Below are 57366 nucleotides of genomic sequence, written 5' to 3'. Positions count from 1 at the left end.
GAGACGGGGCCGCCGTGGATCCACAGCAGGAACGGCGCGGGGTTCTCGGCGGAGGCGCCCTCGGGCAGCACCAGCCAGCCGCGGATGGTGGTGCCGTCGTCGGCGGTGGCGCTGATCTCGGTGAGCGTGCCCGGCACCTCGGGGCGCTCCGCGGGCGTGGGCAGGTCGGTGATCTCGCCGGTGGCGGTGTCGATCCTGGCCGGGGCGGGGGCCAGGCGGATGCCGCTGCGCAGCGCGTAGAGGGCCGTGCCGTCCTTGGCGGCGTTGAGCCCGAGGTAGGCGGCGTCGTCCTGGGTGAGCCTGGCGACCTCGCCGTCCAGCGGCACCCGGAAGATCGGGCGGCGGCCCTGGTGGTCGGCGGCGATGTAGACGGCCGTGGAGTCGGGCGCCCATTCGACGTCCGAGGGGAACAGGTCGGGCGCGTACTCGCGGCCCTCACCGGTGGCCAGGTCGGCGATCCACAGCTCGTGGCGGGCCGAGACCTCCAGGCCGGTGACGCGGCTGCGGGAGCAGGCCACGCGGGTGCCGTCGGGCGAGATCGCCAGCGGGCCGTCGAAGTCGTGGCCCTCCTGGCTGAGCAGGGTGCGCCGCTCGCCGGTGGCCACGTCGATGGCCACCAGGTCGGTGCGCCGCTCGCCCTTCGGCAGGGGAACGTGCCAGGTCGCGATCACGGTGGCGCCGTCGGGGGTCAGCGCGAACGCGGCCTCGCGCAGCGCCTCGCCCGCGTCGGGGGTCAGGTCGCGTACGTCCTCCAGCCGGTCAGCGCCGAGCCGGGCCACGAACAGCCGGGTGCGGCCGGGGCCGAGGTCGTGGTCCCAGTAGCGGACCGGGTAGCCCTCGTGCAGAACGGCGCTGATCCCGGCGTCCTTGCGGGCCTTGCGCTTCTCCTCCTCGGCCGCCTCCTCGCCGTCGAGCACGTCGGAGGCGAACACGACGACGTCGCCGGCCGTACGGACGCCGGAGATGCCGCCGGGGCGGGCGGCCACCTGGCGGGCCTCGCCGCCCGCGCGGGGCAGCAGCCAGAGCGCGGGGACCTCGTCGGTCGAGTCCTTGACGGTGGTGTCGAGGCGGGCGGAGGTGAACAGCACGTCACCGGCGTCGGTGAAGACCGCGGCGGACTCGCCCTTGGCGGACCGGGTGAGCCGGTACGGCTCGCCGTCGTGCGGGCCTGCGACGGGCACGGCCCAGAGCGCGGTGCCGTACGACTTGCCGTCGGGATTGAGGGACTGGACGACCGATATCAGCCTGGAGCCGTCAGGCGAGAGCCGCAGAGAGAGAACCCGGGGGATGGCCACGTAGTCACGTATGTCGTTGAATGCGCTCACCTGACCGAACTTACCTCGGGACCGGGATCACGGGCATCCCGGCATAGGGTTGTCACGTGGGAACCTACGACGCCTTGCTGGTCCTTTCGTTCGGCGGTCCTGAAGGACCTGACGACGTGCTCCCCTTCCTGGAAAACGTCGTACGCGGCCGTGGCGTGCCGCGCGAGCGGCTGCTGGAGGTGGCCGAGCACTACCAGTCCTTCGGCGGGGTCAGCCCGATCAACGGGCAGAACCGCGCGCTGGTCGAGGCCCTGCGCCCGATCGCGGGCGTGCCGGTCTACTGGGGCAACCGCAACTGGCACCCGTTCGGCGAGGACACCGTGCGGCAGATGAAGGCCGACGGGATCAGGAAGGCGGCGGTCTTCGCGACGTCGGCGTTCGCCGGCTACTCCAGCTGCCGCCAGTACTACGAGGACATCGACCGGATCTCCGTCGAGGGCGGCCCCGAGCTGGTCAAGATGCGGCACTTCGGCGACCATCCGGGGTTCGTGGCGGCCATGGCCGACCACACGCGGGCCGCGCTGGAGCGGCTCGGCCGCGACGACGCCAGGCTGGTGTTCACCGCCCACAGCATCCCGGTCTCGATGGCCGAGACCGCCGGACCGGCGGGCGGCCTCTACGAGGCTCAGCTCCGCCGCAGCGCCGAGCTGGTCAACCGGGAGCTGGGCCGGACGGGACCGTGGGACCTGGTGTGGCAGTCGCGCAGCGGCCCGCCGCAGGTGCCGTGGCTGGAGCCGGACGTCTGCGACCACCTGCGCAAGACGGATGCCCGTGCGGTCGTGCTGGTGCCGATCGGGTTCGTCTCCGACCACATGGAGGTGGTCTACGACCTCGACACCGAGGCCCGGCAGGTCGCCGCCGAGCTGGGGCTGCCGCTGGAGCGGGCGGCGACGGCGGGCACGCACCCGCGTTTCGTCCGGATGGTGCGCGAGCTGATGGACGAGCCCGAGCCCGTCCCCTGCGCGCTCACCTGCTGCCCGCCGCCCCGCCGCCGTCCTCAGGAGGCGTAGGTGCTGGCGTAGGCCGCGGCGATGCCCATGACCTTGTTCACGTAGTCCCACGAGTGGTTGTAGAACCAGATCGCCTTGCGCAGCTTCTCGCCGCCCTGGCCCGCGCCGTTGGCGCACAGGTAGTTGGCCGCGCCGGGCACCGCGTCGTACGGGCTCCAGATGTCGGACTTGCCGTCGCCGTCGCCGTCCACGCCGTAGTGCTTCCAGGTGGCGGGCATGAACTGCATCGGCCCCAGCGCGCCCGCGCTGGAGGGGCCGTTGTTGCGCCCGTGCCCGCTCTCCACCTGCCCGATCGCGGCCAGTACGGTCCACGACAGCCCGGGGCAGCGGGTGGCGGAGGCCTTGTAGAGCTCCAGGTAGCTGCCCGGCCTGCCCACGGACACCTGCTGTGGTTGTTGCTGCTGCGGCGGCTGCTGCCGCCGTTTGGCGGCGCGGTGCTCGGCGTCCAGCATGAGGATCTGGGCGTTCTTGCCGAGCGCCTTGCGTACCCGTGCCTCGCTGATCGCGCCGGGCTTGCCGTGCAGCAGCACCGCCACCCCCGGGGCGAACCCCAGCGACCTGCCGACGTCCGCGCTCACCAGCCCGTCCACGCCCGTGAGCCCGAGGGTGGCCGAGACCGCGGCGCGCAGCCGGGGGCCGCCGTCCACCTGGTAGAGGGCGCCCAGGATCATCCCGAACTTGCGTATCGCGCCCGCGTCGGCCACCAGCTCGCCCCTGGCCAGCGCGCTCCAGACGCCCGGCTCGTCGGCCACCGGCTGCGGCGTCCAGGAGCGGAAGCCGGCCGGGTCGACGGCCAGCAGGTTCAGGGTCGTACCCGACACCTTGACCGCGCCCGCGTCCACCACGGTCACCTTCTGCACGTTCGGGAGCTTGCCCAGCGCGAGCCTGGCCTGCTTCGGCACGGTCGCCGGGGCGATCGCCAGCACCCGCGCCGGGGTCGACGTGATCCCCGGGCCGCCCGCGCCGAAGTCCTTCACCGGCTCCTGAACCGGCTCCTTGACCGGCTCCTTGACCGGCGCGGTCGTGGGCACGAGCTGGTCGAGCCCGGCGTCGGGCCGCTGTCCCTGCTGCGGGCCGAGCTGCCTGCCTGCCGGCTCCTGCGCGGTTCTGACCAGGTCATCGCCCAGGTAGACGGAGATCCCACCGGCCGCCGCGGCGACCAGGAGCACCGCGAGCACCATGAGCATGACCATGCGGAACGAGGGAAGACCGGACACTCGGGACACGTTAACTCACCCGGCGCATAAAACACTTGCTCTCGCGATTGTCGGTGCGTAATGGTTAGCTCGCGTGAGTAAGGAGGAAATGGCGTGGTCGGGCCTTACCGGGGGTTGTTCAACGGGCCCGGCGTCAAGGGTTTCGTGCTGGCGGGATTCGTCGCGCGGATGCCGATGTCGATGCTCGGCATCGGGATCGTGCTGATGATCACCGCCGTCACCGAGAACTACGCCACCGCCGGCGCGGTCTCCGCCACCACCAACGTGGCCTTCGCCGTCGCGGCGCCCCTGTCGGGGCGGCTCGTGGACCGGTTCGGGCAGGGCCGCGTCATCGTGCCCTTCACCGTCGTCAACGCGCTCGCGCTGCTGACCCTCATGGTCTGCGTCGAGCTGCGGCTGCCCGACTGGACCCTGTACGCCTCTGGCCTGGTCATCGGGGCCGCCACCCTGTCCATCGGCTCCATGGTGCGGGCCCGCTGGTCGGTCATCCACGGCGGCTCGAACAAGCTCCACACCGCCTTCGCCTTCGAGTCGGTGGCGGACGAGGTCATCTTCGTCACCGGACCGGCGCTGGTGACGGTGCTGGCCACCGGCGTCAACCCGTACGCGGGGCTGGTGGTGGCGCTGGTCTGCATGTTCCTGGGATCCATGGTGCTGGCGGCGCAGCGGCGTACGCAGCCGCCCGTCCAGACCGTCAGGTCCGCCTCCGGCTCGCCGATCCTCATCCCCGGCATCGCCCTGCTGTCGTGCGTCTACCTGGCCCTGGGCTCGGTGTTCGGGTCGGTCGACCTGATCACGGTGGCGTACGCGGAGGAGCACGGGGCCAAGGGGGTCGCCGGGTTCCTGCTGGCCGCGTTCGCGGGCGGGTCGATGGTGTCGGGCCTGTGGTTCGGGTCCAGGCGCTGGCGGATCTCGCTGCGCGGCCGGTTCGTCCGGGCGCTGTGCGTGTTCGTGGTGGGCCTGCTGCCGATCATGTTCATCGGCGATCTGCGGGTGATGGCCGCGGCGCTGTTCCTGGCCGGGCTGGCCATATCGCCGACGCTCATCACGGGCTTCTCGCTGACCGAGCGGCTGGTGCCCCCGTCCCTGCTCACGGAGGGGCTGGCGTGGATCTCGACCGCGATCGGCTTCGGGGTGGCGATGGGCGCGTGGGCGGGCGGCCGGCTCACCGAGGCGTACGGCGCCTCCGGTGCGTACGTCTTCCCGCTGGGGGCGGCGGCGCTGGCCGTGGTGGTCGGGATCGGAGGTTCGGGTTTGCTGAGACTTCCCGAAGCGCCTTCACCGTCGCGGAGCTGATCCGCTACCGTCGGGAGTATCCCTCGCAACATCCATCACAATGGAAGCTTTTCTTATGTCCCGACAAGTCAGTTCACTTCTAGCCATCGCAGTTGTTTGCGTCACGCTGGCCCCGGCCCCCGCCTTAGCGGCGGCGCCCAAGAAGGCGCCCGTCGACTGCTCGAAGGTCAAGTGCATCGCGCTGACCTTCGACGACGGCCCCGGCCAGTACGCGGGAACGCTGCTCGACACGCTCAAGAAGTACAACGCCAAGGCGACGTTCTTCCTCGAGGGCCAGTACGTCAAGAGCCGCCCCGCCTTCGTCAAGCGCATGGTCGCGGAGGGCCACGAGCTCGGTAACCACAGCTACACCCACCCGGACTTCACCAAGAAGGAGATCTGGGACATCCGGGCCGAGGTCAAGAAGACCCAGGACGAGGTGAAGAAGGCCGCGGGCGTCGAGCCCAAGCTCATGCGGCCGCCGTACGGGCTGACCAACCTGCCGATCTCCGACGTGGCCACCGAGTTCGGCATGCCGATCATCCTGTGGACCGCCGGTTCCGAGGACTGGGCCTCCAAGGACGTCGAGAAGATCAAGAAGCAGACGATGGCGGTGGCCAAGCAGGACAGCATCATCCTCATGCACGACTGGGTGAAGCAGACCGTCGAGGCCATGCCCGCCATCGTCCAGTCGCTGCAGAAGAAGGGCTACCACCTGGTCACGGTGTCCGACGTGATCAAGGGCGAGGAACTGAAGCCCGGCGACGCGTTCCCCGTTCCGCAGGGCTGGAGCAATCAGTGAGTATTGTTCGGGTCTGACCGAACGATATTCCGGAGGGTGCTCATGGCGTTCGTGAACTGGGCGCGGAACCAGCTGGGCACCCCCGCCGAAGTCCGCGTACCCGCCTGCGTGGCGGACGTCGTACACGCCGTACGGGACGCCGCCGCCGCGGGCAGGCGGGTCCGGATGGTCGGCACGGGCCACTCCTTCACCGGAGTGGCCCTCACCGACGGCATCATGCTGAGCCCGTCCGCGCTCACCGGGATCAGGTCCTGGGCAGGCGACCGCGTCACCGTGCTGGCGGGCACGCGCCTGCGGGTGCTGAACGAGCTGCTCGCCGAGCGCGGCCTGGCCCTGGCGAACATGGGCGACATCACCGAACAGACCGTCGCGGGCGCGATCCAGACCGGCACGCACGGCACCGGACGCGACAGCGGCGGGCTCGCCGACGAGGTCACCGAGCTGGAGCTGGTGCTCGCCGACGGCTCGGTGACGACCACCGGGCCGGGCGAGGAGCTCTTCGACGCCGCCCGGGTGGGGCTGGGGGCGCTCGGGGTGGTGACCGCCGTGACGTTCCGGGTGGAGCCCGCGTTCCTGCTGCGCGGCCGGCGGCGCCGGCTGCCGCTCGGCGAGCTGCTCGACTCGCTCGACGCGCTGACCTCGGACAACGAGCACCTGGACTTCTTCTGGCTGCCGCACACCGACGCCTGCCTGGTCAAGAGCGGCAACAGGGACGCGGGACCGGCCCGGCCGGCCGGTGTCGTCAAGCACTGGCTGGAGACCGTCTTCCTGGAGAACGCGGTCTTCGGCGCGGCCTGCGCCCTGGGCGCGCGATTACCCGAGCTCATCCCGCGGATCAACGCCGCCTGCGCGGCGGCGCTCATGGACTCGGAGTCGGTGGACGCCTCGTACAAGATCTTCACGGCGCGGCGCGACGTGCGCTTCCTGGAGATGGAGTACGCCGTCCCGCGCGAACGCCTCGCCCAGGCCCTACGCGAGGTCAGGGACCTGATCGAGCTCATGGACTGGAAGATCGGCTTCCCGGTGGAGGTGCGGGTCGCGCCGCCGGGAGACGCCTGGCTGTCCCCCGCCTACGGCCGGCACACGGCCTACATCGCCTGCCACATTTACCGCCCCACGCCGAACCCCGCCTACTTCGAGGGCGTGGAGGACATCATGACCCGGCTGGCGGGCCGGCCGCACTGGGGCAAACTGCACACCAGGGACGCCGCGTACCTGGGTCGGGTCTACCCCCGCTTCGCCGACTTCACCGCCCTGCGGGACCGGCTCGACCCCCGCCGTCTGTTCACCAACGACTACCTGGACGCCGTCCTCGGCTAGCGTTCGGTAAAGACCTGCCGCCCGCGCGTGTCTCTCAGCGCTGGTGACCCGTGACACGGGCACCCTCGTAACTCGTGCCCCGACGACTCGGCCTGCCCTCCGTGTATCTCGCCGCGGCCCTGGCTACCTCCGCCACGGCCGCCGCCACCACCGTTCCGCTCGCCATGACGCCCGCCTCAGGACTCGCCTCGCGCCTCGCCCCGTCAGAGCCCACCCGCCCGTACGTCGTCACGGCGCGCAACCGGGTGGCGGCCCGCGATCTGGTCGGCGAGGTGCGCTGGCGGGTCCGTCGTTATTACACCGCCGCCCTGCCCGGGTTCGCCACCTTCCTCACCGCCGACGAGCTCGCCGAGTTGCGCGCCGACCCACGGGTGAGCGCCATCGAGCCCGACCACCAGATCCTCCCCATGCCCATCGCCGCGCCGGCCCGACCGCTCCCCGGCAGGGGCGGCGGCCGGGGCACCACCGTGTACGTCGTGGACAGCGGCACCGACCCCGGCCGGGCCCCGTTCGCCGACCGGGTCTGGCGCGCGTTCGACGCCACCGGCGGCACCGGGCGCGACTGCGCAGGCCACGGCACCCGGGCCGCCCGGCTGGCCCACGCGGCGGCGCCCAGGGCCGGGATCGCCTCCGTACGGGTGCTCGGTTGCGGCGGCTCGGGCACGCTGGCCGACGTACTGGCGGGGCTCGACTGGATCCACCGGCACGCGCGCGGGCCGGCCGTCGCCAGCCTGGGAATCGACGGTGCCGGATCCCCCGCGCTCGACGCGGCCGTACGGGCTCTGGTGCGCTCGGGCGTGTTCGTGGTCGCGGCGGCCGACGCGAGCGGCTGCCGGGTCGTGCCGGGCGGCGCGGCGTACTCGGCTCATGCCCCTCACCTGGCCGGAGTCGCCGCCCGGCACCTGGAGCGCCATCCTTCTGCCCAACCCCTGGTCGTGGCATCGTGGCTCAAATGCGCTGCGGCACGCGGCCTGATCGACGAGAATCCATCTGGAGCCTCCGACCTCCTCATGCGCAACGGTGGGCAATAGAGGGATGGATCCGACAAATGTGACCGGCGTCACATCGCCCCGGGGCTATCCCAGGAAGGCGATGTTCGGACATGCCGGGTACGGTGCTGGCAGGCAACCGGCACACGCGAGAGACTCAAGGGTCCGGGGGAAGAATGGCGACGCTGACGAAGGGACTCGCATGCAGGAGCTCCGACTCGTCGCGGTGAGTGAGGACGGCACCTATCTCGTGCTGGCTACTGCCGGGCGAGGTACGCGCTTCACGCTTCCCGTGGACGACCGGCTCCGTGCTGCCGTCCGCGGCAATTTCTCCCGTCTCGGCCAGTACGAGATCGAAGTGGAGAGTCCGTTGCGTCCCAAGGAGATCCAGGCCCGCATCCGCGCCGGAGAGACGGCTGAGGAGATAGCCGCGACCGCCGGGATCCCGGTCGAGCGTGTCCGCTGGTTCGAGGGGCCGGTGCTGCAGGAGCGCGAATACGTCGCCCAGCAGGCGCAGCGGGTCGCCGTACGCATGCCCGGGGAGTCCGCGCCGGGGCCCACCCTGGGTGACCTCGTGGCCGAGCGGCTGACCCGCCGGGGCGTGCCCACCGACGAGATCGACTGGGACTCCGCCAAGCGGGACGACGGGCTGTGGCGGGTCAAGCTCGGCTACGTCTGGAACGGTCACACGCGCCACGCCGAGTGGCTCTTCGACCCGCGCAAGCGCCACGTGACGCCCCACGACGACGAGGCCCTGCGCCTGTCGTCCGCCGACTTCGACCCGGAGCCGGCGGCCGTGGAGGACACGACGGTGACGCCGTTCGCGCCGCGGGTGGCCAAGCTGCAGCCGGTGCCGCCGCTGCCGTCGGACGCCGTGCCGTTCCCGTCGGTGGTCCGGCGCGAGCCGGAGGAGCCCGCGGTGGGGTACCACTCGCCGTCGCGAGCCGCGGAGACGTCGTACACGCGCGCTCCTGAACCGCCTTCCTGGGAGACGCCCTTCGACCGCGCGGCCGGCCCGCGCGACCCCGCGTCAGAGCCGCCACTCCGCCACGAACCACCCGCCCGCGAGCCCTTCCGCCAGGAACCGGCCGCCCGCGAATCGTTCCGTCACGAGCCGCCGGCCCGCGAGCCGTTCCGGCCGGAGCCTCCTGTCCGCGACAGCGGCTATGCCCGCCCGGGCGACACCTCGTCGCGCCGCGGCGGGTCTTCGACGTGGCTGCCGGACTTCAGCTCGGGACGTACGGGTGAGCGCGACGGCGACTCGATCTACGCCCCCGCCGCCCACCCACCCGCACAACCCCCCACCCCGACCCCGCGCCCGCCCGCCATGAGCCCGCAGCCACCTGCCACGAGCGCGCCATCGCCGACCGCAGGACCGCACTCGCCCAGCGCGGGTCCGCAGCCGCCCACTACGGCTGCCCACTCGCCCACCGTGGCTCCGCAGTCGTCCACCGCCGGTGCCCGGTCGCAGGGTGTGGCTCAGCAGTCGTCCACTGCCGGTGCCCAGTCGCCGACCGTGGCTCCGCAGTCGCCTGCCGCAGGGCCGCAGCAGAACACCGCTGCCCCGCAACCACCCACCGAGGCGCCTCGGGCCGTCGCCGGGGACTCCCAGGCGACCTTCGAGGAGGCGCCCGCCCAGCCGAGCCTGTCCACGGAGCCGGTCACGCGGCCGAGTGGTGCCCCGGAGGCGGTTGCCCAGCCGGGCGACGTCGCCCACCCGGGTGCGGCGGCGTCACCGTCCTCCGGCGCGGAGGCCAGTGCCGTCACCTCTCCTGCCACCGCCGAAGCGGCAGAGACGTCGGCCACCCCCAGCCGATCCGCAGTAGTGGAAACCGCACAGGCCGGTTCGGAGACGGCGGATGTGCCCACCGCCCCTGCCGCACGGGCCGAAACACCTGCTACTCAGGCCGAGACACCGGCCGCAGACGTCCAGACGCAGGCCGATAAAGTCGAAACGCCGGCCGCGCAGGCCCAGACACAGCATGAGGCACCGGCCGCACAGGCCGAGACGCAGGCCCGGACGCAGGCCGAGACACCGGCCGCACAACCGCAGACGCACGCCGAGACATCCGCCGCACAGCCGCAGACGCACGCCGCGCAAGCGGAAACACATGCCGCGCAAGCGCTGATGCATGCCGCGCAAGCGGAAACGCACGCCGCGCAAGCACAGCTGCACGCCGCGCAAGCCGAGGTGGAAGCGGCGCAGAGCCAGACGCCGGCAGCCGAGACACCTGACACGCACGCCCAGACGCCGGCCGCGCAGACCGAGACACCCGGCGCGGCGAAGAGCGTTGCCTCCAGCGACGCGCCCGCCGAGACGGTGGCTGCGGTGGAGACCACTCACGTCGCCACCGCTGCGGCCCCCGATACCGCCGCCACGGCACCGACCACGGCGCCCGACACGGCCGCCGAAGCGAACGCCGATGAGGCCGTCACTACGGCTGCTGACGTAGCTGCCGCTACGACCGCTGACGTGGCCACCGCTACGGCCCCCGACGTGGCCACCGAAGCGACCGACGACGTGGCCGCTGGAGGGACCGACGGTGCCTCCAGCGCCCCGGTCGCCGATGTCACCACCTCTTCGCCGCCCTCGGCCGTCGTGGCTGAGACTCCCGTCACCACGACCGAGTCGCCCGACACCACCGAGACGCCCGACGTCATCAAGACGCCCGACGTCATCAAGCCAGGCGACGTCACCACCACCGCCGAGACGGCCGACACCACGGAAGCAGCCGACGCCACCACCGCGACGGCCGACGTAACCGCCGCCGCCACGACGGCTGACGCGAACACCGCCGCCGAGACGGCCGACGCGAACACCGGCACCGAGATGTCCGTCCCGAGCCGGGACAGCACCGCCGAGGTTCCCGAGGTTGTCGCCGAGGCTCCTCGCGATGACGCCGCCAAGGCGACGCCGCAGGTTGCGGAGGCCGCAGGTGACGGGGAGGCCGCGCCGATCAACGACCGCAAGAAGGCCGACGAGGCGCAGGCCGCATCGGACGACAAGCCGAAGCAGGCAAGCGAGGCTCGCCGACCCGAGCCGGAGCCCGAACCGGAGCCCCAGCCCGAGCCCCAGACTGAGCCCGCGCCGGAGAAGCCCGCTCAGCAGGCCAAGCCACCGGCGCCCAAGCCCAAGCCCGGACCGGCGGTGCCGGCGGCGCGGGCAGGGAAGGACGACGCCAAGGAGGAACAGGCCGTGCCTGTCCCGTCCCCGCCGCCCGCCCCTGCCGCCCGTCCGGCGCGCAAGTCACGAGGCCGCCGGGCTTCGGTCCCGACGTGGGACGAGATCATGTTCGGGGCCCGCCGCCAGGACTGACCATTCCGACCCGGGCCGGTGCGTGCCCGCGTCCGGGTTCGGCGTCACATAGGCCTCGGCGCACATCTTCCATGCGCCGGCGTGCCCTCTTGGCGACGGCATTCGGAACCCTCGGGGTGTGCACCGCCCGGCGGCATTGAGCGCACTGGAGCGCCCGCTACTCAACCGGCGGCCACGTCCGCAAAGGGTCAACACGGTTGGCACTCGACAGGCGGCGACGTCCGCAAGCGTTGCGGCGCCTTACAGTTGCACTGCCTTACACCGGAAGGCGGCGAGGTCCGCAAGCATTGCCGCGCCTTACGCCCGACAGGCTGCGAGGCCCGTAAGCATTGCCACGCCTTACACGCGACGGACGGTGAGACCCCCGAGCGTCGCAGTGCCTTACATCCGACAGGCGGTGCGGCTCGCAAGCGTTGTGACGCCTTACACCTGGCAGGCGTCGGGGTGTCCAGTGGGCGGTGACGTTCGGAGTCGGCAGCGGGGCGGCCGTCAGCCGGTGGGTGGCGGGGTTTCCGGCTGGATGAAGGGGCGGAGCCAGTCCGGTGTCACCTCGGCGGGGAAGGTCGCCCCCTGGGTCTCCGAGACGTCGATCGCCGAGTAGCCGCCCTTGCCCGCGCCCACCCCGGCGATCAGGGTGACCACCCCGGCCCGCCGCTGGAACCACGTCTGCCGCAGCCGCCATCCCACCACGGCCCGGCGTTCCACCACGGCCTGGGAGCGCCGCAGCGACCCCGACCGCACCGCGAGCCGTACCCCGTCGTAGCCGTGCCCCAGCGACGCGTACCTGTCGAGTCCCAGCGGAACCCCCAGGACCGCCAGGAGCAGCGCCGGCACCAGGAGGAACCACCACACCACGTGACCGGTCACCCAGGCCAGGACGGCGGCCGCCACCGCCAGGACCAGCCACGGGAACACGGCGCGGAACAGGCGGCGGTTGCGGGCCACGGGCGGGTGCGCGCGCAGTGCGGACCGGTAGGGGCCGATGGCGTCGGCGGTCACCTCGACGGCCACCGCGCGCGGCACGTCGGGCAGGAGTTGGCCGCGCGTCTGCGAGTCGCCCAACCCCGTCACGATGGCCCAGGCGCGCACGACCCCGGCCCACCGCTCGGCCAGGCCGTCCACGATCTCGTAGCCGCGTACGCGTCCCGACTCCAGGGACACGCTGCGCCGGTTGATCAGCCCGCGTTCCGCCACCAGGTAGCCGTCGCGGTGCTTGAGCCGGAAGTCCCAGTTGAAGACCGCGTACATCAGCCCGCCCACGAACGGCATCGCCACCACCAGCAGCAGCGCCGCGGCCAGCAGCAGGTAGGGGTGGGTCCAGAGCCACTCCCCCACGCTCAGGGCGGTGTCCTGGCCGAACCCCAGATCGTCCCCCCACTGGAACACCAGCCCCACCGCACCACCCGCGAGCGCGAACGGGGTGAGCAGGTAGGCGCCCGACAGCGGCCCGTACAGCAGCCACTTGCGCGGCACGCTGACGATCGTCCGCTCCTCCGGCCCGGCCGCCGCCGCGAGGTCGGGCACGTGCGCCTCGGCCCTGGCCGTGCGGTGCAGGAGCACCGCCTTGAGGCGTTCGGCCTCCTCCAGCGTGACCCCGTCGAGCTCGGCCTCCTCGTCGCCGCCGCTCGCGCCCGTGTCGATCTTGAGTACGGCCAGGCGCAACAGGCGGTGCATGGGCGGCATGGACACGTCCACGCCGCGGATCCGCTCCAGCGGGATGGTACGGACCGAGCGGCTGATCAACGACCGCTTGGTCTCCAGGCGGTCGCCGATGATCTCGTAGGTGAAGGTGGCCCACCTGATGGCCGCGTAAGCGACGGTGGCCACCACGCCGAGCGCCGCCCAGCCGTACGACCTGCCCGAGAACCCGCCCACGAACAGCACGCCGACGAGGGGCAGCAGGAGCGAGGGCAGCATGCGTACCGGATGGATGAGCAGCACCTTCGGGCTCAACCGCAGCGGCGCCCGGCCAGGGAGGGGAGCGCCGGGCAGGGGTTGCCCGAACGCGTTCGCCGGCCGCCCGTCGTCGGGCGGCGGCACGGGGACGCCCCCGTCCTCCTGGGACGGCGGGTGGGGTCCGGTCATGTGGCGTCGTCCCTGAGCTCCTCGGCCCGGTGCGCGAGCTGCTCGGCGAGGCGCGCGGCGACCTGCTGGTCCAGACCCTTGATCGTCGAGGAGCCCGCATGGGACGCGGTACGGATCTCGAGCGTCGCCAGCCCGAGCAGCCGTTCCGTCCACCCTTGCCCCTTGTCGACCGTCTGGATGCGGCTCACAGGCACGAAAACCCACTCCCTGGTCAGGTAGCCCGACCGGGCGTAGACGACGTCTCCTGAGAGCTCCCAGCGATGCACGGCATACCGTACGAAGGGCTCGGCCACCAGGAACGGCAGGGTCACCACCGCCACGGCGACGGGCAGCAGCCACGAGTTGTCGGCGAACCACCCGGGCACCCACGACCAGCCGCTCCCGCCGAGCCAGCCGGCCACCAGCAGCGAACCGCCGAGGAACAGCACGAACGCGATCAGCGCCTCCAGCAACCACAGGCGGACGGCCTTGGGCGAGACGCGATTCGCCGGATCGCGCAGCGGGCCTTTTGACGTCACAAAGCCAGCTTAGGGTGCGAATCCCCGATCATGATCCGCTGTCGGAGGCGGTAAAGACACGCCGGGTCTCCCGGCGTGTCTGCCGACGCGCCGATCGGCGCCGGTGCATGCTCGATGGCGGCCGGCCGCAGGCTGTCGAGCTTGGCCACATCGGCGGCGCCACGTTCGTGCCAGCCAGGCCCGGCCAGCGCGGGACCGCACCACAGCGCGAGCCACTCACGCGACGTGGCAGCCGCCGTTCGCGTCCACCGGCAAGATCCGACGCGCCTGGTTTTTGCCCTGGAGCGGCGACCGAAAACGATGTCCGTTTTGTCGGCCCACGGCACCACATCGCGTGCCCCGTCCCGCCACGGTGAACCAGCAGGCCAGAAAGGGTCCCTCGGTAGGGCACGTTTCGACTCGGCACGGGATGACAGAGGTCATGGTTGTGTCCAACCTCACTACCCGGAAGCCGCGATTCTGGGCCGTTTCGGATCCTTTGCCGAGCACCGACCATCGAGAAACGGTCTGCGCACCGCCGAAGGCCGCGTAGCATCAACCGGCATGGGGCTGTGTAACGCGGCATCGCGCATGCGGCGCATCGCTGTCAGTGTGACGGCGGTGGCTGCCGTGTTCGCTGTGGCGGGTTGTGCCGGCCTCATCGGCAAGTCACAGGCCAAGGACATCGCGGAGATCAACGTCTCGAGCCCGGAACTGCGCGAGGGCAAACCGCTGCCGCGCGAATACTCCTGCCGGGGCAGCCAGGGCAGTCCCCCTCTGCGCTGGTCGAGCCAACCGCTGTCCGAGGCGAAGTCGATCGCCATCGTGGTCGATTCCCATACCACCTCCGATTCGGCCGTGCACTGGGTGATCTACAACATCCCGGCGACCACGACCGAGCTGGGCCCCGACGCCTCCGCCGACCCGCCCGCAGGGTCCGGCCAGGCGAAGGTGACCAGTGGCAAGGCGGGCTACGAGCCCCCCTGCAACTCCGAAGGCAGCTACCGCTTCACCGTCTACACGTTGGACGGCAAGGTCAACCCGGAGAGCGCCTCCCTCTCCGAGACCTTGAAGCAGATCGCGGACCAGACCATTGCCCGTGGCCGCCTCACAGCCGTGGACATTCAGTGAGGGAACGAACACGACATGCAGTACCCGTGTACCAATTCTTCACGTAGGGTGTGACAACTCTCATAGTGGTCCGACACAATCAGATCCAATTGTTAGGCACTGGTGATCAAAGGGGGCAGGTCGCGTCGATGGCCGCGCGATCTCACCGGCGCCGAAGGGAGGCCATGACTTTGAGGGTGGTGCAATGATCGCGGTCGTAGTGAGCCTGGTCGCTGTTGTGCTCCTCGTGCTCGTCGTCGTGGCACTGGGCATGCGTTCCATGAACCGCCGGGAGAGCTCGCTCCCTCCGGAACGGCTGAAGGAGATGGCCGAGAAGGAAGAGCAGACCATGGCTCGTTCCACGGACGAGTTCGCGGCGCACGAGCCGCGCATGGCCAATTTCAGTCCTGACTTCAGCCCCATCGACGAGCCGAAGCCGAAACCGGTACGCACCGGTCAGCGCGGCAGGCGTGGCGTCGACGAATGGGGCAACCCCACCTCGGACAGCGATGACGAGGAGTTCTGGGCCAGCATCCGCAGCGACGCGGAGGAGGGTGGCTTCGGCGCCGGCGGCACCGTGGCGGCCAGGAAGGGCGCCTCCCGCCCGGTCGAGCGCGAGCGCCCGGCCGAGCAGCAGCGCCCCGAACAACGGCGCACCGAGCAACAGCGCACGGAGCAGCGCCCCGCGGCGCAGCGTCCGGAGCAGCAGCGTCCCGAACAGCGTCCGGCCGAACAGCGTCCGGCCGATCAACGCCCCGCCGAACAGCGGCCCGAGCAGCAGCGTCCGGAGCAGCAGCGCCCCGCGGCGCAGCGGCCCGCCGGAGGGCGGCCCGAACGGCCCAAGCGCCGGAGCGAACGCTCCAAGCCGAAGCCCGCGACCGCGTCGGTCGACCCCGACGCCACCACCGTCCAGGGACCCCTGCCGCCGCGCCCCGCGGCCGCCAACCTCGCCGACCTGGTCGAGCCGGTCAAGCGGGCCACCCCTGGCCAGAGCGAGCTGGCGGACCAGCGCACCGTGACGTTCGCGGCGCCGACCGGCGACGTGATGAGCATCCTCGGCGCGGGCGCCCAGCCGGTGCCCGCCCCCACCCGCCCGGCCGACCAGGCTCCCGCCAAGCGCCCCGACCCGGTCTCGACCAACTCCCCCTACCCGGCGGCCGCCGTCGGCGGGTCTTACCCCGCCAGTGGCTCGTTCCCGGCCACGCCCGCGGCGACCGGCAGCGGCTCGTTCCCGGCCGTGAGCCCCACGTCCAGCGGCTCGTTCCCGGCCGCGCCCGCGCCCATCCACGGGGCGCCGACGAGCGACCCGTTCCCCGCCTACAGCGGGGTGGCGGACCCGCTCGACACCACGTGGGCCGGCCAGCCCGCGGCCACCTCGTCCGGCTCCTGGCCGGCCACGCCCGACATCCTCGACGACCCCACCCCCGCCGCCCCCTCCTATGGCTCCGCGAACTCCTGGCCGGCCTTCGACCAGTCGCCCTCCGGCTCCTTCCCGGCCTCGTACGAGGTGCGCTCCGGCTGGGCCGTGGCCGACGACTCCGACCCGCTGACCGGCCCTTCGCCCGCCACGGGCACCCCCACCACGCCGAGCAGGGCGGTCTCGTCCTACGACGACGTGCTGTCGGCCCCCGTGCCGCCGTCGTCGTTCGCCTACGAGACCGGCGACTACACCAACCCCGCCACCGGCAACGGGTCCGCGGCCGCCTGGCCGGAGCCGCCTTCGAGCGCCGCCGGCTGGCCGACGTACGGAAACCAGCCGCAGCAGAACGGCAACGGCGGTCACCGGCCGGCGCCCGAGCAGGACTATCCGCACGACTACTACCGCTGATCCCAGGCACCCATTAATCCGTAAAACCAGCGTGACGCGCATTCAAAGCAGGGTCGACGGAGCAATAGGGTTTGCTCCATGTTCCGCGACACGCAGAGTAGCTGGCTGAGCACCCTCCGGCACGACGTGCCAGCCTCGCTCGTGGTTTTCCTCGTCGCGGTGCCCCTCTCCCTGGGCATCGCGATGGCCTCCGGGGCACCCCTGGCAGCCGGGCTGATCGCCGCCGTCGTGGGCGGGATCGTGGCGGGCGCGCTGGGCGGCTCGGCCGTCCAGGTCAGCGGTCCCGCCGCGGGCCTGTCCCTCGTGGTCGTGGATCTCGTGCACACCTACGGGTGGCGGGCCACCTGCATGATCACCCTGATGGCCGGGGCCGTCCAGCTCCTGCTGGGGGTGTTCAAGGCGGCCAGGGCGGCGCTGGCGGTGTCGCCGGCCGTCATCCACGGCATGCTGGCGAGCGTCGGCGTGATCATCGCGCTCTCCCAGCTGCACATCGTGCTGGGCGGCAGCCCGCAGCGCTCGGCCGTGGCGAACATCATCGAGCTCCCCGGCCAGATCGCCGACCTGCACGGGCACAAGGTCGCGATCGGCCTGCTCACGATCACGGTGCTGGCGCTGTGGACGCGGCTGCCCAAGCGGGTCAAGGCGATTCCCGCGCCGCTGGTCGCGCTGCTCGCGGCGGCGGTGACGGCGGGGGTGTTCGACTGGGAGGTCACGCGCGTCGATCTGTCGGACAGCGTCACCGAGTGGGCGTTCCCCGTGCTGCCCAGCGGCGACTGGCACCTGATCGTGGCCGGGGTGATGCTGGTGGCGCTGCTGGCCGGGGCCGAGTCGCTGCTGTGCTCGGTGGCGGTCGACGGGATGCACGGCGGCCGTCGTGCCGACCTCGACCAGGAGCTGACCGGCCAGGGCGTGGCCAACATGGTCACCGGCGCGCTCGGCGGCCTGCCGGTGGCCGGGGTGATCGTGCGGAGCACCGCCAACGTACAGGCGGGCGCCCGCACGCGGTGCTCAACGATCCTGCACGGGGTGTGGGTGCTGGCGTTCGCGCTCGGGTTCGGCTGGCTGATCAAACTGATCCCGCTGGAGGCGCTGGCGGCGCTGCTGGTGTTCATCGGCGTGCAGATGGTGAACCTGGGCCACGTCAGGAAGGTCCACGGCCACGGCGAGGTGCCCGTCTACGTGGTGACGATGGTCGCGGTGATCCTGCTCGGGCTCGCCGAGGGGGTGCTGGCCGGGCTGGCTCTGGCCGCGCTGCTGGCGCTGCGCCGCCTGACCTGGGTCACGGTGCTGAAGCAGGAGGACCGCGAGGGCCGGCTGCACGTGACGATCTCGGGCTCGCTGACGTTCCTGGGGGTGCCCAAGCTGACGCACGAGCTGCGGGCGATCCCCGCGGGCACGCCCGTGGACCTCGACCTGAACATCGACTTCATGGACAACGCCGCCTTCGAGGCCATCCACTCCTGGCGGCTGGACCACGAGCGCATCGGCGGCACGGTCGACATCGACGAGCTGCACGACGAGTGGTACGCGCTGGCGGCCAGCGGGGCTCGCCTGTTCCCCGTCAAGTCGCCGCCGAAGGCGCCGGACCGCTGGTGGCTGCCGTGGGCTCACCGTGGGCGCCGCCCGTCCTCGCCGACCACCACTCAGGACGGCGCGACCGCGCGGGCGGAGTGCCAGCTCACGGTGGGGGCGCGGGAATACCACCGGCGTACGGCGCCGCTGGTGCGGCCCATCTTCACCGAGCTGGCGCGTAAGCAGCAGCCGACGCACCTGTTCATCACGTGCGCGGACTCCAGGATCATGCCCAGCCTGATCACGGCGAGCGGGCCCGGGGACCTGTTCACGGTGCGCAACATCGGCAACCTGGTGCCGCGCCGGGGGGCCGAGCCGAACGACGACTCGGTGGTGGCGGCGATCGAATACGCGACGCAGGTGCTGGGCGTGCACACGATCACGGTGTGCGGTCACTCCGGGTGCGGGGCGATGGCCGGGGTGCTGAGCGGCGGGGTGCAGGCGGGCAGCCTGCCGGGGCTGAGAAGGTGGCTGCGGCACGGAAACCACAGCCTGGCCACGTTCATCGAGACCGAGGGTGATCGGCTGCACACGGGCGCTCTGGACGTGCTGTGCCGGGTCAACGTGCAGCAGCAGCTGGAGAACCTGCGTACATACCGGAAGGTCGACGAGCAGGTCAGGGCGGGCAAGCTGGAGCTGGTGGGGTTGTTCTTCGACATCGGCTCGGCCCGGGTGCACATGGTGCCGCCGCTACGGCCCGCGCCCGCGATTCGCCCGACCGCTCGCCCGCTGGCCGCGGCCGAGGAATGAGTGAATCGGGATCTGAGTAATACTGCGCAGACCGGGGCCGGGGCGCCGGGTTAGTGTCCCTGGTGCCGGCGAGGTTCACCAGGTGCCCATGGCGTTCCTCGCGACGTCGGTCCTGACTCCCAGGGGCCGGAGGGGCGGAGGTGCCCGCTGTCGAGCTGTGCCCGAACGGGGCCGCCGATGACAGCGAGACAGCGGGACGACACCTCCGCCCCTCACCACCGGCGTCCTTCCCTACGTCAGCGGGTGATTACCGAGAGACACGACCGGGCACATGACCATTTACGTTGACTTCGGGGGAGGTCCGATAAATGGCCTACGAAACACGGCATGTGACCGGCTGGGTGGGCTGGGTGTGGTTCGCAGCCATCCTGATGATCATCAGCGGCGTCTTCAACATCGTCAGCGGCCTGTACGCGGTGCTCAACAGCGACCTGTACGTCCGGATGCCGTCCCGGCTGCTGCTCCTCGACGTGTCCGGCTGGGGCTGGACCCACCTGATTTTCGGGATCGTGCTCTTCCTGGCCGGCCTCGCCCTGATGGCCGGCCAGACCTGGGCCAGGATCCTGGCCGCGATACTCGTCACGATCAACGCGATGACGCAGCTCGTTTGGATCACGGTGAACCCGTGGTGGTCGCTGGCGGCCATCGCGGTGGACGTCCTGGTGCTGTACGCGCTGATCGTGCACGGCCGCGAGGCCAGGTCCTACGGCGCCTGACGAACGCCCGCCCGGCCGCCGGGGCTCGTCCCCGCCCGCCCGGCCGCCGGGGCTCGTCCCCGTCCGTCAGGCGGTGGGCCGTCCCTGGCCCGCGTCCGCGCGCCGCTCATAGCGGGAGCGTGCGAGCTGGTGTGCCGTACGCAGCAGCTCATGGATCGCCGCCGCGGTCCGCGGACCCGGGTTCACCACCGCCAGCCAGCCTTGGGCGCCGTAGACAGGGTGCGCGATCACGGTGTCGGCGGCGCTGGGGTCGGCCTCAGTAGCGGCCGGTTCGCGGGGCGCGTGGCCGGTCCAGCGGATGAATTCCTCCTTCCCGGCGGCGACGTTCACGCGGAAGACGTCCGGCCGGTCCAGGCGGGACGACTTGTCCTCGGGGTAGTCCTTCGTCACGATGGTCGCGAAGGGCTGGATCGTCGTCGGGACGACGCCGTCGGGCGAATAGTAGAAGAACGTGTCGCCCCAGCTGAGCTCCGGCGAGCCGTCGCCGGGTCCCGGCTTCAGGGTCAGGACGCCGCCGAGCCCTTCCACGAAGCTGATGATCTCGTCAATGGTCATGTGCTCAAGCGTCGCATTAAGGTGCTTGTGGAGACTTTGGGGCTAGGACTGTGGGACATCGAGGTGTCAGGTCGCAAATCGCGGGACATGCGTACCGCCGATGTCGCGCGGCGGGCCGGATACTCCGTACAGCAGGTGCGCAACCTTGAGCGTGACGGCGTGTTGCCACCGGCGGCACGCACCGCCACGGGCTACCGGATCTACGGAGAGATACATCTGCTGTCCGCGCTGGCCTACCGGGCACTCGCCGCCGGCACGGGTCCCATCGAGGCCAAGCGGATCGTCGGGGCCGTCCACCGGTTCCCCGTCTCGGAGGTGCTCGCCCTGCTCGACGCGGCGCACGCCCGGCTCGACGCGGAGCGCAGGGACCTGCGGCAGGCCGAGGAGGCGGCCCAGGCGATCTCCAGCGAGCCGATCGAGGACGTCCGGGCGTCGGACTCGATGAGCGTCTCGGAGCTCGCCGCCGCGCTCGGCGTACGTACCTCGACGTTGCGGCACTGGGACGCGGAAGAGTTGGTCGTCCCCGACCGCGACCCCGCACGCGGAATGCGACGCTACACCCCGTCCCAGGTGCGGGACGCACGGATCGTCCACCAGCTCCGCAAGGCCGGTTACCGCATCGCACCCCTGCGGGCCCTCATGCCGGAGCTGCGGCGTGCCCGCCGGCTGGCGGAGGTCGCCTCCGCGCTGGCCGCCAGGGACGCCGGCATCACGGCTCGCTCCCGGGCCCTGCTCGACGGTGGGGCCGCCCTCAGCGCCGTACTCGCGCTCGCCACTTCACCACCGCCCGACCCTGCTGACACGTGATCCCGACCCCTGGTCAGAGGAGGTAGGAAGAACAAGCCATGACATGGCGGGCGATTCTGGAGTCATCGTCCCCGTCTGACTGGTATGGTCGCCGTGCTGCCAGATCAACGAATGGACAGTCTTGACCTCGCCCCCTGCTTCAACCACGAGCGAGCCCCAGACCACAGTCACGGCCACGGTCACGCAGCCGCCCGTGACCGTCACGGCTACGCGCAAGGTCGTCGTCACCACCACGAAGACCGCGACGGCCACCGCCACGACCACCACCACGGCCACCCGTACGATCACGGCCACGCCGACCCAGACCCCCAAGCGGACGACCACCCCCACGGTCACGGTCACGGCCAGCCCCACGCTGACAACGACACCCAAGTCCGCGTCCGCTCCAGCCACCGTCACGGTCACTCAGCAGGTGCCGCAGCAGGTCGCGCAGGCACCCGCACAGCCGCCCACGAGCAACCCCGAGCAGACGGACGCCCAGGCCCCCGTCGTGGCCGAGGCGCAGCCTCCGATCGTGGCCCCCACCCCAGCGCCGACCGCCGCGTCGCAGCAGCCCATCATCGAGGCTCAGACGGAACTACCTGCGGCCGCACCCGTGGCGGCCGAGCGCAACGTGCTGGTCGACTCGGCCGCCCTGCTGGTGATCGGCGCCATGCTGGTCTTCGCGGGATGGAAGATCCTGCGCTACCTGAAGCGCAACGACGTGATCAGATAAGGGAGCCGCGGCGGTCTCGAAGGAGATCCCCGCTGTCTAACGTTGTTTGAGGCGGAGTGCTTCGTTGCGGGTCTCAGCCTGGATGGACCGCTCGCGCTCCAGCCACTCCGGATTCTCCGCCTTCAACGCATCGATCTCAGCGGTGGTGAGCGGCTCGGTGATCCCGCCTCTGATCAGGCCGGAGATGGAGACCCCAAGCTTCGCGGCGACCACCTGCTTGGGGTGCGGACCATTGCGGCGCAGGTCAGCGAGCCAGGCGGGCGGAGTGGACTGCAACTCGTTGAGCTCGTCCCTGGAGACGACACCCGCCTGGAACTCGGCGGGCGTGGCCGAGAGGAGGACACCCAGCTTCTTGGCCGCGGTCTCGGGCTTCATCGTCTGGATGGTCTTCGGTTTGGGCGAGTTCATGGCGCCAAGAGTAGTCAGTCGGAGCGGGTTTCCTGACATCGGTACGCTGAGGAAGTGACTGAGGAAGAGACCGGCAGGATGTTCCGGCTGGCTTACGTGCCCGGGGTGACACCCGCGAAATGGGTCAACGTCTGGACCGAGAGGATGCCCGACGTACCACTCACCCTGGTGACGGCCGACGTCGCCGAGGCGGTGGGGCTCCTGCGGAGTGGCGGCGCCGACGCCGCGTTCGTCAGGTTGCCGGTCGACCGCGACGGGCTCAGCGTGATTCCTCTTTACGTGGAGACCACGGTGGTCGTGGTGCCCAAGGACCACGCGGTGGCCGCCGTCGAGGAGGTGGCCGTCGCCGACCTGACCGACGACGAGGTGCTCCATCCTCTGGACGACGTCATCGAGTGGGCGGTCCGGCCCGGGTTGCCCGCGTTCACCCGCCCGGACACCACGGCACAGGCGGTCGAGCTGGTGGCGGCCGGCACCGGGCTTCTCCTGGTCCCGCAGTCCCTGGCACGTCTCCACCACCGCAGGGATCTCACTTATCGGCCGGTGCCGGACGCGCCGCAGTCCCAGGTCGCGCTGGCCTGGCCCACGGACGCGACCACCGACCTGGTGGAAGATTTCATCGGCATCGTCCGCGGCCGGACAGTGAACAGCTCGCGAGGCCGAACCTCAGCCCCCTCCGCGGAGAAACCGGCCCAGCGACAGGCCCAGAAACCCATACGGAACGGCTCCGGCGGCCGGGCCGCGCTGGGCAACCGCAAAAGGAAGGGCCGCCGGCCCCGGTGATCTTCACCGCTCAGACTTACGTCCGATGCGCATTCAAGATGAGGTGACGAGTCGGCCTGTAGGCCGGGTTCTGTCCTTCGTGTGAAGGGGCGACCATCCATCTAGGGCCGTCGTTGCCGGCGGCCTCAAGCGGTCTACCCGCGCGGCTCGGGCGGGCAGCCCTCGAACGTCGCGCGCGGGACACTCCAGGGAGCGTCCCTTCTTGACCTTGCTCCGGGTGGGGTTTACCTAGCCGCCCACGTCACCGTGGGCGCTGGTGGTCTCTTACACCACCCTTTCACCCTTACCTCCCGTAGGCCGGGAGGCGGTCTGCTTTCTGTGGCACTGTCCCGCGGGTCACCCCGGGTCGGTGTTACCGACCACCCTGCCCTGTGGAGCCCGGACCTTCCTCGGCGGGCCCGTGGGCCCGACGCGGTCGCCCGGCCGACTCGTCTGCAGAACTGTACCAAGTCTCACGCTATTCCCTACACGACGCCATCGCGTGAGGGACGATGGCGTCGGCGGCCGTGCCGGGTGTTCTGGCGGTGCCCGGCACGGCCCGCTGGTCAGCGGCGGTGCCCGGTCAGGTGCGAGATGTCGTTGAACGACTTCACCACGGCCGGCCCGTCCGCGTAATACTCGATCAGCGACAGGCACGCCAGGTCGAGGTGCATCCGGTAGAGGGACTCCAGCGGCGCCATCAGGGCGAACCGCAGCAGCATCTTGATCGGCGTCACGTGCGAGACGGCGAGCACGGTCTTGCCCTCGTGGCGCTCGACCAGCCGGGCGCCCGCCGCCTGGACGCGGTGGGCGGTGGTGGCGAAGCTCTCGCCGCCCGGCGGGGCGGCTTCCGGGTCGGCGAGCCAGGCGGTGAGTTCGGCGGGCCAGCGGCGCTGCACTTCGGTGAACGTGTGGCCCTCCCAGGCGCCGAAATCGGTCTCCCTGAGGTCTTCGTCCACCTCCACGTCGAGGCCGGTCAGCTGGGCGACCGCCTCGGCCGTCTGCCGGGCGCGCTTGAGCGGCGAGGTGACGATCACGTCCAGTCGGTACGGCTCCCGCGACAGCCTCTCCGCCGCCGCCGACGCCTGGGCCAGGCCGTTGGCGGTGAGCTCGGCGTCGCCGCGCCCGGAGAACCTGCGCTCCAGGGACAGCTCGGTCTCGCCATGCCTGAGCAGGAGCAACGACGTGGCGACGCGGGTGGGCGGGGCCCAGCCGGTGCCGGTGCCCGGGCCTGTGCGGGTGCCCTTGGCTCGCTGCTGGGCGGTGACCAGGGAGGCGGTGGGGGCGGACAGGTCGGAAAAGTCGCCCGCGTCCAGGAGGTCGGTCTGCCGAGCCGACGGAGCCGCCCGCCGGGCGGTCGCCTTGGAGGACGGCCCCGACGATGGCCGTCGAGTGCTCTCCGCGGTCTGGGCCGATGGCTCTCTGGTGCTTTCTGGGCTCGGGGGCGGGGCCGATGGCCGTGCGGTGCCTTCCGCGGCCGGGGGCGGGGCGCTGGTGCCTCCGGCCTTCCAGGTCAGGCCCTTGGCGGCGGCGTCCATCGCCTCGTTGGCCAGGCGGTCGGCGTGCTTGTTGCGCTCGCGCGGGATCCAGGTCCACTCCGTCACCCGCAGCCGCCTGGCCAGCGCGCCGGCCTCCAGCGCGAGCGGCCGCAGCCCCTCGTTCTTGATCTTCCAGCGGCCCGCCATCTGCTCGACGACCAGCTTGGAGTCCATCCGCACCGCCACCGACGCCCCGTCACCGCCCAGCCGGAGCACGGCCGTGAGACCGGCGATCAGGCCGCGGTATTCGGCGACGTTGTTGGTCGTGACGCCGATCGCCTCGGCCGTCTCCGCCAGCACCTGCCCGTCGGAGGCGTCCTTGACGACCGCGCCGTAACCCGCCGGCCCCGGGTTGCCCCGCGAGCCGCCGTCCGCCTCGATGACATAAGACGTCAAATGCCCGACTCCGCCGTGCGTACGAGGATGCGGCGGCACTCGTCGCACCGGAGCACCTCGTCGTGAGGGGCGGCCTTGATGCGGTTCATCTCGGCGATGGACAGAGCCACCTTGCAACCCTGGCACCGGCCGCCGTGCAGCATCGCGGCGCCCACGCCGTACTGGTCCCTGAGCTTCTCGTAGAGGGCGAGCAGGTCGGCGGGGATCTCGCCGGAGACGCCGGCGCGGCGGCCCTGGACCTCGCCCGCCTCCTTGTCGATCTCGTTGAGCCCCGCGTCGCGACGGTCCTCGGCGGTGGCGAGGGCGGCGGCGACCTCGTCGCGCTGCCTCGCCAGGTCGGCGACCTTGGTGTCGGCGGCCTCGCGGCGCTCCATGATCTCCAGGACGACTTCTTCCAGGTCGCCCTGGCGCCTGTGCAGCGAGGCGATCTCGGACTGGAGGCTCGCCAGGTCACGCGGCGAGGTCACGGCGCCGGAGTCGAGGCGCTTCTGGTCGCGGTCGGCGCGTGTGCGCACCGCGTCGACGTCGCTCTCCGCCTTGGCCTGCTCGCGGGCCAGGTCACCGGCCTCGGTCTCGGCCTCGATGACCTGGGTGGAGAGCCGGGCGAACGTCTTGGACCGCTCGTCGATCTCGGCCAGCTCGGGAAGGGTCCGGCGGCGGTGGGCCAGCCGATCAATCACGGAGTCGAGCTCTGCCAGGTCGAGCAATCGCTTCTGGGCCTCAGGGGCAGCTTTCATGATCAATATCCTCTTGTCCAAGCATCGGTGACCGTGGCGGAGACACGCGTTTCAACGTTAACGCCACTGGCGCGCAGGATGGACGCGGCGCTGTCGAGCCACGGCCACTCGGTCGCCCAGTGCGCCGCGTCTACCAACGCCGGCCCGCCCGACTCCACGAACTCGCTCGCCGGATGATGCCGCAGATCCGCCGTGAGGAACACGTCTACCCCCGCGGCCTTGGCCGTTTCGAGGAGCGAGTCGCCCGCGCCCCCGCTGACCGCCACGCGCCTGACGGGCCGGGACAGATCTCCCGCGACGCGAACGCCCGCGGACGTCCGCGGCAGCCCCTCGGCCGCCTGCGCCGCGAACTCCCCCAGCGTCACCTCCCCCGGCAACTCCCCGATCCGGCCGAGCCCGCGCCACGGGTCGTCGGGGAACGACTGGAGCGGCACCAGGTCGCCGACCAGGCCCACGGCCCTGGCCAGGGCGTCGGATACACCCGGGTTGGCCACGTCGGCGTTGGTGTGGGCGGTGTAGAGGGCGATGTCGTTCTTGATCAGGGTACGGATCAGCCGCCCCTTCGGCGTGGTCGCGGCCACGCTCGTAGTGCCCCTGAGATAGAGGGGATGGTGGGTGACGATCAGGTCGGCCTCCCACTCCAGGGCTTCCGCCGCCACCGCCGCCACGGGATCGACGGCGAACAACACCCGCCGCACTCCCTGGCCCGGATCCCCGCTGACCAGCCCCACCGCGTCCCACGACTCGGCCCGGGCGGGCGGGTAGGCCGCCTCGAGCACCTCGATCACGTCCGTCAACGTAACAGCAGCCACGTGCGCAGACTATCGGCCTCCGGGGCGGCTTCGCGGGCTTGGCCGGGGTGTCGGTAGAACGGGGTTCGGCGTAGGGTAAGTGAACCCTGACATGCGGAGGGACGGCATGGCTCCAAGCGTCGCGATCATCGGAGCGGGATTCGGCGGACTGTGCATGGCCATCCAGCTCGAACGGGCCGGGATCCACTCTTACACGGTCTTCGAGAAGGCGGACGGGCTCGGCGGCACCTGGCGCGACAACAGCTATCCGGGGGCGGGGTGTGACATTCCCTCGCATCTGTACTCGTACTCCTTCGAGAAGTACGCAAGCTGGACGCGCCGTTATCCCGAGCAGCCCGAAATTTTGGAATACCTTGAGCGCTGCGCCGACAAATACGACGTCAGGAGGAAAATCCACTTCAGCACCGAAGTGCGCCGCGCCACCTTCGACGGCTCAAAGTGGCACCTCACAGTCGCCCCAACGAACCCAAGCCACCCCACCCCCGGGACCTCCCCCGCGGCCTCCCCCGGGACCTCTGCCGGATATGGCCGCGATGACGGCGGTAGGGGTGGCGGAGTCGGCGGTGGCGATGGACTCGGTGGCGGCGAGCTCGGCAGTGGCGGGCTCGGCAGCGACGTCGGCGATTTCGGGGGCGGCGGGCTCGGCGGCGGCGGGCAGGGCAGCGACGTCGGCGGCGGCAGGGGCAGGGGCGGCGATGGGGCAGACGGCGGGGTCGGGGGCGGCGGAGTCGGCGGTGGCGGGCTCGGCGGCGACGTCGGCGGAGTAGGGGGCGGCGGGCTCAGCGGTGGTGATGAGGGCGGTGGAGGGGGTGGTGGGCGTACTGAGGTGTTTGATGTGGTGGTTGTGGGGGTGGGGCAGCTTAATCGGCCGCGGCTTCCGGATATATCGGGAATGTTGGAGTTTGAGGGCATCTCCTTCCACTCCGCGCGCTGGAACCACGCTCACGATCTCACCGGCAGGCGGGTCGCGGTCATCGGGAACGGCTCGTCGGCGGCCCAGTTCGTGCCGCGGATCGCGGAGCGGGTCGAGCGCCTGTACGTCTTCCAGCGCACCCCCAACTGGGTGATCCCCAAGCCGGACACCACGTTCGGCCCGCTGGCCAAACTCGCGCTCCGCCTGGTCCCCGGCCTGCAGCGGGCCTACCGGGAGTGGATCTACCGCTACGCCGAGGCCACCCTCTATCCCGCACTCGCCCAGGGCTGGAGCAAGAACGTGCTCAAGCAGCGGGCCCTGCGGCACCTGCACGCCCAGGTCCCCGACCCTGCACTGCGTGCCAAGCTCACCCCCGACTACCCGCCCGGCTGCAAGCGGGTCGTCATCGACAGCTCCTTCTACCCGGCCCTGACCAGGCCCAATGTAGAGGTGGTCACCGACAAGATCGTACGGATCACCGCGAAGGGCGTCGAGACCACCGAGGGCCCGTACGAGGTCGACACGATCGTGTACGCCACCGGCTTCACGAGCACCGAGTTCCTGGCCCCGATGGAGGTCCGGGGTCGCGGCGGCCGCTCCCTGACGGACCGGTGGAAGGACGGAGCCGAGGCCTACCTCGGCATCTCGGTGCCGGACTTCCCCAACATGTTCCTGCTCTACGGCCCCAACACCAACCTCGGCCACAACTCCATCGTCTTCATGATCGAGTGCCAGGTGAACCACATCATGTCCTGCCTGCCCCACCTCACCGCGTCCGGCCCCATAGAGGTCCGGCCCGAGGCGATGGCGGCATGGAGCAGGCAGTTGGACGCGGCGATGGAGCGGATGGTGTGGAGCGGCGGGTGCCAGAGCTGGTACAAGACGGCCGAGGGCCGCATCACGAACAACTGGCCGGGCCCCACGACCCTCTACCGCCGCCTGACGGCCGAACCCCCGAGGCCCGCCTACCGAACCATCGCCCCCGAATAGACCCCACATAGGACCGGGCGACGAAGGGACCACCCGGCCGGTCCACGGGGCGCACGTAACGGCGGCCCGCCACGCGCCGGTCAGCGGGCGTTTTCCTGGAGGCCCTGGGCCACGTGCGGCGGGTGGCGGCCGGCTTGGCTCTGCCGTACCAGATGAAAGTAGGGTTTTCGGCCTGCAAGGGGATAGCGTCCGTAACATGACGTCTCTGCATCAGCGTGCGGTTGTCGCCGACACACACAACGATCTTCTGATGGCCGTCTCCGCCCGCCCGCCGGAGCAGTGGGCCTCGTTCTTCCGGGAGCGATGGCTGCCGCAGCTCGTCGAGGGCGGCGTGAACCTGCAGGTGTTGCCCGTCTACATCGAGGACGACTACCGGCCGGAGGGCGCGTTGCGGCAGACGTTGCGCATGATCGAGTGTGCGCACGTGCTCGCCGAGGGCAACGCCGACCAGGTGCGGATCTGTCTGGACGCCGCCGCGATCGACCGGGCGCTGGACGAGGGCAAGATCGCGCTGGTGCTCGCGATGGAGAGCATGCCCGGCCTCGACGCCGACGTGGAGCTGATCTCGACCATGCACCGGCTGGGCGTGCGGGTCGCCTCCATCGCCCACTTCGGCCGCACGGCGCTGGCCGACGGCAGCGGCGAGGACGCCACGGGCAGCGGGCTGACCTCGCACGGCGTCGCCGCGCTGGCGGAGATGGAGCGGCTCGGCATCGTGTTCGACGTCTCCCACCTGGGCGCCTCCGGCGTCGCGCACGTGCTGGAGCTGGCCACCAAGCCGGTCATGGCCACCCATTCGGCCGCCCGCGCACTGCGCGACCACCACCGCAACCTCACCGACGAACAGCTCCGCGGAGTCGCGGGCACCGGCGGCGTGATCTGCGTGAACTTCTTCGCCCCCTTCCTCGCCGAGCGCGAGGAGGACGCGACGCTCGACCGGCTGCTCGACCACATCGAGCACGTCGCGGAGGTCGCCGGGATCGACCACGTCGGCCTCGGCCCGGACTTCATCCGCGAGGTCATGGCCGACCTGACGCGGCCGTGCTGCGAGGGGGTCACCTACCGGGGCGTGGATCCCAGGGCCGCGATCCCCGGCCTGGCGGGGCCGTCGGGGCTGCCCATGGTCACCGAGGGCCTGCTCGGCCGCGGCCTGCCGGAGAAGGACGTCACGAAGATCATCGGCGGCAACGTGCACCGGTTCTTCGGGGACCTGCTCTGAACGGAATGCCCGCCCGCGATGACCGCGGGCGGGCATGACCATGGAAACACCCCTCAGACGATCGGACCGAGCTTCCGCTCCATTTCGCAAGGGTTGGGGAACTCCTGGTAGTACGGGTTCGGCCGGCCGTACCAGTGGCCGTTGACCTCGACCTCGATCGGGTCCCAGATCCGCGGGCAGGCCCCCGGGTTGACGTTGAGATTGCGGAAGTAGCCCTTGACGGAGTGCAGGACCTCGCACGCCTCCACCGGCCGGGGATGGAACCCGCCGTCCGGGTCGCAGGTGAGATGCATCGAGTGCGCGCCTTCGTCGCGGGGCGTGACGGTGATGTAGAGATCCGCGCCCGCTGCCGCGGCGGCGGGGAGCGCCGTGGCCGGCGCCGCGAGGGTCGCGACCGCGCACAGCCCGATCGCGGCCACTCTGCGGGCTGCGGTCAGCACGAGCGTCATGGAAACCTCCCTGGTCAAAGGCCGTCCCCGCATGGAACGGCGCACCTCACATGATTACAGGGAGTGACTGTTACGCGACTACTGGTGATGTAGTGACCGAACGGTGATCGCCTGGATACACAGGGCTATCCGCACCGGCTATTCACGGGGAGGAAGTCATGGCTGCCAAAAGGCGGTTAACCAGGTATTCCACCGACATTACAGATCTCTGTAACCTGGCTGCCAGGAAGCCGTAAAAAGGAGATCCGCATGGCGGAGTTCACCCCCACCGTTCCTGCGCGAGTCCTACCTGCCGTCACCGTCCGCGACCTGCCCGAACCACCCCGCTCCGCCTGGCGTGTCATCGGCCCCGGCCTGGTGGGCGCGGGCGTCGGCCTGGCCTCGGGCGAGTTCATCCTCTGGCCCTACATCGCCTCCCAGGTCGGGCTGATATTCGTCTGGGGCGCCGCGATCGGGATCATCACCCAGTGGTTCCTGAACATGGAGATCGAGCGTTACACCCTGGCCACCGGCGAGACCGCGCTGACCGGTTTCAGCAGGATGTGGAAGCACTGGGGCCTGGTCTTCGTGGTCATGACCCTCTGCTCGAACCTCTGGCCCGGCTGGGTGACCTCGTCCGCGACCATGGTGACCTATCTGACCGGTTCGGGCCAGGGCAGCGTGCGCTGGATCGCGATCGGCATGCTCGTCGTGATCGCGCTCGGCCTGACACTGGCTCCGGTGATCTACATCGCCCTGGAACGGGTGATCTTCGTGAAGATCGCCCTGGTGGCGACCCTGATCGTGGTCTCCATCCTGTTCGCGATCAACGCCGAGAGCTGGGTCGAGCTGGGCCGGGGCCTGACCGTCGACGCCCGGCTGCCGGTCCCGCCGCTGGAGTTCTCGGTGCTCATGGGCGCCATCGCGTACGCCGGCGCGGGCGGCGGCCAGAACCTGTGCCAGAGCAACTGGATCCGCGACAAGGGCTTCGGCATGGGCCAGTACGTCCCGCGCCTGGTCAGCCCCGTGACCGGGCAGCAGGAGGCGACGGCGTCGACCGGGTTCCAGTTCGCGCCGACGAAGGAGAACCTGGCACGCTGGCGGCAGTGGTGGCGCTTCGCGAACCTTGAGCAGGCGTGGACGTTCGCCCTGGTGTCGTTCGTGACGATCGCGCTGATGTCGATGCTGGCGTATTCGACCGTGTTCGGCCGGTCCGGGCTGGCCAACAGCATCGGATTCCTGCAGGTCGAGGGCCAGGTGCTGCAGCAGACCGTGGGCCCGTGGTTCGGGGTGCTGTTCTGGCTGATCGGGGCGCTGGCGCTGTTCGCCTCGGCCATGGGCATCGTGGACTACACCTCGCGGCTGGCCTCCGACACGATCAAGACGGTCTACCTGCGGGACAGGCCCGTCTCCGTGAACCAGGTGTACTTCGTGGTCGTCTGGGCCCTGGCGCTGGTGGGCATCACGATCCTGCTGCTGGGCTTCGATCAGCCGCTGATCCTGCTGGTGTTCTCGGCGTGCTTCGCCGCCGTGATGATGTTCGTCTACTCGATCCTGCTGATCATCCTGAACCGGCGGGCGCTGCCCGAGGCCATCAGGGTCCGCTCCTACCGGCTGGGCGCGCTGGTGTGGTCGGTGGCGTTCTTCGGCACGCTGACCGTGCTGGTCGTCATCCAGCAGGCACAGAACCTGTTCGGCGGATGACGGCCTGGTCCGCCCCGAACGCGGAAGGATTCTTGCCGCGATAGCAGGCACAATGGACGCCATGCTTGATACCGCCGCCCGCCTGCTCAAGCTGCTCTCCCTCCTCCAGGCCCACCGGGAGTGGTCGGGCCCCGAGCTGTCCGCCCGGCTCGGGGTCTCGACCAGGACCATCCGCTACGACGTCGAGCGCCTGCGCTCGCTCGGCTACCCGGTGCACGCCACACCGGGGGTCGCGGGCGGCTACCGGCTGGGCGCGGGGGCGGCGCTGCCGCCGCTGCTGCTCGACGACGACGAGGCCGTCGCGGTCGCGGTCGGGCTCGGCAGGGCCGCCGGGGGCGGCGTGGAGGGCATCGAGGAGACCTCGGTACGCGCCCTGGCCAAGCTGGAGCAGGTGCTGCCGTCCCGGCTGCGTCGAAGGGTGAGCGCGCTCAACGCGTACACGGTGCAGGTCCCCATGGGCGGCACCCCGGCCACGGTAGCCCCCGAGGTGCTGACAATGATCGCGAACGCCGCCCGCGACCACGAGCGGATCCGCTTCGACTACACCGGCCACGAGGGCGAGGCGACCGTACGCGACGTCGAGCCGCACCGCCTGGTGCACCGGCGTGGCCGCTGGTACCTGGTGGGCTACGACGTCGAACGGCGGGACTGGCGGACGTTCCGGGTGGACCGGCTGCGTCCGCGCACGCCGGGCGGTCCCCGGTTCACCCCGCGCGAACTGCCGGAGGGCGGGGACGTGGCCGGCTACGTGGAGAAGGGCGTCAGCACGGCGATGTGGCGCCACCGGGCCACGGTGCTGCTGCACGCCCCGGCCGAGCGGATGAGCGCGCTGCCGCTGGGGCTCGACGTCGAACCGGTCGACGAGGTCTCCTGCCTGGTCAAGCTGGGCGGCGACGACCTGCCGGGGATGGCCGTGTGGATCGGGTTCCTCGGCGTGGACTTCGAGGTGCTCGATCCGCCGGAGCTGGCCGAGCACGTACTACGGCTGTCGGAGCGCTACCGTCGGGCGGCCGCCCCCCGCCCGGGAACGGAGGCCGCCGGTCCCGAGTGAGCCGGTCCTGAGTGAGCCGGCCCGGGGTGGGTGGCGGTCAGTCCGGGGGCCAGGGGGCCGTCAGCGGGCGGTCAGGGCCCGGTCAGCGGGCGCGGCGATGCTGCGGACATGAAGAACATGACGCAGGTCGCGGGCGGCAAGGACGACTTCCAGCTCGTGCACTATCTGACGCTCAAGGGCAGCCAGTTCGAGATCGGCCGGGCGCTCGCCGAGGAGGCGCGCCGGCTGGGCTGGGCGCCCACCCCCGGCGACCCGGTGGTCAACCGGGCCCGCCGTACGTGGTTCGAGCGGCACTGGCCGCAGCACCACGCCCGCATGGACGGCGCGGCGGCGACCCTGGGGCTCGACCCCGAGCAGGACGCGCTGGCCCTGGACGGGCTGAACTACGTCCCCGAGGGCTCCGGCTGCTCGGCCCTGTGGATCCCCCCGTCGGCGGCCCCGGACGGCCACGGCAGGGTGGGCCGCAACTACGACTTCTTCCCGTTGACCACCAGCGAGATCATGGGCCAGGAGCCCAAGCCGAACGAGCTGCCCATGGCCGCGCGCCCCTACGTCATCACGACGGTGCCCGACGAGGGGCTCTCCTCGACCGTGATCACGATGTCGGACCTCGACGGCTGCATGGACGGCATCAACTCGGCCGGTCTCGCGGTCATGCTGCTCATCGCGGACTTCTCCGCCGCCGCGCCGCCCGAGCACGTCTCTCCGCAGGTCGGGCTGGGCAGTGTGCAACTGCCCCGGTTCCTGGTCGACACCTGCGAGAACGTGGCGCAGGCCAAGCAGGCGCTGCTGGGCGCCAAGCAGTACGACCACGGACTGCTCCTGCACTATCTGGTGGCCGACGCGAACGGGGAGGCGTTCGTCTGGGAGCGCGGCAAGGACGGCAGCGAGCACATCATCGATCTCGGCGACGGCCCGCTCTGCGTGACGAACCACCCGCTGCACCGCCACCCCGACCCGATGAACCTGCCCGAGGACGACGAGCACAGCTTCAGGACGTTCGAACGGCTGCGTACGCTGCACGAGCGCAGCAAGGGCGCGACCATGTCACCGCAGGACCTGCGTGATGCCCTGCGCTCGGTCCGGCCGAAGGAGGACCCCGCCGTCCCCTTCCGCACGTTGTGGACCACGGTCTTCGACACCACGGACCGCACCCTGTCGACCAGCTTCTACCTGGGCGACGGGCCCCGCTACACCGAGGAACTGGTGTTCCACGGCTACGAGAGGTAGTCCTGGCGCACCTTTGAGCGTGACAGCTTGCCGGTGGGCGTACGCGGGAGCCGGTCGCGGTATTCGACCACCTTCGGATGCTTGAACCTGGCGATCCGCGCCTCGCAGTGCTCCAGCAGGGAGGCGGTCAGCTCGGGGCCCGGCGTGACACCCTCGGCGGGCTGGACGAGGGCGACCACGTTGTGGCCCCACTCCTCGTCGGGCACGCCGATGACGGCCACCTCCGCCACGGCGGGATGTTCGAGCAGCGCGGCCTCGATCTCGGCGGGGTAGATGTTCACCCCGCCCGAGACGATCAGGTCGGTACGCCGGTCGCACAGGAACAGGTAGCCGTCGGCGTCCAGGTAGCCGATGTCGCCCGGCGTGTACCACTCCCCGCGCATGCTGGCCGCCGTCTTCGCCGGGTCCTTGCGGTACTCGAACGTGCCCATGGCGGACTTGACGTAGATCATGCCGGGCTCGCCCGGCGGCAGCTCCTGGCCCGCCTCGTCGAGGATCTTGACCTCGAACGTCGGCGCGGGCCGGCCCACGGTTCCCGGCCTGGCCAGCCAGTCGTGCGGCTTGACGGCGAACGCGATGGTCGACTCGGTCGAGCCGTAGTACTCGTACAGGACCGGCCCCCACCAGTCCATGATCTGCCGCTTGACCGAGACCGGGCAGGCGGCGGCGGTGTGGATGACCTGGCGCAGGCTGGACAGGTCGTACTTGTTCCTGACGTCCTCGGGCAACCGCAGCATCCGGTGGAACATCGTGGGCACCATCATCGCGTTGGACACCTGGTAGCGCTCGATCAGCTCCAGGACGTTCTCCGGGTCGAACCTGGACGTGATCACCACCGTGTGCCCGAGGTGCAGGGCGAACTGCGCGTGCGCGCACGGCGCCGAGTGGTACATCGGCGAGGTCACCAGGTGCACCTCGGCGCCCGGCCGCAGGTCCACGACCTCGCCGAAGAACCACGTGTAGAGGGGCACGAGCGCCTCCGGCTCGGCCCCGGGCAGCGGCCGCTGCACCCCCTTGGGGAAGCCGGTGGTGCCGGAGGTGTACCACATGACCGCGCCGGCCGTGCGCTCGCCGGGCGCGGTGTCGGGCTGCCCGGCGGCCAGCCCGTCCGTCCCGATCTCGGCGCCGGGCATGGCGTGGTCGGGGCTGGTGACGACGAGCTTCGCGTCGCAGTCCTTCAGGATGTACGCCATTTCCGGCGCGGTCAGATGCCAGTTGACCGGCACGTAGTAGAGCCCGATCTGGCCGGTCGCCATGACCATGACGAGGGCGTCGATGCCGTTCGGCAGCACGCCCGCCACCACGTCACCGGTGCCGATCCCGCGTGCCCTGAGCCCATGGCACACCTGGTTCACCCGGGCGAGCAACGCCCCGTACGAGATCTCCGCGCCATCGGTGTCGATCACGGCCGTCCGGTCGGGATCGGCCGCGCCGATGGCGTAGAAGCCGGGAAGCCGGCCCACGTCCACACCAGAAGTGGTCTCCTGCGAATCCATCACACCACCAACTGCGCGAGACGAGCACGGTGGAGGCGGGGTGGGCCGAGGAGGACCTCGTCCGCCTTGGCTCGCTTGTAGAACAGGTGCGCGTCGTGCTCCCACGTGAAGCCGATGCCGCCGTGCAGCAGCAGATGGTCGCGGGCCACCTCGAAGCAGGCGCGGCCGACGTACGCCTGGGCGAGGGCGGCGGCGCCGGGCAGCTCCTCGGGCGCCTCGTCGGCGGCCCAGGCGGCGTATCGGACGATCGACTCGGCCTGTTCGAGCTTGCAGTGCATGTCGGCCAGCTTGTGCTTGACCCCCTGATAAGAGCCGATATAGCGGCCGAAGGCGACCCGTATCTTGGCGTAGGCGACGATGGCGTCCAGCGCCGCCCGCATCACGCCGAGCTGCTCGGCCGCCAGCGCCACGCACAACCGGTCCCGGATACCGGACTCCGGCGCCGGGCCGAGCACCCGGGCGGGCGCGCCCTCCAGGACCACCCTGGCCTGGCCACGGGTGAGGTCGAGCGTGTCGAGCGCGGTCCTGGTGACCCCGGGTCCGGACAGCTCCACGGCGACCAGGACCGGGGCGCCGCCGCCGTCCCGCGCGGGGGCCACCAGCACGTCGGCGTCCATGCCGCTGAGCACCTGCGCCGGCGTGCCGCTCACGGTGCCGTCGTCGCAGGAGAGCTCGGTCTCGGTGAACGTGGCCGTGATCCGGCCCTCGGCGATGCCGGCCAGCAGCTCCTTGTCGGCGGGGACGGCCGCCTGCCCGGCTGCGGCACCGCCGGTCAGGGCGATGGCCGCGAACGACGTGGCCAGGAACGGTCCCGGCAGCAGCGCCGCGCCCGTCTCCTCCAGCGCGACCGCCAGCTCGGCCAGGCCCGCGCCCGCGCCGCCGTACTCCTCGGGGATGATCAGCCCGGCCAGGCCGAGCTCGCCGTTCAGCCGGGCGTACACCTGGGGGTCGTATCCCTCGCGGACCTTGGGCAGCGGCGAGGCCGTGCGCAGGAAGCCGCGTACGGCCTCGCGAAGCTGTCGCTGCTCCTCACTGAGTACGAGCTTCACTCCTGCGTCCCCACCTTCAGCTCCTTGAACGGCATGGTCTTGTCGACCCGGGGCTCGGGCGGCAGGTTGAGCACCCGGTCGCCGACGATGTTGCGCATGATCTCGTTGGTGCCGCCGCCCAGGGACATGCCGGGCGCCAGCGAGATCGCCTGCGCCAGCGGGTGGTCCGCCAGCACGGACTCCGGGCCGACCAGCCGCGTGGCCAGGTCCGCCTGGAACAGGGTGAGCTCGGCCAGCAGCAGCTTGGCGGCGCTGCCCCGGGCGCCGGGGAAGATCCCGGCCCTGGTCTCCTGGGCCAGCCGCTGGTTGAACAGCGCCAGCGCCCGGCTGCGGATGTGCAGCTCGACGAGCTCGTCGCGGACCAGCGGGTCGCTCGTGTCGACGGTCTGGCGCAGCGTCTCGAACGAGGCCGGGTTGTCGCGCTGCCCGCCCATGCCGACGCCCGCCGAGATCGACAGCCGCTCGTGCAGCAGCGTCGTGACGGCCACGCTCCACCCGTCGTTGACCTCGCCCACGCGGTGCTCGTCGGGGATGGTGACGTTGTCGAAGAAGATCTCGTTGAAGTTGGACCTGCCGCTCATGTCCTTCAGCGGCCTGACCGTCACCCCGGGGTGGTGCATGTCCACCACGAACATGGTCAGCCCCCGGTGCTTGGGCACGTCCACGTCGGTACGGGCCAGCAGCAGCCCCCAGTCGGCGTGGTGGGCGACCGAGGTCCACACCTTCTGGCCGTTGACGATCCAGGTGTCGCCGTCGCGTTCGGCCCTGGTCTGCAGGCTGGCCACGTCGCTGCCGGCGCCCGGCTCGGAGAAGAGCTGGCACCAGATCTCCTCGCCGCGCAGCAGCGGCCGGACGAACCGCTCACGCTGCTCGTCGGTGCCCCGGTCGACCAGGGTCGGTCCGGTCATGCCGAGGCCGATGGAGAAGACGTAGGTGGGCAGAACGTAATCGCGGGCCTCGGCGGCGAAGGCGCGCTCCTCCGCCTGCGTCAGCCCCTGGCCGCCCCAGCGTTCCGGCCAGGTGATGCCGGAGTAGCCGGCGTCGTAGAGACGGGCCATGAACTCCTTGGCCCTGGCGACCCCGTCCGCCCCGGGGTCGTCGTGCGATGGAGCGTTCTCCTGGAGCCAGGCCCGGGCGGCGCGCCGATACTCTGCGAGGTCCACATCGTCTCCTTGGCATCAGTGCCCACTTACTCTAGTCAGCTCGCCGAACGAGGTACAGAGCATTGCTCTGGACGACTTTTTCACCCATTTTGTCGGTGGATCTCCGCAAATTTGAGCGCTAACCACTTAGTGTGATCACCTGGTCACAGGGGGATGGGGGCGTGATCACACGGCTGGGCCGGTCCATACGCGCGCGGCTGGCGATGTTCGCCAGTGCGGCCATGGCGGTGCTCTGCCTTGCGACCAGTTCGGTCCTGCTGCTGACCGTGCACAACACGGTGATCGACATCCGGACGAACCAGATGCTCAACGTCGCGCTGCGCGTGGTCCACCTGATCAAGCGGAACGAGCTGCCCCGCGTGGTCCGCCTCGACCTCCAGGGCCTCCAGGTCGTGGACAACAGGGGCCGCGTGGTGGCCTCGACGCCGAATCTGGTGGGCGCGCCCCGCCTGACCTCCGTGACCCCCGGCCTCTACAGCGCCAACCGCACCGGCGTGGTGTGCGGCCTGCCGCAGTTCTCCGGCGAGTGCCAGATCACGGTCGCCTTCCGCGTGTACGGGAACGACGGCCGCAGCGACTGGTTCGTCTACGCCTACGACACCCTGCCCCCCTGGTACGTCAGCCCCATGGTGATCGGCTTCCTGGCCGGCGTCTCCCTGTTCCTGGTGATGCTGACCTGGTTCGGCGTCTCGCGGGTGGTGGCCGGCACGCTGGCCCCGGTCAACCGCATCACCCGCAGGCTGGCGATGATCACCGCCGGCGACGCGACGATGCGCGTACCCGTGCCCCGCAACGCCGACGAGATCAAGGAGCTCGCCGAGACCGCGAACCAGATGCTCGCCCGGCTGGAGTCGGTGATGGAGCAGCAGCGCAGGTTCGCCTCCGACGCCTCGCACGACCTGCGCAGCCCGATCACGGCCATGCGTACCGAGCTGGAAGAGGCGCTGATCTCCCCGGACGAGACCGACTGGAGGCAGACCTGCTCCCGGTTGATGCTCAGCCTGGACCGGCTGCAGAACATCGTCACCGACCTGCTGACGCTGGCCAAGCTCGACGCCGGCGCGCCCGGCCGGCTCGAACCCGTGGACCTGGCCGACCTGGTCTCCGGTGAGACGACCAGGGCGCGCAGCAAGCGGGTGGTCACCTCGTTGCAGCCCGGGGTGATCGTCACGGGCGATCGCCTCAGGCTGGCCCGCCTGCTGACGAACCTGCTCGACAACGCCGAGCGGCACGCCGAGAGCACGATCACCGTGACGGTGCGCCAGGAGGGCGACGACGCCGTGATGGAGGTGGTCGACGACGGAGCGGGCATCGCGCCCCAGCTACGCGAGGTCGTCTTCAGGCGTTTCACCCGGCTGGACGCCTCGCGCAGCCGCGACGCCGGTGGCACCGGCCTGGGCCTGCCCATCGCCCGCGAAATCGCCAGGATCCACCACGGCACGCTGACGATCGAGGACTCGGAGGCCGGTGCCCGGTTCGTGCTGCGGATGCCGATACGGATGCGGTGATGGTGGGTAGCTAATGGTTTTGACCCTGACCAGGAACCCGGGCGGTCCGCTATTACCATGATCACCTGGACGTTCGCCGTGACGCGGGAGGCTCATGTAGGCACCACCGACGTTTATGCCCGATTTGTCCCACAGACATCAGATAACCAAAAGTTAGAGTTACTCGCTGTGACATCAGGTTTCAGCCGATTACGGCGCGAGGATTTGTTGCGGACGGCCTGCGAGGTGATCGCGGAACAGGGTTTCGGCCATACCAGGACCGTCGACATCGCCAAGGCCGCCGGCGTCAGCCAGGGGCTGCTCTTCTACCACTTCGAGACCAAGGAACGGCTGTTCGCGCAGGCCTTCACCTACGCGGCGCGGCTGCATCTCAACGCGCTGGGCGACATCGAGAGATCCCCGGACACGCCGTTCGACCGGCTGCGCACGCTGCTGCGGCTCTGCTCCCCCGCCGTGCCCACCGAGGGCTGGCGGCTGTGGATCGACGCGTGGTCCGAGGCCATGCGCAGCACCGAGCTGGAGCAGATCTCGCGCCGTATCGACGCCCAGGGCCGGCTGCTGCTCCGCGCGATCATCGAGGCCGGCGTGGCGTGCGGTGAGTTCGAGTGCGCGGATCCGGACGCGACGACGTGGCGCATCTTCGCGCTCATCGACGGGCTCGCGATCCAGACGCACGTCCACCCCAAGGTGCTGTCCCGGCGCAGGGTCAACCTCCTCATCCGTACGGCCGCCGCCGGCGAGCTCGGCCTGTCCGCCGACACGCTGTGATTCCCGCTCTTCCCGGCGCTATTGGATGCCGCGTACAATTAAGGTGTGGCGAGGAGAGGAGCGCACGCCATGGCATCCGCACCGAGCTCTACCGCCGCCGGCGAAGGGGCGGCGCGACGCGACGAGGTCGCGAGCAGGAGCGCCTACGAGGCGGTCATCGAACGCCTCTCGAAGGCGTCGGTGGACAAGCACTGGGAGCCGTACCGGGATATTCCGTGGGACGACCCGGAGTTCCTGGTGCGCCGGGCCGACCCGCGCTGGGAGCTGCCCGAGGTGGACCGGCTGGGCGGTCATCCCTGGTACCGGAGCCGGCCGCCCGAGGAGCGCGCGGCGATCGGGCTGTGGCGGGTGGCCACCGCCATGAAGATCGGCCTGCAGTTCGAGAACCTGCTCAAGCGCGGCCTGCTCAACTACGCCTACCGGCTGCCGAACGGGTCACCCGAGTTCCGGTACGTCTACCACGAGACCATCGAAGAGGGACATCACGGGATGATGTTCCAGGAGTTCGTGAACCGTACGGGCTTGCCGATCCGTGGCATGCCGCGGCCGCTGTCGGTGGTCGCGCAGGTGGCGCCGTGGATCCCGCTGATCTCGACCGAGCTGTTCTTCGTGTTCGTGCTGGGCGGCGAGGATCCCATCGACCACGTGCAGCGCAAGGTGCTGAAGGACGGGCGGGCGCACCACCCGCTGGAAGAGACGATCATGCGCATCCACATCGCGGAGGAGGCCAGGCACATCTCCTTCGCCCGGCACTACCTGCGGGACCGGGTGCCGCGTATGCCCGCGTACCGGCGTCTCATGCTGGGCGTCGCCGCGCCCATCGTACTCGGGGTGATGGCCCGGATCATGCTGGCGCCGCCCGGGGCGATGATCAGGCGCTTCGAGATCCCCTCCCGGGTGGTCTCCGAGGTCTACCGGCGCAATCCGGCGGCCAAGCGGGACATCCGCGACTCCGTGGGCAGGACGCGCGAGTTGTGCGCGGAGACCGGGCTGATCAACGGGTTGACCCGGCCGTTCTGGCGGGTCATGGGGATCTTCTGAGCGGCGCGTCCCCGGGTCGGAGGATAGGGCTTCCGGATGGGACCATGTACGGGTTCATGACGTGCGGGTTGTTCCAGGGAAGGCTCTGATCTTTGAGGCGGCTACTCACGGTCCTGCTGCTCACACTCGCCGCCGCGGGGGCCCTCCCCGCCCCGGCGCAGGCGCACAACGTGCTGGTCGGCAGCGATCCGAAGGACGGAGCCACGCTGGCGGCGTCCCCTGAGCGGGTGACGCTGGTGTTCGACCAGACGGTACGCCAGGGCTACGCGCGGGTCGGCGTGACGGGGGCGGACGGGTCCGGCTGGGCCGACGGGGACGTGGTGGTGGCCGCCGAGCGGGTGTCCGTGAAGGTCAGGCCGCTGCCCGCGGGCGGGTCGTACACGGTGGGCTACCGCATCCTGTCGGCCGACGGGCACCCGATCACCGGCAGCATCTCCTTCCGCCTGGCCCCGGACGCCACCAGCGCCACCGCCACCCCGGCGGCCCCGGCCTCCAGCGCCCCGGCAGCCCCAAGCTCCGGCGCGAGCTCCGGCGCGGCGGCGGCCCCGGGCTCCGGCGCGGAGGCCGCGGACACCGCGGACACCGCGGAAGCGGCGGAGGCGGCGGCGAACGGTGGGGCGGGGATGGCCGTGGTGTGGATCGTGGGGGCCCTGCTGCTGCTCGCGGCCGGCACCGTGGTCGCCCTGCGCCGCTCACGCTCGGACGAGGAGGCCCGGGCGTGACCGTCACCGCCCCGCCCCTCCCCCGGCAGCGCGTGGGCGGAGGGCTCGTCGCCGGCGCGTTCGGGGTCTGCGCGGTCGTTGCGGCCGTGGCGGCGAGCTCGTTCACCGCGCAGGAGGCCGTGCCCGGCATTCCCATGCCCGGCCCGCTGGTGACGGTCGGCCTGCCGGTCGTGCGGGTGCTGCTCGACCTGGCCGCCGTCGCCGTGGTCGGGCTGAGCCTGCTGCCCAAGCTGCTCGGGTTCGACGCCCCCGACCGGACGGAGCCGGTCATGCGGCGGGTCCGGCCGGCGGCCGTGACCGCCGCTTGGGCCTGGGCGATCTGCGCGCTGCTCACCATCGTGCTCCAGACGGCCGAGCTGAACGCCGGGACCGTGCCGACGTTCGACATGATCGCCGAGTACGTCGGAAATGTCGGCACCGGCCAGGGCCTGCTGTTCAGCGCGGCGTGCGCGCTGGCGGCCGCGGGCATCGGGCTGATGGCGGTGCGGTTCGGCGAGAAGGTGCCGGCCGAGCTGCGGGTGATCGTGGGGCTGTTCGGGCTGCTGCCGATCCCGGTCACCGGCCACGCGGTGAACTCGGTCTGGCACGACCCCATCATGATCTCTATGGAGATCCACGTGATGGGCGCGGCGGCCTGGGCCGGCGGGCTGGCGGCCACGGCCGTGTTCGTGGCCCCGCAGCGGGAGCTGCTGGCCGTGGTGCTGCCCAGGTTCTCCAGGATCGCCACCGTGTGCCTGCTGGCGGTGGGGCTGTCCGGTCTGATCAACGGGCTCGCCACGATGGCGCTCACGCCGGGCGTGACCCTCCCCGGCGCGATCGTGACCAGCCACTACGGGCTGCTGATCGTGGTCAAGACGGTGCTGGTGGCGGCGCTGGTGCCGCTGGCGGCGCACATCCGCTTCCGCCTCCTGCCCGCCGTGCGCGAGCGCCGGGCCACCGCCCTGGTGGGCTGGGCGGCGGCCGAGCTCGCGGTGATGGGACTGGCCTACGGCGTCGCGGTGGCGCTCACCAGGGCCTCGATCGCCTGACCACGCGGTGGGGCGGCCGGTGACGGGCACCCTGGGCCTGCGGTGGGGCGGGCACCTGGGCCTGCGGTGGGGCGGGCATCCGGACCTATGGGGAGGCGGTAGTGGCGACCCGGGGGCTACGGGGTGGCGGGGGCGGGCACGGGACGGGGGCCGACGGGCCCGGTCGCGCGTCTGGCCACCATCCACTCGACGGCCAGCCAGGCGACCAGCAGGCCGACCCCGGCCCAGACGGCCGACGACATGACCAGGGGAGGCGCCCCGAGCAGGCCCCGCTGGCCCATGAGCGTGCCGTACACCGTTCCCATGATCGCGCTCTGTGCCGCCAGCGCCCCGTAGGCGGCGGCCGTCACTCCGATCGACCCCAGCACCGCCCGCGCCACCGGCTGCCGCACCAGGAACGCCACGTCCACCAGCAGCCCGCCGACGACCAGGAAGAGCGGCACCGCCGACGGCGGGAACCCGGTGTAGGTCAGCAACGGCCAGAGCACGACCCGGACGCCCACGTAGCCGCCCGCCACGAGGGTGGCGGCGCCGAACCTGCCGATCAGCGACCGCGCGATGACCAGCACCGCCAGCCCGACGACCACCGCGTAGACGGGATAGAGGAAGTCGGGCACCGGCAGCGCGAAGCCCGTCATCGTGGTCCGGTCCACCGGCCGCCCCAGCTGGTCGGCCGCGAACCGCAGCAGGATCGGCTCGGCGTAGGTGGCCTGGTTGTCCCAGGCGCCGATCGACAGGATGCCGTATTCCTGGTGCTGCTCGGGAAAGTGCACGTTCTCCAGGACGAAGGCGAAGAACACCCCCAGCACGACCGTGCGTTCCCGCCCGGGCGGCGCGCCCATGAACCAGCCCCGGACGACGCCGACGACCATGAAGAGCGTTCCGACGTAGAGCATGATGTGCGACGGGCTCCACGAGGTGATGTCGAGCCCGTTCACGCGGTGGTTGATCAGGTCGAGCGGGACCGCGACGAGGAAGATCCCGGTGCCCCACTGGATCAGCCTGAGCGCGGCCTTGTCCACGCCGTAGCCCGTGTAGCCGTGGATCACGGTCAGGGTGACGGCGAGCACCGTACCGACGGAGTTGAGCAGGTGGGGCGGGGCGAGGTCGTCACGCAGCCACTTGAAGTGCCACGAGACGTCCCACGCGGCGCCGAGCACCTTGAGCGTGAACGCCACCAGCCAGCCGTAGTAGAGCACCCGGAACAGGTCCTGCGGCGTGTCGCGTCCCGCCGGTCCCCGGGTCCAGTACGGCAGGGCCCAGGCGGCGGCCTTCTTGATCGATGCTGGAGCTTTCACGGGAGAGAATCTTACGGTCCCAGGGAACGCCGGCCCGCGAGCCCCTAATTGCGTGGAGCGCGGCTCCCCCACCCTGCCACAATCCCGATCATGTCCTTTGCGATCAGGAAAGCCTCACCGGAGGACGCGGCGGGAATCGAGGCGGTGCGGATCGCCACGTGGCGCGTCGCCTATCGCGGCGTCATGCCGGACCCGTTCCTCGACGGGCTGGAGGTCCGGCCGGAGGAGTTCTCCACGGGCATGGGCCGGGCCCTGATGGCGGCCTCCACCGAGGAGCTGTCGTCGTCCGGTCACGCCGAGGTCGGGTTGTGGGTGCTGGCGGACAATCCCCGGGCCCGGCGGTTCTACGAGCGGTTCGGGTTCACGCTGTCGGGGCGGACGAAGATGTGGCCCGATCCACCGCTGGAGGAGCTCCACTATCGGATGACGCTCGCAGCGAATACATGAGGGGGATCCGCGGGGCGCCCTCCGGGAGACGGTGTTCGGCGCCGTCGGCGACCAGCGTGCCGAAGCGCTGGAAATAGGTGCGATCGTGCTCGTGCACGAACTCGACCCGCAGCCCCGCCGCCGCGACCGCGCTGACGACCTCGCCCAGGCCGTGCTGGAACTGCACGGAGGTCTGGTGCTCCAGCACCCCCTCCCCCGTGTACGTGTGCGGCTCCTCCCAGACGTGCGGGCCGCGGTCGAAGTAGTCGTAGGTGACGGTGGTGCCCGTCGCGTCGTCCATGATGTCGGCGAACGGGTGGAACTCCGCCAGATAGAGGAATCCGCCGGGTGCGAGCAGGGCGGCGACGGTCTCGGCCCAGCGGGTGAGGTCGGGCAGCCACACCAGCGCCCCGAGGCCGGTGTAGACGATGTCGTACGTCCGGCCGAGCGCCTCCACCGCGTCATGGACGTCCGCCGTGACGAACCGCGCCGGGATGCCGCACTCGGCGGCGATGGCCCTGGCCTGCGCGATGGCGGCGTCCGAGAAGTCCAGGCCGGTCACCTCGGCGCCGAGCCTGGCCCAGGAGAGGGTGTCGAGGCCGAAGTGGCACTGCAGGTGCGCCAGGCGGCGGCCTGCCACGTCGCCGACCTCCGCCAGCTCGAACGGCCGCAGCGGGTTGCGGCCCGCCTTGAAGCCCGCGACATCGTAGAAGTCGCTGCCGACGTGGATCGGGACTCTGGCGTTCCAGTTGGCCCGGTTCACCGGCAGATAGTCCATGGGGGCGAGCTTAGGCGATCACGATCGGCGGCGGCTCAGGCGTACGGGGAGGTGTTTGAGGCCGTTCTGGAAGTTGGAGGTGAGGCGGCGCGGCGGGCCCGCCGGCTCGACGTCCCAGCCGAGCAGCTCCTTGAAGACCGAGCGGAGCTGGGCGCGGGCCAGGTGGGCGCCGAGGCAGAAGTGCGGGCCGAAGCCGAAGCTGACGTGGTCGTTCGGGGTGCGGGTGATGTCGAAGCGGTCCGGGCCGGGGAAGACCGACGGGTCGCGGTTGGCGGCGGCGTGGTAGACGACGACCTTCTCGCCCGCGCGGATGCGCACCCCGCCGAGGGTGAGGTCGCGGGTGGCGGTGCGGCGGAAGTCCATGACGGGCGGCCAGTAGCGGAGTATCTCCTCGACGGCGGAGTCCAGCAGGGAGGGGTCCGCGCGCAGGCGGGTCAGCTCGGCGGGGTGCTGGAGGAGGCTGAGCAGCCCGCCGGGGATGCCGTTGCGCAGGGTCTCGTTCCCGGCGACGGCGAACAGGAAGAACATGTTCTCGAACTCGACCTCCGTCAGGCCGCCCCGCCGCATGGCCGACATGACGGATTCGTCGTCCAGCGGGGTGGCAGCGAGCGCGTGCGCGTAGGCGTACATGTCGGCCAGCGCAGCCCTCGACCGCGGGTTCCTGCCGGGCTCGAACTCCGGCCTCGACGCGACGGCCAGGCGGCCGAGCGGGGTCAGGGACTCGATGTCGGCCGTCGACAGGCCCGCGTAGTCGGCGTCCTGGTAGCCGATCACCCGCGACGCCCAGTCGTACAGCAGCCGCCTGTCCCGCGCAGGCACCCCCATGACGTGGGCCAGCGTCCAGACGGGCAGGTCGGCGGCCACCTCCACGAAGTCGCACTCGCCCCCGTCGCGATGACCGGCGAACAGCGCCGCCGCCCGCTCGGCGATCGTGCGCTCCAGCGCGCGCACCGCCCGCGGGGTGAAGGCCGCCGCCACGATCCGGCGCAGCCTGGAGTGCCCCGGCGGGTCCATGTTCAGCATCATGTCCTGGACGAAGGCCAGGTCGGAGGGGGTGTCAGGGTCGCGGATCTGGGTGGCGCCCAGGTGCGAGGAGAAGTCCTCCGGGGTGCGCAGGACGTGCTTGACGTCGGCGTGCCGGAACACTCCCCAGTAGCCGGGGCCCTCCCGCCACGGCCCGACCGCGGGCTCGGGAATCCAGCACACCGGGGTTTCCGCCCTGAGCCGGGCGAACAGGTCGTAAGGGACGCCGGTCTCGTAGGTGGACGGCAGGAACACCTCGACCGCGGACCGCCCCGAACCCGCCACCACCGACATGCCGTCTCCTCCCGCTTCCGTTCCACCTTCGCCCACCGCCCGCGCCCACGCATAGTCCTCGCCCGGCGCGGCGTGCATGATGGGCGCGTGACTCCCGCAGACGCACAGGCGATCCTCCAGGACTACTTCGCCCCCTGGGTCCAGCAGCTCGGACTGCGCGTGGAGGAGGTGGGCGAACGCCATGCCCTCGTCCGGCTGCCCTGGTCCGACGACCTGGCCAGGGAGGGCGGCGGGCTGTCCGGCCAGGCGATGATGGCGGCCGCCGACACGGCCACGGTCGTCGCCATCTCGTCGGCGCGGGGCGGGTTCGTGCCGATGACCACGGTGCAGCAGTCCACGACGTTCCAGCGGCCGGTGGTGGGCAAGGACGTCATGATCGACGTCCGCATCACCAAGCTGGGCCGGACGCTGGCCTTCTCCGAGATCACCCTCACGGTGGCGGGCGGCGACGAGACGGTGGCCCGGGCCGCCACGGTCTACGCCATCCTGGGCTGACTCGCGCTTACCTGACGGGTAATCGCCACGGTGCACGGTTCCGCGGAAGACTCCCCACGACAGACCGGTACGGCAACACCAGGAGAGTCATGACCCGCGACACCGTGGAAGAACTGCTGCGCAGGATCGGCGGGGGCGACCCCGACCGGACCGCCGAGCTCTTCGCCGACGAGATCGACTGGCAGCTCAACTGGCCGGCCGAGGGGCATCCGGCGGTGCCGTGGATCCGACCGCGTACCGGCCGGCGGGACATGGCCGAGCACTTCCGCCTGCTGGATGCGCACCACGTGCCCGAGCTGGACGGCACCACGGTGGAGCGGATCCTGGTGGACGGGAAGGACGCGGTGGTGACCGGCGAGCTCGTGCGCACCGCCAGGGCCACGGGCAAGGCGTTCACGTGCGCCTTCGCCCTTCACCTGACGATCGAGGACGGCCTGGTCACGCGGTTCTACCTCTATGAGGACAGCCTCTCGGTGTTCCGGGCCCACACGGGGGGCGACGCCGGCGCCGATTCGTGATCGCCCCCGCGAAAGGTCCCGGGTGAGCCGCGTCTCAGGGATCTCTCAGGTGCCCAAAGTAGGCTCACCGCATGAAGCGTGTGGCCGCGCTGGTCGTGGCACTCGCCCTCATCGGGGTGACGGCGTGGCTGGTGTGGCCGTCTGCTGCTGATGTGCGAGGCCAGGACCAGAGGATAAGCGTCGTCGATGGACCTTCCGACGACCAGCGTGTGGACCTCGACACGACGTTCTTCCCGCCACCGGGTGGCGGGAAGGCGCCCGCCGTGTTGATCGCCCACGGCTTCGGCGGCAGCAAGCAGAGCGTGCGGGACCAGGCGATCCGCGTCGCCCAGGCCGGTTACGCCGTGCTGACGTGGTCGGCCCGCGGCTTCGGCCGCTCGACCGGCCAGATCGCGCTCAACTCTCCCGACTACGAGGTCAAGGACGTCAAGCAGCTGATCGACTGGCTGGCCAAGCGTCCCGAGGTCCGGCTCGACGCCGCGGGCGACCCGCGCGTGGGCATCGCGGGCGGCTCGTACGGCGGCGCCATCGCCCTGATGACGGCGGCCTACGACCATCGGATCGACGCGATCGTCCCCCAGATCACCTGGTCCGACCTGGCCGACGCCCTCTTCCCCAACGCGGCCGTCGAGGGCCCGCCCGTCCAGGGCGCGACCGGGCAGAACGCGGCCGGGCAGGCAGCCGAGGGCGGCGTCTTCAAGCGGATGTGGGCGGGCATCTTCTTCGGCCAGGGCGTCTCGCTCGACAACCTGGCCACGTCCCTGGGCGGCGGTCGCGAGCAGGCCGCCGCGCCGCTGACCGCCGAGCAGGCCCGCTGCGGCCGGTTCCTGCCCGAGATCTGCGAGGTCTACCAGCAGGTGGCCCAGACTGGCAGGGCGACCCCGGAGGCCGTGGCCCTGCTGCGCGAGTCGAGCCCGATCACCGTGGCCGGCCGCATCAAGGCGCCCACCCTGCTCCTGCAGGGCCAGCGCGACTCGCTGTTCCCGCTCGCCCAGGCCGACGCGAACGCCAGGGCGATCGCCGCCGCGGGCACCCCGGTCAGCCTGGCCTGGTTCGACGGCGGGCACGACGGCGGCGACGGCGAGATCGACTGGCTGCACGAGCAGTCGACGGCCTGGTTCGACCGTTACCTGAAGGGCGACGGACCGGCCGGGGCGGCACCGCCGGTGAGCGCGTTCACGGTGACCCGGGACGGTGGCCGCGACCCCGGCACCCGCCAGCGCATCCGCCTGCACCCCGAGGCGGCGTCATACCCCGGCCTGCTGGGCACCGACACCACCACCGTGCGGCTGAGCGGCCCCCAGCAGAACATCGCCAACCCGCCCGGCGGCGCGCCCGCCTCGATCTCGGCGGTGCCCGGCATCGGCGGCCTGCTGGGCGGCGCGAACAACCCGGGCGTGTCGATCGACATGCCGGGGCAGAGCGCCGCGTTCGAGTCCCCGCCGCTCAGCGCCCCGCTCCAGCTCACCGGCACCGCCACCGCGAGGATCAAGGTGTCGGGCGAGGGCGAGGCGACGTTGTTCGCGAAGCTGTACGACGTCGCCGACAGCGCCCAGCCACCCATCCTGCCCGCCGGGCTGGTGGCCCCGATCCGAGTGACGATCCCGGAGGACACCGGCAGCGTGGAGGCCACGATCACCCTGCCCGCCGTCGACCACGACTTCGCCGCCGGCCACCGGATCCGCCTGGTCGTGACCACGACCGACATGGGTTACGCGACGCCCGCCGCGCCCGCCGCGTACCAGGTCTCCCTGGCCGCGCCCACGCTGGCGGTCCCCACGGTGCGGACGCTGGCCGCCGCCCCGGCCGGGGTGGCGTGGTGGGTCTGGGCGATGCCGCTGGCGGCCGTGGTGATCGCCGCCGGGATCCTGGCGACGGGCCGTACGGGCTCCCGGCGCCGCCGCGTGCCCGTCACCGCCGGCTCGCCCGGCGTGAACGGCCAGGCGCACGACGGGCCCGCGACCGCCCCGGAGCAGGGCGAACCGGACCGGGACTTGCCGCTGGAGATCAGCGGGCTGACCAAGGCGTACCGGAACGGCGAGCTGGCCGTCGACGGGCTGTCGTTCCGGGTCGAGCGGGGCCAGGTCCTCGGCCTGCTCGGGCCGAACGGCGCCGGCAAGACGACCACGATGCGGATGATGATGGGCCTCATCCGGCCGGACGCGGGCGAGATCCGGATCTTCGGCGAGCGGGTGACGCCGGGCGCGCCCGTCCTGTCCAGGCTCGGGTCGTTCGTCGAGGGACCTGGGTTCCTGCCGCATCTGTCCGGCCGGGACAACATCGAGCTGTACTGGGCCGCCACCGGACGCCCCGCCGCCGACGCCCGCTTCGACGAGGCCCTGGAGATCGCGAACCTGGGCAAGGCGCTGGAACGTGCCGTCCGCACCTACTCGCAGGGCATGCGGCAGCGGCTGGCCATCGCGCAGGCCATGCTCGGCCTGCCGGACCTGCTCGTGCTCGACGAGCCCACGAACGGCCTCGACCCGCCCCAGATCCGCGAGATGCGCGAGGTGCTCCAGCGCTACGCCCGCGACGGCCGTACCGTGATCGTCTCCAGCCACATGCTGGCCGAGGTCGAGCAGACCTGCAGCCACGTCGTGGTCATGCAGCGGGGGCGCCTGGTCTCGACCGGGCCGGTGTCGAGCCTGCTCGGCTCGGCCCGGTCGGGACCAGGCGCCGCGAACGGGCACGGGCCGCGCCTGGAAGACGTGTTCCTCGACCTCATCGGAGACAAGTCATGACCGCCGCGCCGGGCTACGCGCCCCGCCGTACGCTGCCGCTGCGAGTGGAGATCGTCAGGCAGTTCAAGCGGCGCCGGACGCTGGCCATGTTCGGGTTGCTGCTGGCGTTGCCGTGGGTGCTGGTGATCGCGTTCCAGTTCGGGCCTCAGCCCAGCGGGCAGGCGGCGTCGTCGCTGCGCATCTCGGACCTCGCCACCGCGAGCGGCCTGAACTTCGCCGCCTTCGCCCTGTCGGTGTCGGCCAGTTTCCTGCTGGTGGTGGCGGTGGCGCTGTTCTGCGGCGACACCGTGGCCAGCGAGGCGAACTGGTCGTCGCTGCGCTATCTGCTGGCGGCCCCGATCCCGCGCGACCGCCTGCTGCGGCAGAAGCTGATCGTGGCGCTAGGCTACTCCGCCGCTGCCGTGATCTGCCTGCCGCTGATGGCGCTGCTGGCGGGCACGGTGGCCTTCGGCTGGAACGACATCCAGGTCCCCGGCACGGGCGAGCTGATCCCGGCCTTCGACATCCTGCCGAGGTTCGGCATCGTCATCGGGTATGCGCTGGTCAGCCAGCTCGTGGTGGCCGCCCTGGCCTTCCTCGTCTCCACCATGACCGACTCCCCGCTGGGCGCGGTGGGCGGCGCGGTGGGCCTGTGGATCGTCTCCACCATCCTCCAGGCCGTCGAGGCGCTGGGCACGCTGCGCGAATTCCTGCCCACCTTCTGGAACAACGCCTGGCTCGACGCCCTCTCCCCCGAGCTGGACTGGAGCGGCATGGTCAAGGGCGCCTCGGTGTCGGTCACGTACGCGGTCATCCTCATGGCCGTCGCCTTCCGCCGCTTCCGCGTCAAGGACGTGGTCAGCTAGCGCCGCGAAGGTGACCGCAACACACCCACCCACAGGCCCCTGACCAGCCCTAACCTGGCAACGTGGACAGTAGTCGCCTGTTGGGGGAGTTCTTGCGCGCCCGGCGCCAGGCCATCACGCCGGAGTGGGCCGGCCTGGCCGACGGCTTCCGCCGCACGCCGGGGCTGCGCCGCGAGGAAGTGGCCGTCCTGGCAGGCATCAGCACCGACTACTACGCCCGTCTGGAGCAGGGCCGCGAGCGCCACCCGTCCGAGCAGCTGCTGCGGGCCCTGGCCCGGGTCCTGAACCTCGGCTCCGACGCCACGGCGCACCTGTACGAGCTCGCCTACCCCGAGCGCCGCCAGAGCCCGGTGAGCCGGGATCCGGCCCAGATCAGCCCCCACCTGCTGCGGCTCATGGAGAGCCGGCCGTTCCCCGCCGTGGTGTGCGACCGCCGCCAGGACGTGCTCGCCCACAACCGGCTCTTCCCCCTGCTCTACGCGAACGGCCGGCACCTGGGCAACCTGCTCCGTCTGGTGTTCCTGGACCCCGTCGCACGCGAGTTCTACCTCGACTGGGAGGACGTCGCCCGGGCCAGGGTGGCCGCCCTGCGCGCCTCGGCGGGGGCGGACCTCAACTCCCCGCGCATGGTCTCGCTGGTCGAGGAGCTCAGCAGGGGGAGCGAGGACTTCGCCAGGCTCTGGGCCTGCCACGAGGTGATCGGCGAGACGAGCGCCATCAGGCGCGTGCGCCACCCCGTGGTCGGCGACATGATCTTCGCCTACGAGGCGTTCAGCCCGCAGGCCGCCGACGGCCAGCACCTGATCATGCTGCATCCGGAGCCCGGCAGCGTGACCGAGCGCCGCCTGGCCCTGCTCGACCCGTCGGGCGCGCCTGAACCCGAACTGCTTCCCTAGCTCCAGTGCGGCGGCTTGTTCTCCAGGTAGAACGCGTCCGGGTCGGCCTCCGGGTAGTCGCCCCAGCCCTCGTCCAGGTCGTCGGCCGTCTGTTCGGGTAGAAATTCCTTCACGGCGAACATGCTACCTAGGCGTACAAACCCATACCGACCGTGTCCGCCGCTCCACGGACAGGCCGCGAACGCGGCGGTACGATGCCAGTGCAGGTGTCGCCTATCCCCCGTGAGGCATGCCCATGGCCACCCCCACCGGCTGGCAGCGAGAAGGCAACCTTCCGGCCGAGCTCACCAGCTTCGTCGGCCGGACCCGCCTCCTCGCCACCCTCAAACGGCACCTGAGCGAGTCCCGCCTGGTGACCGTCACCGGCATCGGAGGGGTCGGCAAGTCCCGTACCGTGTTGCGGCTGGCGCATCAGGTGCGCCCGCAATATCCCGACGGCGTGTGGTTCGCCGACCTGGCCCGGCTGCAGGACGCGGGCATGGTCAAGCACACCATCTCCTCCGCGCTCGGCATCGCCGACCAGTCCCAGCGCACGGAGTCGGAGTCGCTGTCGGAGTGGGTGGGCGAGCGCGACATGCTGCTCATCATCGACACGTGCGAGCACCTGGTGCAGGGATGTGCCGAGCTGGTGCAGGAGCTGCTGGAGGCGGCGCCCAACCTGAAGGTGCTGGCCACCAGCCGGCAGTCGCTCAATCTGCCCTTCGAGCACGTCGTCCCCGTGCCGCCGCTCCAGGTGCCCGGCGAGGATCCCGACGAGAGCCTGTTCACCAACGAGTCCGTGCAGTTGTTCGCGGCCCGGGCCGGGGCCAGCGTGCCGGACTTCACGCTCGACGAGGACAACATCGGGACCGTGGCCGAGCTGTGCCGGCGGCTCGACGGCATCCCGCTCGCGATCGAGCTGGCCGCCGTGCGGCTGCGGGCCCTGTCCGTGGACCAGATCCTGGGACTGCTGGCCGACCGGTTCAGCCTGCTGGCGGGTGCGAGCCGCACCGCGCTGCCGCGGCACCAGACGCTGCGGGCGGCCATCGGCTGGAGCCACGAGCTGTGCGAGCCCGCCGAGCGGCTGCTGTGGGCGCGGCTGTCGGTGTTCGCCGGGGACTTCGAGCTCGACGCGGCCCGGTTCGTGTGCGCCGACGGGCGGCTGCCCTCCGAGGAGATCACCGATCTGGTCGCCGGGCTGGTGGAGAAGTCGATCCTGCTGATCAGGAGCAACCACGCCGGCGTCCGCTACAAGCTGATCGACACCCTGGCCGAATACGGCGAGGAGTGGCTGGACAAGCTCGGCCAGACTGAGCAGATACGCCAGCGACATCTGGACTACTATCTGAGCCTGGCCCAGCGCAGCGAGGACGCCTGGTCCGGGCCGCGGCAGATCTACTGGTTCGTCCGGATGCGGCAGGAGCACGACAACGTCCGGGTGGCGCTGGAGCACGCGCTGAGGACCCCCGGCAAGTCGGCGCAGGCGCTGACCCTGCTGTCGTCGCTGTGGTTCATGTGGGTGTGCTGCGGGTTCGCCCGCGAAGGACGCCTCTACCTGGAGCGGGCGCTGCAGGCCAATCCGGCCGTGAGCAAGGAGCGCTGCAAGGCGCTGTGGGTGCTGTCCTACGTCAAGAGCGCCCAGGGTGACAGCGCGGGAGCGCTGAAGGCGGCCGAGATGTGCAGCAACGAGGCCGTCCAGGTCGGCGATTCCCGGGCGGTGATCCTGGCTTCGAAGATGCAGGGCACGGCGGCGCTGCTCCAGGGCGACCTGCAGAAGGCGAGCGCGCTGCTCGGCGTGGCGATCGAGTTCAACACCGACAACAAGGAGCTCAACCCCGGCCTGCTGCCCGCCATCGTCGAGCTGTCGATCGTGCTGACGGCGCAGAACGAGCTCTACGAGGCCGAGTCGCTGCTGCAGGACTGCCTCCAGGTGTGCAAGGAACGCGGCGAGCTGTGGGTCAGCTCCCACGCGCAGTGGGCGCTGGCGGGCACCAGGCTCGCGGCCGGGCGGCCCGAGGACGCGCTGCAGAACGCCAGGGAGGGGCTGCGGATCAAGCGGCACTTCCACGACACGCTCGGCACCCTGCTGGCGCTGGAGACGGCCGCGCGGATCCTCGCCTCCCGTGACGACCTGGTCAACGCGGCCCGGCTGCTGGGGGCGCTGCAGCAAAACTGGAAGACCGCGGGATTGCCGCAGCTGGGCGCGCCGTGGATGACCGACGACCACGACGCCTGCGTCCGTGAATGTGTGCGGCGGATGGGCGAGCTGGCCTACAAGAACGCCTTCGAGGAGGGGGCGAGACTCGATCTCGACGAGGCGTCCGACGTCGCGTTGGGCGAGCAGCTGGACCCGGACGCCTCAGCCGAGAGCTGACGGAGGGGGCCTCAGACGGCGTGGGACCAGCGGGTGTCGTCGGGCCAGGCCTGCACGTAGCGCGCGCTTCCCAGGGAGAACGCGATGTGCCCGCGCACCCAGTGTTCGAGGCCGCGGACATATTTGCGGACCGGCAGCGAGGCCCACCGGTCTAGGGCGGCGCGCCGGGCCTGGAACGCGCCGATCACCTCGTTGTGCATGAGTGAGACCTCGATCAGCGCGTCCTGGATCGAGTGGGTCTTGTGCGTGGCCAGCACCGTGACGAGATTGTGCCGCGCCTTGTCGTTTCGGCGTTCCTTCGCGTACGAGAGCAGGTCGTTGTCCCAGCCGATCAGGTCGCACGCCATATCGGACAGCGCGCGCACGTCGGGGTGGTGCCACTCCTCCGCTTCTAAGCGGTAACCACCGCCGGCGTCGATGAGGGCGAAACAGGTGTACGTGGCCCCGGTGATGCGGCGCATCAGGATGTAGTCCTCGGGGGTGGGGATGAGATCGACCTCGCGGTTGGCCGCCTCCCAGACCTGGGCGAACAGGTACTCCTTCACCGTGATCCGCCACCGGTCCACCTGTGCGGGGGTCGCGGCTTCGCAGATCCGGTGCAGGAGCTCGTTGAGCGCGAGGCCGAACGGGTCGTCGGCGTCCGGCTTCCGGCGGTCGTCAAGGATCTCGAGGAGCGGCGGCAGTGCCCGGGCCAGGGCCGAGGCCCGGTGTCCCATCGACTCGCCCTCGCAGAACGCGTCGTCGAACGCGAAGAGCCAGTTGTACCAGTCGTTGAGCAGCCGAAGACTTTCCCGGGGCACGGTCGGATTGGTCCGCGCCGCGAGCAGGCCGATCTTCGAGCGCCTGAAGTGTTCGATCGTCTCGCCATTGAGCATGTTGGAGGCGGCCAGCCATGCGTGGCTCTCCGCGTCGACCTCCGAGGCATGCACGTTGATCTCGCTGGGGAACGGACATGGCAGCGGAGGGATGTGGAGCGGTCGCCTACTGAAGGAGTGCGCAGAAGTAGCCACGCCAACCAGCATGACTATGGGCCCCTCGAAAGACCACAGTCGCCAAGTTCATGGCATTTTATACTTATTTCATACTATGAAGTGTTTTGCGTGAACCATTAGGTGAACTGCTCATTCGCGAACATTCGCGCCGTACCCATCGCGCACTGGGTGCCGGCGGCCGGATCCGCACCGGCGTCGAGCAACGCCCCTGACCACGGCGGACTCCTTCCTGAACACGGCGCGCGCCAGCGGCGTCCGACCGCGGCCGTTGATCCGGCCGGGATCCGTCCCGCATGATACGAGCATCCGGACGGTCTCGCCGTGACCGTAATAGGCCGCCGGCATCAGCAAAGTGTCACCTTTGCCGTTGGTCAGGTCGGCCGGCACCCCGGCCCCAACACCAGATCGCAACGATTCGGTGTCCCCCGCCCTGGCCAGGTCGAACGCCCTGGCGGCGAACTCCTGGAGCTCCGGGTCCGCGTTCATATGCCCCATTCCCCCTAGATAGGGTGCCGTGCACGGAATCGTTGCGACTCGCCGTAGGTTCTGGAGATGAGTACCTAAGGAAAGGCTGTCCAGAAGTGTTCGACCCGACGGATCTCTACAAGCTCGCAGACGACGCGCCCGAGCTGGCCGATCCGGTGCTGCTGTACCACTTCGACGGATTCGTCGACGCGGGTGGCGCCGGACGCCTCGCGCTGGGCCATCTGCTGGCCGAGCTGGAGCACCGGGTCGTGGCGACGTTCGACGTTGACCGGTTGCTCGACTACCGGTCTCGGCGGCCCATCATGACCTTCGACACCGACCGCTGGGTCGAGTGCGAGAGCCCGGAACTGACCATTCACGCCGCGAACGACTCGACCGGAACGCAGTTCCTGCTGATGAGCGGGCCCGAGCCCGACCGGGAGTGGGAGCTGTTCACCCAGGCGGTGACCGCGCTGGTGCGGCGGCTGGGGGTGAGCAAGCTGGTGACGCTGCACGGCATCCCGATGGCCGTCCCGCACACCCGTCCGCTCGGCATCACGATGCACGCCAGCCGCCCCGAGCTGATCAACTCGCAGACGAGCGTGTTCGGCCGGGTACAGGTGCCCGGCAGCGTCGCGGCGCTGCTGGAGCTCCGGCTGGGCGCACAGGGCCACGACGCGCTGGGGTACGCGGTGCACGTGCCGCACTACCTCTCGCAGGCGGAATACCCGACCGCCGCCGTCACGGCCCTGGAGGCGGTGACGCGGGCCACGGGGCTGGTGTTCCCCATGGACGCGCTGCGCGACGCCGCCCGGCGCACGACCACGGAGATCGAGGAGCAGATCCAGGCCTCCAGCGAGCTGTCCACCGCCATCACCGGGCTGGAGCAGCAGTACGACGCGTTCGCGGGCGGCGCGGAACGCGAGAACCTGATGGCCGAGACGACGCCCATGCCCACGGGGGACGAACTCGCCGCCCAGTTCGAGCGCTTCCTCGCCGAGCGCGATGATGAATGACCATTTCCTCTGATACGGCGGAGCCAAGCCGGCCGCAATGCCAGGAACTTTAGGGGTCTGGCGCGGCGGTTGTCTGTGGTGTTTGCGCTGGTGGAGCGAGCTTTCGCTGATGAGGTTGAGGGTGAAGGACGGTGAGGGTGTAGGTGGCGTTGCGTGCTATGGGGGTGGTGTGTTGATGCCGTGAGGGATAGGAGCCGAAGACCTTCCACAGGGCGCGGGGATAGATGCGGCCGAGGCGGTACGGGTTGAGGTGGCGGGGATCGAGGATGGTGGCTTCGATATCGGCCAGGGTGGTTGCCGGGTGGGTGTGGGCGATTCGGACGGCGTTCAGGGTGCGGGTGAAGCTGATGCGGTCGGGGTCGAGGCGGCCGGCG

General features: G+C 70.9%; 51 protein-coding genes, 1 other RNA gene and 1 pseudogene (1 of these 53 only partly in view). 33 read left to right on the top strand and 20 right to left on the bottom strand.

Annotated features, from left to right (window positions below):
• A protein-coding gene (locus tag BLS95_RS03465) for a S9 family peptidase (protein WP_090929278.1) crosses the window boundary here: on the bottom strand, positions 1-1325 show its 5' portion. Its footprint begins 664 nt before the window's first position; only the first 1325 of its 1989 coding nucleotides appear in the window; its start codon is at positions 1323-1325; the stop codon falls past the left edge of the window.
• A 56-nt stretch (positions 1326-1381) separates the two neighbouring features.
• Here BLS95_RS03465 and BLS95_RS03460 point away from each other — a divergent pair, with 56 nt between their 5' ends.
• Positions 1382-2335: a ferrochelatase gene (locus BLS95_RS03460; RefSeq protein WP_090929276.1), complete on the top strand. Its 954-nt coding sequence runs from the start codon at positions 1382-1384 to the stop codon at positions 2333-2335.
• Here the strand turns inward: BLS95_RS03460 and BLS95_RS03455 are convergent.
• The gene (locus BLS95_RS03455) at positions 2323-3552 is read right to left on the bottom strand and encodes a lytic transglycosylase domain-containing protein (protein ID WP_090929274.1); all 1230 of its coding nucleotides are present in this window, start codon (positions 3550-3552) and stop codon (positions 2323-2325) included. The genes BLS95_RS03460 and BLS95_RS03455 overlap by 13 nt on opposite strands.
• Positions 3553-3645: 93 nt before the next feature.
• On the opposite strand from BLS95_RS03455, the gene BLS95_RS03450 reads away from it, so the two are divergent.
• The 5 genes from BLS95_RS03450 to sepH all read left to right on the top strand — a co-directional run bounded on the left by BLS95_RS03450 (position 3646) and on the right by sepH (position 11254).
• Positions 3646-4848, top strand: coding sequence for an MFS transporter (locus BLS95_RS03450; RefSeq protein WP_090929272.1), 1203 nt, complete (start codon positions 3646-3648; stop codon positions 4846-4848).
• 55 nt (positions 4849-4903) lie between these two features.
• Positions 4904-5629 carry a polysaccharide deacetylase family protein gene (locus tag BLS95_RS03445; RefSeq protein WP_090929270.1) on the top strand — a complete coding sequence of 242 codons (726 nt, stop codon included), beginning with the start codon at positions 4904-4906 and terminating at the stop codon, positions 5627-5629.
• A gap of 42 nt (positions 5630-5671) precedes the next feature.
• A complete protein-coding gene (locus BLS95_RS03440) occupies positions 5672-6949 on the top strand; it encodes a D-arabinono-1,4-lactone oxidase (RefSeq protein ID WP_090929892.1) in 1278 nt (425 codons plus the stop codon).
• A gap of 74 nt (positions 6950-7023) precedes the next feature.
• Positions 7024-7980, top strand: a complete 957-nt coding sequence (locus BLS95_RS03435) for a S8 family serine peptidase (protein WP_143043567.1) — start codon at positions 7024-7026, stop codon at positions 7978-7980.
• A 160-nt stretch (positions 7981-8140) separates the two neighbouring features.
• The gene (sepH, locus tag BLS95_RS58885; RefSeq protein ID WP_218135579.1) at positions 8141-11254 is read left to right on the top strand and encodes a septation protein SepH; all 3114 of its coding nucleotides are present in this window, start codon (positions 8141-8143) and stop codon (positions 11252-11254) included.
• A 489-nt stretch (positions 11255-11743) separates the two neighbouring features.
• On the opposite strand, the gene BLS95_RS03425 is transcribed toward sepH, so the two are convergent.
• Positions 11744-13339, bottom strand: coding sequence for a PH domain-containing protein (locus BLS95_RS03425; protein ID WP_245764805.1), 1596 nt, complete (start codon positions 13337-13339; stop codon positions 11744-11746).
• Complete coding sequence (locus BLS95_RS03420; protein WP_245764804.1) at positions 13336-13857, bottom strand: PH domain-containing protein; 522 nt, start codon at positions 13855-13857, stop codon at positions 13336-13338. Before BLS95_RS03420 ends, BLS95_RS03425 begins: the two co-directional genes overlap by 4 nt.
• Positions 13858-14400: 543 nt before the next feature.
• Here BLS95_RS03420 and BLS95_RS03415 point away from each other — a divergent pair.
• The 4 genes from BLS95_RS03415 (at position 14401) to BLS95_RS03400 (ending at position 19812) form a co-directional block, all read left to right on the top strand.
• Entirely contained in the window at positions 14401-14967 is a 567-nt protein-coding gene (locus BLS95_RS03415) for a YbhB/YbcL family Raf kinase inhibitor-like protein (protein WP_090929266.1), read from the top strand.
• A 184-nt stretch (positions 14968-15151) separates the two neighbouring features.
• Complete coding sequence (locus BLS95_RS03410; RefSeq protein WP_090929264.1) at positions 15152-16774, top strand: hypothetical protein; 1623 nt, start codon at positions 15152-15154, stop codon at positions 16772-16774.
• Between the two features lie 78 nt (positions 16775-16852).
• Positions 16853-19096: a SulP family inorganic anion transporter gene (locus BLS95_RS03405; protein WP_090929262.1), complete on the top strand. Its 2244-nt coding sequence runs from the start codon at positions 16853-16855 to the stop codon at positions 19094-19096.
• Between the two features lie 308 nt (positions 19097-19404).
• On the top strand, positions 19405-19812 hold the full coding sequence (locus BLS95_RS03400) for a DUF7144 family membrane protein (RefSeq protein ID WP_090929260.1): 408 nt from the start codon (positions 19405-19407) through the stop codon (positions 19810-19812).
• A 66-nt stretch (positions 19813-19878) separates the two neighbouring features.
• Here the strand turns inward: BLS95_RS03400 and BLS95_RS03395 are convergent, their stop codons facing one another.
• Positions 19879-20367 (bottom strand): DUF6194 family protein, encoded by a 489-nt coding sequence (locus tag BLS95_RS03395; RefSeq protein WP_090929258.1) that lies wholly within the window; start codon positions 20365-20367, stop codon positions 19879-19881.
• Between the two features lie 87 nt (positions 20368-20454).
• Between BLS95_RS03395 and BLS95_RS03390 the strand changes: the two genes are divergently transcribed.
• Positions 20455-21174, top strand: coding sequence for a MerR family transcriptional regulator (locus BLS95_RS03390; protein WP_090929256.1), 720 nt, complete (start codon positions 20455-20457; stop codon positions 21172-21174).
• 193 nt (positions 21175-21367) lie between these two features.
• Positions 21368-21889 carry a hypothetical protein gene (locus BLS95_RS03385; protein WP_090929255.1) on the top strand — a complete coding sequence of 174 codons (522 nt, stop codon included), beginning with the start codon at positions 21368-21370 and terminating at the stop codon, positions 21887-21889.
• 36 nt (positions 21890-21925) lie between these two features.
• On the opposite strand, the gene BLS95_RS03380 is transcribed toward BLS95_RS03385, so the two are convergent.
• Positions 21926-22297, bottom strand: a complete 372-nt coding sequence (locus tag BLS95_RS03380) for a DUF5997 family protein (protein ID WP_090929253.1) — start codon at positions 22295-22297, stop codon at positions 21926-21928.
• 54 nt (positions 22298-22351) lie between these two features.
• Between BLS95_RS03380 and BLS95_RS03375 the strand changes: the two genes are divergently transcribed.
• Complete coding sequence (locus BLS95_RS03375) at positions 22352-23080, top strand: LysR family substrate-binding domain-containing protein (protein WP_245764803.1); 729 nt, start codon at positions 22352-22354, stop codon at positions 23078-23080.
• Between the two features lie 43 nt (positions 23081-23123).
• On the opposite strand, the gene rnpB is transcribed toward BLS95_RS03375, so the two are convergent.
• The 4 genes from rnpB to BLS95_RS03355 all read right to left on the bottom strand — a co-directional run bounded on the left by rnpB (position 23124) and on the right by BLS95_RS03355 (position 26518).
• Positions 23124-23511: RNase P RNA component class A (rnpB, locus tag BLS95_RS03370), an RNA gene on the bottom strand.
• A gap of 114 nt (positions 23512-23625) precedes the next feature.
• Positions 23626-24993 carry a bifunctional RNase H/acid phosphatase gene (locus BLS95_RS03365; protein WP_090929251.1) on the bottom strand — a complete coding sequence of 456 codons (1368 nt, stop codon included), beginning with the start codon at positions 24991-24993 and terminating at the stop codon, positions 23626-23628.
• Positions 24990-25730, bottom strand: coding sequence for a zinc ribbon domain-containing protein (locus tag BLS95_RS03360; protein WP_090929250.1), 741 nt, complete (start codon positions 25728-25730; stop codon positions 24990-24992). Before BLS95_RS03360 ends, BLS95_RS03365 begins: the two co-directional genes overlap by 4 nt.
• A 2-nt stretch (positions 25731-25732) precedes the next feature.
• Positions 25733-26518, bottom strand: coding sequence for a Nif3-like dinuclear metal center hexameric protein (locus BLS95_RS03355; protein ID WP_090929247.1), 786 nt, complete (start codon positions 26516-26518; stop codon positions 25733-25735).
• A 115-nt stretch (positions 26519-26633) separates the two neighbouring features.
• Here BLS95_RS03355 and BLS95_RS58880 point away from each other — a divergent pair.
• The 4 genes and pseudogenes from BLS95_RS58880 to BLS95_RS03340 form a co-directional block, all read left to right on the top strand.
• Positions 26634-26834, top strand: a pseudogene (locus BLS95_RS58880) (FAD-dependent oxidoreductase); the annotation flags it as partial.
• A 241-nt stretch (positions 26835-27075) separates the two neighbouring features.
• Positions 27076-27309, top strand: coding sequence for a hypothetical protein (locus tag BLS95_RS55390; protein ID WP_176992998.1), 234 nt, complete (start codon positions 27076-27078; stop codon positions 27307-27309).
• A 59-nt stretch (positions 27310-27368) separates the two neighbouring features.
• Entirely contained in the window at positions 27369-28445 is a 1077-nt protein-coding gene (locus BLS95_RS03345) for a flavin-containing monooxygenase (RefSeq protein ID WP_245764873.1), read from the top strand.
• A gap of 196 nt (positions 28446-28641) precedes the next feature.
• The gene (locus BLS95_RS03340; protein WP_090929245.1) at positions 28642-29664 is read left to right on the top strand and encodes a dipeptidase; all 1023 of its coding nucleotides are present in this window, start codon (positions 28642-28644) and stop codon (positions 29662-29664) included.
• A gap of 53 nt (positions 29665-29717) precedes the next feature.
• Here the strand turns inward: BLS95_RS03340 and BLS95_RS03335 are convergent, their stop codons facing one another.
• Positions 29718-30113, bottom strand: a complete 396-nt coding sequence (locus BLS95_RS03335) for an SSI family serine proteinase inhibitor (RefSeq protein ID WP_176993000.1) — start codon at positions 30111-30113, stop codon at positions 29718-29720.
• Between the two features lie 249 nt (positions 30114-30362).
• Here BLS95_RS03335 and BLS95_RS03330 point away from each other — a divergent pair, with 249 nt between their 5' ends.
• The 3 genes from BLS95_RS03330 to BLS95_RS03320 all read left to right on the top strand — a co-directional run bounded on the left by BLS95_RS03330 (position 30363) and on the right by BLS95_RS03320 (position 34077).
• Positions 30363-31796 (top strand): Nramp family divalent metal transporter, encoded by a 1434-nt coding sequence (locus tag BLS95_RS03330; RefSeq protein ID WP_090929241.1) that lies wholly within the window; start codon positions 30363-30365, stop codon positions 31794-31796.
• Between the two features lie 61 nt (positions 31797-31857).
• A complete protein-coding gene (locus tag BLS95_RS03325; protein WP_090929888.1) occupies positions 31858-32847 on the top strand; it encodes a helix-turn-helix transcriptional regulator in 990 nt (329 codons plus the stop codon).
• A gap of 108 nt (positions 32848-32955) precedes the next feature.
• A complete protein-coding gene (locus BLS95_RS03320; RefSeq protein WP_218135578.1) occupies positions 32956-34077 on the top strand; it encodes a C45 family autoproteolytic acyltransferase/hydrolase in 1122 nt (373 codons plus the stop codon).
• Here BLS95_RS03320 and BLS95_RS03315 read toward each other — a convergent pair.
• The 3 genes from BLS95_RS03315 to BLS95_RS03305 are packed head-to-tail and all read right to left on the bottom strand — an operon-like array spanning position 34065 to position 37785.
• A complete protein-coding gene (locus BLS95_RS03315; RefSeq protein WP_090929237.1) occupies positions 34065-35573 on the bottom strand; it encodes an AMP-binding protein in 1509 nt (502 codons plus the stop codon). The two genes, BLS95_RS03320 and BLS95_RS03315, sit on opposite strands and share 13 nt — an antisense overlap.
• Positions 35573-36622, bottom strand: coding sequence for an acyl-CoA dehydrogenase family protein (locus BLS95_RS03310; RefSeq protein WP_090929235.1), 1050 nt, complete (start codon positions 36620-36622; stop codon positions 35573-35575). The genes BLS95_RS03315 and BLS95_RS03310 overlap by 1 nt, the downstream gene beginning before the upstream one ends.
• Positions 36619-37785 (bottom strand): acyl-CoA dehydrogenase family protein, encoded by a 1167-nt coding sequence (locus BLS95_RS03305; protein WP_090929233.1) that lies wholly within the window; start codon positions 37783-37785, stop codon positions 36619-36621. Before BLS95_RS03305 ends, BLS95_RS03310 begins: the two co-directional genes overlap by 4 nt.
• A gap of 161 nt (positions 37786-37946) precedes the next feature.
• Between BLS95_RS03305 and BLS95_RS03300 the strand changes: the two genes are divergently transcribed.
• From BLS95_RS03300 to BLS95_RS03280, 5 genes are all read left to right on the top strand, one after another.
• Positions 37947-39293 carry a sensor histidine kinase gene (locus tag BLS95_RS03300; RefSeq protein WP_245764802.1) on the top strand — a complete coding sequence of 449 codons (1347 nt, stop codon included), beginning with the start codon at positions 37947-37949 and terminating at the stop codon, positions 39291-39293.
• Positions 39294-39461: 168 nt separating this feature from the next.
• Positions 39462-40061, top strand: a complete 600-nt coding sequence (locus tag BLS95_RS03295) for a TetR/AcrR family transcriptional regulator (RefSeq protein ID WP_245764801.1) — start codon at positions 39462-39464, stop codon at positions 40059-40061.
• 69 nt (positions 40062-40130) lie between these two features.
• A complete protein-coding gene (locus BLS95_RS03290) occupies positions 40131-41102 on the top strand; it encodes an AurF N-oxygenase family protein (RefSeq protein ID WP_090929229.1) in 972 nt (323 codons plus the stop codon).
• Positions 41103-41194: 92 nt separating this feature from the next.
• A complete protein-coding gene (locus tag BLS95_RS03285; protein WP_090929227.1) occupies positions 41195-41824 on the top strand; it encodes a copper resistance CopC family protein in 630 nt (209 codons plus the stop codon).
• The gene (locus BLS95_RS03280) at positions 41821-42852 is read left to right on the top strand and encodes a copper resistance D family protein (RefSeq protein WP_090929221.1); all 1032 of its coding nucleotides are present in this window, start codon (positions 41821-41823) and stop codon (positions 42850-42852) included. The genes BLS95_RS03285 and BLS95_RS03280 overlap by 4 nt, the downstream gene beginning before the upstream one ends.
• A 116-nt stretch (positions 42853-42968) precedes the next feature.
• Here the strand turns inward: BLS95_RS03280 and BLS95_RS03275 are convergent, their stop codons facing one another.
• Positions 42969-44150, bottom strand: coding sequence for a hypothetical protein (locus BLS95_RS03275; protein ID WP_245764800.1), 1182 nt, complete (start codon positions 44148-44150; stop codon positions 42969-42971).
• A gap of 90 nt (positions 44151-44240) precedes the next feature.
• Here BLS95_RS03275 and BLS95_RS03270 point away from each other — a divergent pair, with 90 nt between their 5' ends.
• Positions 44241-44597, top strand: coding sequence for a GNAT family N-acetyltransferase (locus tag BLS95_RS03270; protein ID WP_090929220.1), 357 nt, complete (start codon positions 44241-44243; stop codon positions 44595-44597).
• Here BLS95_RS03270 and BLS95_RS03265 read toward each other — a convergent pair.
• Both BLS95_RS03265 and BLS95_RS03260 read right to left on the bottom strand, forming a co-directional pair.
• Positions 44512-45354 (bottom strand): class I SAM-dependent methyltransferase, encoded by an 843-nt coding sequence (locus BLS95_RS03265; RefSeq protein ID WP_090929218.1) that lies wholly within the window; start codon positions 45352-45354, stop codon positions 44512-44514. The two genes, BLS95_RS03270 and BLS95_RS03265, sit on opposite strands and share 86 nt — an antisense overlap.
• Before the next feature lie 18 nt (positions 45355-45372).
• Positions 45373-46671, bottom strand: coding sequence for a cytochrome P450 (locus tag BLS95_RS03260; RefSeq protein WP_090929216.1), 1299 nt, complete (start codon positions 46669-46671; stop codon positions 45373-45375).
• A gap of 87 nt (positions 46672-46758) precedes the next feature.
• On the opposite strand from BLS95_RS03260, the gene BLS95_RS03255 reads away from it, so the two are divergent.
• From BLS95_RS03255 to BLS95_RS03230, 6 genes are all read left to right on the top strand, one after another.
• Positions 46759-47166: a PaaI family thioesterase gene (locus BLS95_RS03255; RefSeq protein WP_090929215.1), complete on the top strand. Its 408-nt coding sequence runs from the start codon at positions 46759-46761 to the stop codon at positions 47164-47166.
• Between the two features lie 89 nt (positions 47167-47255).
• Positions 47256-47684: a nuclear transport factor 2 family protein gene (locus BLS95_RS03250; RefSeq protein WP_090929213.1), complete on the top strand. Its 429-nt coding sequence runs from the start codon at positions 47256-47258 to the stop codon at positions 47682-47684.
• 71 nt (positions 47685-47755) lie between these two features.
• Positions 47756-50425 (top strand): CocE/NonD family hydrolase, encoded by a 2670-nt coding sequence (locus BLS95_RS03245; protein WP_090929211.1) that lies wholly within the window; start codon positions 47756-47758, stop codon positions 50423-50425.
• The gene (locus BLS95_RS03240) at positions 50422-51270 is read left to right on the top strand and encodes an ABC transporter permease (protein WP_090929209.1); all 849 of its coding nucleotides are present in this window, start codon (positions 50422-50424) and stop codon (positions 51268-51270) included. Before BLS95_RS03245 ends, BLS95_RS03240 begins: the two co-directional genes overlap by 4 nt.
• Positions 51271-51332: 62 nt before the next feature.
• Positions 51333-52166: a helix-turn-helix transcriptional regulator gene (locus BLS95_RS03235; RefSeq protein ID WP_090929207.1), complete on the top strand. Its 834-nt coding sequence runs from the start codon at positions 51333-51335 to the stop codon at positions 52164-52166.
• 235 nt (positions 52167-52401) lie between these two features.
• A complete protein-coding gene (locus tag BLS95_RS03230; protein WP_090929206.1) occupies positions 52402-54519 on the top strand; it encodes an ATP-binding protein in 2118 nt (705 codons plus the stop codon).
• Positions 54520-54530: 11 nt separating this feature from the next.
• Here BLS95_RS03230 and BLS95_RS03225 read toward each other — a convergent pair whose 3' ends face one another.
• Both BLS95_RS03225 and BLS95_RS03220 read right to left on the bottom strand, forming a co-directional pair.
• Positions 54531-55448: a terpene synthase family protein gene (locus tag BLS95_RS03225; protein WP_090929204.1), complete on the bottom strand. Its 918-nt coding sequence runs from the start codon at positions 55446-55448 to the stop codon at positions 54531-54533.
• Between the two features lie 192 nt (positions 55449-55640).
• The gene (locus tag BLS95_RS03220) at positions 55641-55997 is read right to left on the bottom strand and encodes an ankyrin repeat domain-containing protein (protein ID WP_245764799.1); all 357 of its coding nucleotides are present in this window, start codon (positions 55995-55997) and stop codon (positions 55641-55643) included.
• A 95-nt stretch (positions 55998-56092) separates the two neighbouring features.
• Here BLS95_RS03220 and BLS95_RS03215 point away from each other — a divergent pair, with 95 nt between their 5' ends.
• A complete protein-coding gene (locus tag BLS95_RS03215; protein ID WP_090929202.1) occupies positions 56093-56992 on the top strand; it encodes a proteasome assembly chaperone family protein in 900 nt (299 codons plus the stop codon).
• A gap of 49 nt (positions 56993-57041) precedes the next feature.
• On the opposite strand, the gene BLS95_RS55385 is transcribed toward BLS95_RS03215, so the two are convergent.
• Positions 57042-57366: hypothetical protein (locus BLS95_RS55385; RefSeq protein WP_176992999.1), on the bottom strand; the 325-nt coding region annotated here is incomplete at its 5' end.

The organism is Nonomuraea jiangxiensis (assembly GCF_900099965.1).
Classification (GTDB): Bacteria; Actinomycetota; Actinomycetes; order Streptosporangiales; family Streptosporangiaceae; genus Nonomuraea; species Nonomuraea jiangxiensis.
This window is presented reverse-complemented; position numbering and strand designations above follow the sequence as displayed.

Excerpts from the sequence above, each read along its gene's own strand:
- BLS95_RS03445 (WP_090929270.1), top strand. The coding sequence starts at position 4,904 with ATGTCCCGACAAGTCAGTTCACTTCTAGCCATCGCAGTTGTTTGCGTC.
- BLS95_RS03440 (WP_090929892.1), top strand. The coding sequence starts at position 5,672 with ATGGCGTTCGTGAACTGGGCGCGGAACCAGCTGGGCACCCCCGCCGAA.
- sepH (WP_218135579.1), top strand. The coding sequence starts at position 8,141 with ATGCAGGAGCTCCGACTCGTCGCGGTGAGTGAGGACGGCACCTATCTC.
- BLS95_RS03425 (WP_245764805.1), bottom strand. The coding sequence starts at position 13,339 with ATGACCGGACCCCACCCGCCGTCCCAGGAGGACGGGGGCGTCCCCGTG.
- BLS95_RS03415 (WP_090929266.1), top strand. The coding sequence starts at position 14,401 with ATGGGGCTGTGTAACGCGGCATCGCGCATGCGGCGCATCGCTGTCAGT.
- BLS95_RS03410 (WP_090929264.1), top strand. The coding sequence starts at position 15,152 with ATGATCGCGGTCGTAGTGAGCCTGGTCGCTGTTGTGCTCCTCGTGCTC.
- BLS95_RS03405 (WP_090929262.1), top strand. The coding sequence starts at position 16,853 with ATGTTCCGCGACACGCAGAGTAGCTGGCTGAGCACCCTCCGGCACGAC.
- BLS95_RS03400 (WP_090929260.1), top strand. The coding sequence starts at position 19,405 with ATGGCCTACGAAACACGGCATGTGACCGGCTGGGTGGGCTGGGTGTGG.
- BLS95_RS03395 (WP_090929258.1), bottom strand. The coding sequence starts at position 20,367 with ATGACCATTGACGAGATCATCAGCTTCGTGGAAGGGCTCGGCGGCGTC.
- BLS95_RS03390 (WP_090929256.1), top strand. The coding sequence starts at position 20,455 with ATGCGTACCGCCGATGTCGCGCGGCGGGCCGGATACTCCGTACAGCAG.
- BLS95_RS03380 (WP_090929253.1), bottom strand. The coding sequence starts at position 22,297 with ATGAACTCGCCCAAACCGAAGACCATCCAGACGATGAAGCCCGAGACC.
- BLS95_RS03360 (WP_090929250.1), bottom strand. The coding sequence starts at position 25,730 with ATGAAAGCTGCCCCTGAGGCCCAGAAGCGATTGCTCGACCTGGCAGAG.
- BLS95_RS55390 (WP_176992998.1), top strand. The coding sequence starts at position 27,076 with ATGACGGCGGTAGGGGTGGCGGAGTCGGCGGTGGCGATGGACTCGGTG.
- BLS95_RS03340 (WP_090929245.1), top strand. The coding sequence starts at position 28,642 with ATGACGTCTCTGCATCAGCGTGCGGTTGTCGCCGACACACACAACGAT.
- BLS95_RS03335 (WP_176993000.1), bottom strand. The coding sequence starts at position 30,113 with ATGACGCTCGTGCTGACCGCAGCCCGCAGAGTGGCCGCGATCGGGCTG.
- BLS95_RS03330 (WP_090929241.1), top strand. The coding sequence starts at position 30,363 with ATGGCGGAGTTCACCCCCACCGTTCCTGCGCGAGTCCTACCTGCCGTC.
- BLS95_RS03325 (WP_090929888.1), top strand. The coding sequence starts at position 31,858 with ATGCTTGATACCGCCGCCCGCCTGCTCAAGCTGCTCTCCCTCCTCCAG.
- BLS95_RS03320 (WP_218135578.1), top strand. The coding sequence starts at position 32,956 with ATGAAGAACATGACGCAGGTCGCGGGCGGCAAGGACGACTTCCAGCTC.
- BLS95_RS03315 (WP_090929237.1), bottom strand. The coding sequence starts at position 35,573 with ATGGATTCGCAGGAGACCACTTCTGGTGTGGACGTGGGCCGGCTTCCC.
- BLS95_RS03290 (WP_090929229.1), top strand. The coding sequence starts at position 40,131 with ATGGCATCCGCACCGAGCTCTACCGCCGCCGGCGAAGGGGCGGCGCGA.
- BLS95_RS03270 (WP_090929220.1), top strand. The coding sequence starts at position 44,241 with ATGTCCTTTGCGATCAGGAAAGCCTCACCGGAGGACGCGGCGGGAATC.
- BLS95_RS03265 (WP_090929218.1), bottom strand. The coding sequence starts at position 45,354 with ATGGACTATCTGCCGGTGAACCGGGCCAACTGGAACGCCAGAGTCCCG.
- BLS95_RS03260 (WP_090929216.1), bottom strand. The coding sequence starts at position 46,671 with ATGTCGGTGGTGGCGGGTTCGGGGCGGTCCGCGGTCGAGGTGTTCCTG.
- BLS95_RS03250 (WP_090929213.1), top strand. The coding sequence starts at position 47,256 with ATGACCCGCGACACCGTGGAAGAACTGCTGCGCAGGATCGGCGGGGGC.
- BLS95_RS03245 (WP_090929211.1), top strand. The coding sequence starts at position 47,756 with ATGAAGCGTGTGGCCGCGCTGGTCGTGGCACTCGCCCTCATCGGGGTG.
- BLS95_RS03240 (WP_090929209.1), top strand. The coding sequence starts at position 50,422 with ATGACCGCCGCGCCGGGCTACGCGCCCCGCCGTACGCTGCCGCTGCGA.
- BLS95_RS03230 (WP_090929206.1), top strand. The coding sequence starts at position 52,402 with ATGGCCACCCCCACCGGCTGGCAGCGAGAAGGCAACCTTCCGGCCGAG.
- BLS95_RS03220 (WP_245764799.1), bottom strand. The coding sequence starts at position 55,997 with ATGAACGCGGACCCGGAGCTCCAGGAGTTCGCCGCCAGGGCGTTCGAC.